This window comes from Streptomyces sp. NPDC051555 (genome assembly GCF_044454405.1).
GTDB lineage: Bacteria > Actinomycetota > Actinomycetes > Streptomycetales > Streptomycetaceae > Streptomyces.
In genome coordinates this window covers 1-48639 of sequence record NZ_JBITDP010000037.1, presented here as the reverse complement: position 1 = coordinate 48639, position 48639 = coordinate 1, and the positions used below count along the sequence as shown (strand labels likewise).

The following is a 48639-nucleotide window of genomic DNA, read 5'->3' as shown; positions in this document are numbered from 1 at the left end:
TGGTGCCGCCGGGTGAGGGCGCGGTCGCCGCGACGGTGCCCGGGGTGCGGGCGCTGTCGGTCGGTGATCAGCTGCTGATGCCGTGCACCGACCACGGCACCCCGTCCGCCCACTGGGTCTCACCCCCGCGCGAGGTCCCGCCGCTGCTGGTCCCTGCAGGCCGGCTCGCCGCGCAGCTGCAGGACCTGGTGGCCGACCACAGAAGGGCGGTCGCCTCGTGACCAGCTCCCACACCGTGCTCTACGACCCTGAGGGCGTCGTCGAGGCGGACCTGCCGCTGGACCGGGAGCCCCACGAACTCCTCGTCCGCGCCGTGCTGGCATGGACCGACCCCGGCGAGTTGCTCCAGCCCCGGGACTGCCACCTGATCGCCCTGGAGCTGACTGGCCACGCGCGCGCGGTCGCCGACGACGTCCGGAAGCGTGCCGAGCGACTCCCTGCGGGGGACGGCCGGCGGGCGCTCGCCGAAGTCGTCCTTCGAGAGGCGGCGCGGCGCCTGGCAACAACTCCGGAGGGCACCGTGCGCTGTGCCCAGGGCCGGGCCCGGATCGTGCGGGACCTGTACGAGCGGCTCGACCGACTGAACACCCCACGGCCGGTGTCCTCGGCCTGAGCGGCTGCCACGACCTGGCCCGCTGCTCTTCCCCCGGGAGCGCGGGCCTTCCCCGAGCCCCGGTGGTGCGCGAAGAGCTAGGGCGGCTCGCGCGCCACCGGGGCTTCTTCGCGTACGGGCGCCCGCGCGCGCGTGCGTAGAACGGTCTAATCGGTCTAACGAATGTTCCTTCTCCCAGGTCAGCGCGCTGTGGTCCAGTCGCGCCGGGCTCCCCTCGATGGGCCCTCTTGGACGTGCACCACAGAACGCCAGCCCCCACGGAGCGGGAGGGAACGACGGTCCGCAGTGGCCACCCGCACCACTGACCAGACCAGCCCTACTTCCCTTCTTGTGGCCCCGGCCGGTCCGCAGTCGCCGTACGGCCTGTGCCACCCCGGCGGGGCACCGCAAGCCCCCCAGGGGGCTGAGGAGCTGCCGACCCCGCGCGCTGGCCGAACAGTTCGGACCGCAATCCGGTGCCGTCCCGCCCCGGATGGTCAGCGCAGCCCTTCGGCCTTTGCCACGACCTTCTGCCGTTCACGTGCGGCCCGGGCCCGTACGCGCTGCAGCACCCTCAGGTCCACGGCCTCCTCGACGCCGGCGCGCACCAGGTCGGTGAGCAGCGTCGGGCTGAGCGCCTCGGCCTGGACGGTGGCGCCCATGTGCTCGCCGCGGCGGTCGGTGTCCTTCTGCGGGGCGGTGACCAGTTGGTGCTCGGTGATCTGTTCCTCGGTGACGGCCAGCCGCTTCACCTCGGGCGGAGTGCCGCCCATCTCGTCGACGAACGCGATGACGTCCTCGACGGCGGCGTCCAGGATGCTGAGTCCGCTGGGGTCGTAGTCGCCGATGCTGAGCAACCTGGTGGTCACCTCGCGCCGGGCGATGCGGGCGGCGGCGTCGTGCTTGGCGGCCACCGACTCGAATCCGCCGGAGCAGTAGACGACGACGCCGTACTGCCGGGTGACCTCGGCGACCATCGGCATCATGCCCTGGGCTTCGATCCATGCTTCGACCGCGTGCGGCTGGCCTTCGTCCAGGGGCCGGGAGTAGTGGTGCGCGGACGCGCGGACGGATTCCCAGAACTCCGCCGGGCTGCTGTAGCCGAAGGAGTGGCCGGCGGACGCGGCCCGGTCGTCGCGGATGGCGTCCATGGGGATCAGCCGGGCTCGTCGGGCCCGGTTGAGGGTCTCCTGCAGCCGGTCGTACGCCTTCTCTTCCTTCGGGTAGCCGAAGGCTCCGACCAGCCGGTAAAAGACCTGGCGGGCGGTCAGCGGCAGGTGCGCGCGGTACTCGTCGAGGACTGCGTGCACCTGCTCGACCAGGCGCAGGGTGTCGGGCCTCGGGGACCAGTCGGCGAACCCGCGCGGGCGGGTCCGGCGGTAGGTGCGGCCGGATACGGTGTTACGGCCTGCCGTGCTCATGCGCCCATCGTGGCACCGGACGGGGGAGCGACAGACCGCTTGCTGGCGGGCGGTCCTACAGGTCTGCGGGGTTGACCGGGTAGCTCGGCGCGGAGACGCGCGGTCCGGCCCAGGGCGGGGAGTCGCTGCGCGGGGCGGGCGGCTCCGGCTTCGTGTTGGGCGAGACGGGTACTTCGTCCACCGGGTAGACCCTCCAGACCAGCTGTTCGCCCTCGGGCCGGGCGGTGACGACCTGGTCGTGGCCCTGCTCGTCGGCCGCGCGGCGGGCCGCGTTCAGGGCTTGGGCGAGTGCGAGGCCGAAGCCAGGCGGGATCATCGCCTCGCCCGCGCCCCAGACGACTGGTTCGCCGTTCACCAGCACTTGTTCGTTGGGGCCTTCGCGTTGGGCGATCTGGGCGGTGGCCGTGGCCCGAACCATGCGGACGGGGCCGTCCTGGTAGGGGTTCGAGTAAATCCACACGGCCGGTAGGGCCATCTTCCGCTCCTTCGCTGGGCTGGCTCGGGACATCATCATCGGTTCCGGGCCCGGGGCGGGTGAGAACGGACCAGGTCGGGATGGCAGGTTCAGCTCTCTTCGTCCGCGGCGTCCGGGTCGGGGCCCCAGCGGCGGTCCCAGCGGGCAGAGAGCACCTGGTGGACGGCCTCGGACTCGGCCCGGTACAGCGCGGCGACTGCCGCCACCAGCTCGGCGTGGTCGGGGCCCAGGTCGAGTACGGCGGGCAAGGTTGCCTTGCGGATCTCGTGGAACATCTCGGGCACGGTGTCGCGCTCGATCGCTCTGTGCAGGTTGGCGGGCCAGGTGGCCGGCTGGAAGGCGGGGCGGGGGAAGATGCGCCGGTTCATCCGTTCCTGGCTGGTGCGCTCCGCGTGGTCCGCGCACTGTTGCAGGTCCTCGACGGCGGCCAGCCGTACGGCGAGTACCCGGATCTCGTCGGCGTGTTCCGCCATCCAGGCCCGCTGGACCTTCGCGCGGGCGCGTTGGTCACGCTCGCCGGCCACCCGGTCCTCCTGGGTGCGGCCGTCGTCCGAGGAGTCGCCGCGCAGCTGCAGGTAGCGGCGTTCGGCGGACTGGCGGCTCTTGACCTCCAGGGCCGGGGCGAGCCTGGTCCAGGTGACGCCCTTCTTGCGGGCGGTCTCGATCAGATGGCCCTCGGCCCGCTGCAGGTCCTCGCGCAGGGTGCGCAGCACCAGCAGCGCGGCCAGCAGGTCGGTCTCGGAGACCCGGTGGGCCTCGCTGAGGTAGGCGTGCTCGAAGAGGCGGTCCAGGTGTGGCGCGACGTCCGCGATCGGGCGGCCCGGCCACATCCGATCGTCATCGGCGAACTCGTCCGCATCGGCGGCGATGTGGAACCACGCGTAGTCCCGCTCCCGCTCGGCTCGCTCCTCTTTGATCCGCCGGGTGTGTTCCTCGGACGTCGTCATGAGCCCTGCCTTCTTCTGTCGTTATGGCAACGACATTGAGTGTCGTCCATCTAACGACGGTCGGCTGCCAGGGTTCGGGCTGCCCTCAGCGGGGCCATACCCTCATGCGTGGGCGCCCGCAGCCAGCTCCAATGGCTGTGGGCGCCCTTTCGTGTGCGGGTCGGGTCAGCGATCGACGACGGCCTTGTCGAGGTCGCGGTGGACCAGCTCGACGACCAGGCGCCGCTCGGTAAACGTCTTCGCGCTGTCGGCCAGTCCGTAGGCGGCGGCCTGCTCGACGTCGCCGGAGACGACGGCTCGCAGGGCCATCGCCGTTGTCGCGGCGCGGTGACGTCCGCCGGCGCACTGCGTGACCACCGTGATCGGGGCGGAGCTGGGTCCGGCGAGGTAGCCCGCGATCTGCAGGGCGGTCGCGGAGAGGACGTCGCGGATGCCCGGAGTGCTCATCACGGTGTCGCGCACGGCCTGGTCGTGGGCGGTCAGCTCGCGCATCTCCTGGCTGAGCGAGTGCGGATCGCGGAAGTGGACCCGAAGATCAACCGCGATCGTGGCTTCCTGGAGGACGTCGGCGTACTCGCCCTCGACGTCGTCGTGCAGGCGGCCGACGGAGACGATGGTGACGTCGGCCGGGGTCTGGGCGACGATCCGGTCGCGGCGGGGGTCCCAGCCGGTGCAGTGTTCGCGGGCCTGGCCGTCCTTGCCCCGTACGGTGATCTGCCACGTGGGCCACTGCTCGCGCGGGCCGCGGTCGATGGCGAGGACCTCGTACTCGCTGGTGGCGTCGCCGTGGTCGTACCAGCCGCCGATCCGGCGGGGGCCGACCTGGAGCCCGATGAACTCCTCGTAGGTCATCTCGTAACCCTCGTCGCGGTCGCCCAGGGCCTCGGCGGGGATGCTGTTCTCACACTCCTGGCACTGGCTCCAGACGGAGGCGTTGACGGTGCCGCAGTTGGCGCATGCCCAGGACGGGCGCTGGCAGTCGTGGCAGCAGTCGTACGTCGGCGGGTTGTCGGCTCCGCACGAGCAGGACCACGCGGTGCGCGTGGCCTTGGCCGTGGCCAGTTCGATTTCGTAGGTCATGGTGCTTCTCCTCTTCTGCTTCGTTTCGGCGGCGGGGTTGGTCAGTCTCGGCTGTGCAGGGTCTCCGGCTGGTGCTTGAAGTGCGCGTCCTCCGCGGCGTCGTTGAGACGGTCGAAGTCGGCCCTGCAGGGCGGGCAATCAGGGGTGGCGTGGCGCAGCATCCGGGCGACGCGGATCTCCTCGGTGCCGTCCATGTCCTGGAGGTTGACGAGTTCGCCGTCCGTCCACACAACGGCCTGGCCGAAGCCGTACGGGGGCAGCTGCACGATGCTGCCGGGCTGGAAGTGGCCGGGCTGTTCCCACACCGGCAGGTCGGCGAGGCGGATGCGCTCGGCAATACGCGCCAGCATTTTCATGGCGTGCCTCCGGGGTCGGGCCGGGCTCCCTGCAGGGCGGCCTGGACGATGATCAGGACGTTCGCAAGGGTCTTCTTGTGGGAGGAGAGGATCTGTTCGCAGGCAGCGGCCAATTGCGGTTCGGCGCCGGATCGCAGCAGTTCCAGGGGCCGGGAGTCGTCCGGGTTACGCGTCCAGGTGCGGAGCGTGTCCAGGCCAGCGCCGTCGAGTGCAGCGGCCGTCAGGTACCCGATCAGCAAGGTCCGGGCCTGGCTGCGGAAGAACTCGCCGACGCTCAGCCGTGCACTGCTCAGCGCGGTGTCTGCCGCGTACTGAGCCCTGTCCGGGGCCGAGCAGGCGGCGATGTTGAGGTTGTAGGACCTGCGCCGTTTCTCACGGTGTGCCTCGATGACGGGCCCGAGGTACTCGCGGAGGGTGTCCGCGGGAATGCCGTCGAGCCGTTCAGCGAGCAGCGCGGTGACGGCAGACTCCGACCCGCCGCGCTCCTCGCGGGTGAGGTCGCCGTATGCCTGGCTCACCCGGATGCGGTCCTCGACCTCGGGGTCCCTCCTGCTGCCAGGCTCGTAGAGGCCCCGGAGGATGTCCTGGCCTTTGGTGCGCTGGAGCGCGGCATCGCGGCGATGCTCGGTAGCCCGTGGTTTCTCGACGACCGCGAGCCGTTCGAATGCGTCGGCGCGCGCAAAGGCGCCGGCGGCCCATACGGCCCGGGTGCTCTCGGCCTGGTCGGTGCCGCGCGCTTCCTCGACCGCTTCGTACGCGGCAGAAGAGCCCTCGTACGACTCTTTGATCCGCTGGTTGAGCTGTTTGACCTCGGCACGGTGGGTGTTGGCCTCGGTGCGGGCGTCCTCGTCGTGCAGGGAGGGCAGCAGGGCGCTGACCGCCTGCTGGTCTCCGGTCAGTGCGGCGAACCAGTCGTCCAGCTCTCGGGCGTGGACGGCGGGGTCGGCCGGGACGCTGTCGGTCCCGGTGCGCCTGCGCTGCCTGCGGACCCACTCGCCCACCATGCGGTTCCAGCGTTCGTGGGCGGACTGGCGGGAGGTGCCGGCGGCTTCGCCGATGGCGGTCCAGCTGGCGCCGCGCTCGCGTTCGGCGACGGCGGCCTGGTCGACCAGGTGGCCGGTGAGTCCCTGGATGAGCAGGGCGTGGCGCAGCAGGGCGCCGTGTTCATCGGCCGGGTGGGGCTGGGCGATGTCGCGCAGCACCGCGTCGGCGATCTCGCGCAGGGTCTGTGTGCGGGTGAGCATCGCTTCGTCGGTCGGGGTGAGGGCCGGGGGCAGTTCTTCCCCGTCGATCGGATCGTTCGCTTCTGTCATGTGCGTCAAGTTAGCCCTGACGCTGGCCTATGTCAGGTCGTTCTTGACACTTCGGCTGGATTGGCCCGTACGGGTGGCGAGAATAGAACTGACAGGATAATTACGGTTACCCTGTTAGTTCCTGAATCCCGGCTAGGGGTTCGACTTCTGGGGAGACGACGTGGCTGTGACCGCAGGCGACTTCGACCGCATCGAGACCTTCCTCCGCGCGCGCATCGACCCGCTGCTCGCCGCAGCCCAGGACGCGAGCGACGACGGTCTCGTCATCGCGCTGGCCGCACTGGGCCGGGCCGTGCAGTCGGCCCACGACATCGGTACGGACCTCCTCAAGTTCGACCAAGGGCTGCAGGAGATGGTGCGAGAGCGCGCCGTTGATCAGTACTGGGACACCCTGGGGACGATCGCGTACGAATGGCGGGCGCACCCCGACTACCTGTCGGAGTTCGAGCTGGGGGCTATCGAGCTGGGCGGCGTGGCTCCGCTGCCGGCTGCGGTCTGAACTCATGACGTCGAAGGCCCTGGAGCGCTCGCCGCGGGCGACGCTCGCCACGCTGCACCGTGATCCGCGCGAGCAGTGGCCGGAGCACGCCCGGCGGCTGTACGACTTCCTCGTCGGCATCTACGGCGAGGACGACGCGCTGCCGACGCTGGCGGCTGGCTGGATCGCCCACCAGCGCTCGGCGAACACGCAGCGCGCGTACGCGCGGGGCTTCAAGGTCTTCGAGGAGTTCGCCCGGGACCACGGCCAGCACCCGATGGCCGTGAAGTTCATGCTGGCCGACGTCTTCTCCACCTACCTGACGACCGCGCCCACCTGGGTCCGGACCCGGGGCGGCCAGCGCGGCGAGATGGCGCGGACCGGGGCGCCGTACTCGGACGCCTCGCGGGCGAACTCGCTGTCGGCGGCCAGCTCGTTCTTCACCTACCTGGACAAGGTCAGTGACACCTCGGTGAAGAATCCGTTCGACGCGGTGGTGCGGCCGTACATCGACCCGGACTTCTCGCCGACCGACGGATACACGGAGGAGCAGTGGACGAAGCTGCTCGTCACGGCCCGGGACCATCACCGGGTCGCGGCCTACCGTCAGCGCGCGTACGCGCTGATGCTCGTCCTCTACACCTGCTGCCTGCGCGTCGACTCCCTGCTGGGCGCCCGGGTTGAGGATCTCGGCCAGGACCAGGGGCACCACGTGCTGCGGGTGCGGGTGAAGGGCGGCGGCTGGAAGAAGAAGCCGGTCCCGCCGGTGGCCTGGCACGCGCTGCAGACCTACCTCGGCGGCCGGACGGAGGGGTGGCTGTTCTGCACGGCCAACGGTGGCCAGCTCGACGAACCTGCGGTGTGGCGGCTGTTCCGGTCGCTGGCCAAGCGCGCCGGCCTCGACGCGCTCAAGCACCCGCCGCACGGGACCAAGGGCGACGCGATCACCCACGCACTGGCCAAGCCCAACGCCCGGCCGGACAAGGTCCAGGACTGGGCGGACCACAAGGACTCGCGGACCACGCAGCGGTACAACCGGCGCAAGTCCCTGCTTGAGGACAGCCCCGGCTACGACCTGGCCCGCGACCTGGCGGGCGCCCTCGAAGCGACCGGCGAGGCACCGTAGGGGGTCTCGCGGCTACGCCTCCGCGTACCGCGGGTGGTCGCCGGCCAGCTGCTCAACCTCCCCGGCCACCTCTTCGGCATAGCTCCGCAGGGTGCCGATCAGATTCGCGAAGCGTCGGCGTTCCTCCGGGTTCATGCCCGCCGGAGCCAAGCGCGTGCGGGCGTACTGCATCGAGGCGACGGCCGTGGAGAGACTCGACACGGTGGCCTCAAGGCCGTTCATCCCCTCCCACGCCGCGCGTGCCCAAGTCCGGGCACGGCGTACGCCCCGTGTCGGGTGGGTCTCGGGACCGGCGGTGTGGGAGGTCAAGCACATGTAGGTGACTCCCCCCACCGTGCAGAAGTCGAAGATGTCATTCTCGGCCTGGCCGTCGTACTCGACACCCTCGGCCCATTCGCTCGCGGCAACCATGCGCGGCAGCGTAGCGAGGCAGTGCCCCGAAGATGTCCGGAGCAAAGATCCGGGGGGCGGCGCCCCTATCGTGGGCGGCATGACGCCACGGCTCGACGACGTCCTCGGCACACTCTCGCTGGAGGACCGGCTGGAGATCGTCCGGCGGGTCCGGTCCGGTGCCCTGACCCTCCAGGACGGCGACCGTGTGAAGGCCGCCCACCGGCTGCGCGGGTCGTACATCCACGAGGACCTGGAGGCGGAGGGCGAGGACTGTCGTGTCCCGTACGCCGTGCCGACCGGCACGCTCGGCCGCGTCATCCAAGTCCGGCGCTACGTCACCCCGTTCCCGTACCGCGTCGCCTTCGACACCGGCGAGGACCTGAGCCTGGCTGCGGGCGACGTCGTCCGAACCGGCGAGCAGCCCTCCGCACGCCAGCGCGAGCAGGGCGAGACACCCTGGCACATCCCGGACGGTGAGTTCCTCCGGAGCCGCTGCTCGCGCTGGATCAATCGGGTCGGCCGGCCCTGCCCCCAGTTCGCCTCCCACAAAGGGCCGTGCGGGCTTCCACCAAGGTGAGAAGTGCTTCGCGGCGGCGGGGGTGTCCGGTTCGGGTGGGACGGTCGGCCGATGAACTGGACGAAGAACTTCCGCCCCCGCCGCTCGATCCGCTCGTATCTCATGACCCTCACGACGCGGCCCTGGAGGGAGCTGTACGCCTGGGTACTCGCCGGCCTCCTGGTCGACATGGCCCTCGACTGCGGCGGCGACGGCTTCGACCCCGGGTCGGTCTGGGAGATGGCAGTCGCGTGCACGGCCCTGGCGGCGATACGCACCGGACTGCTGCGGTGGTTCGCCTTCTGCAGTACGGAGGGCTGACAGATCCCGCTGGCCGATCTCTGTCCACAGGCCCTGGCGCACAGGCTGACCCGCATGTACAAACACACGCGTTACAAGATCCGTTGGTACCTGCGGCGGGCCGCCGCCGAACTGCTGGGCATGGCCCTCGCGGGGGTCGTCTGCTGGTGGGCGGCCGGGGACGACTTCGACCCCGGCAACTGGAAGCACATGGTCGCGGGCTTCGTCGCGTTCGGGCTGGTGTGGAACGTGACCTCGAACGTGCTGCTGCAGACCTGGGTGTACCGGCACCAGCACCCCATGGACCCGTACGGGCGGCACGACCAGCAGTAGCCCGGTCCCGGAAACCACCGACATCCAGCACACCACAGGGCGGTACGCGACAATCGGCGCGTGCCGCCCTTCCCTTCCCTCACCGCGCTCGACGGGCTCCTCGACGACCTGGGCGTCGGCGAGGCCCGCCGGCGCCAGCTCTCCATGGTCCGCGGGGAACTCCAGCGCGCGCTGGCCCGGGACGCGTTGCCGGTCGGCGCCCGGCGCAGCCTGCAGCGGCTCCTGGAGGAGACCTCGCTCGCCCCGTACGTACGGCTCGCCGAATCCGGGGTGCTGCGGCACCGGCGGCTCGGCGGCGGCTTCCCGCCCACCTCGGAGCCGACCAACGCCATCCGCAGGACGTGCCTCGACCTGCTGCGGGAGGCGCTCGGCCTGCCCGCGCTGCACCTGGGCGGCGGCGAGGTCGCGCTGCAGCCCGCTCCGGAGGCGGCCACCCTGGCCGCGCTGTACCGCCAGCTCGACCAGTACCTGGGCGGTTCGATGTCCCCGGCGCAGACCCGGCTGACCGCCGTGCTCGCGGTCGAGTTGGACACCGGGGCGCGCAGCGGGGAGCTGGTCGCGCAGCGCATCACGCACCTGGAAGAGGGCAACACCGCGGTGTACGTCGAGCGGCGCCCGCAGGGCGGCCCTGTCGAGGGCGAGGGGGAGTGGCTGGAGACCTCGCCGCTGACCCGGGCCGCGCTGGAGCGGTGGCTCCCAATCCGGGCGGACCTGGTCCAGCGGGCCCACGGAACGTCACGGCTGTGGGTGTCCCTCTGGATGAACCACGACGGGATCCTCGACGCGGACGGGAACACGGTGATCCGGCCCGCCGGGATGCCGCTGGAGGAGAACGGGCTGATCACCTCGTACCGGGTCGGCCGGCTGCGGTACGAGGGGCTGCGCCCGCTGCTGCCCCTCAAGTTGGAGCAGCTGCGGCGCGCGGTTGACGCCGAACGCGAGCGCACCGGGGCCTAGTTCCTGCCGCTCTTGCTGCCTGACCTGGCCTTTTCTCCCGAACGGGGAGCGCGCCGCCGAAGGGCTTGTTATCAGCGGGCGCGGGGCGTCTTGATGTTCCTTAAACGACGTCGTTTACTGGAGACATGGTGAATCAGCGCATCACATTGCAGCTCTCGGTGCAGCAGGCGGGCCGTCTAAGGCTGCTGATAAAGAAGCACCGGGAAGCCGAAACTCAGTTCGTTAATGAGCTGGTGGAAGAGCGGGCGGTGAATCTGTCAACGCTGTCGTCGCCCGCTCGGGAGCGGGAGGTCGCGCGCCTGCGCCGGCAGGCCCGCATGGAGGCCGCGGAGGTGCGGCCTGACCTGTGGCCTGCGCTCGACGTGCTCATGGGCCGGGCTCTGCAGGCACGCCTGCAGCTGCCGGATACCGCTGGGCCATGGCTGCCGCTCACCTCTGCTGAGCTGACCCGGATGTCGCTGTCGGGCCGGTGGCCGGCCTGCCTCTCCGGGTGCGAACACGGCACAGCGGAACGGGCATTCACGCTGGATGCGGGCCTGGTGCTCTGGCTGCGCACGGCGGCCTGGCGCATCTCCGAACCCATCCTCAAGGAACTGGAGGAGAAGAACCTCATCGGCCTGCAACGGGACATGAGCGAAGAAGCCCGCGCGGAGCGTGAGCGGCTCGCGGCACAGCTGTACCCGTCCAGCAGGATCGCCCGGGAAGCGGTCGAGGACCACTGGCCGACTCCCCTGCAGGCGATCCCTGAGGCTTGAGGGCCCGCAGGATTTATAACGACGTCGTTTACAGAAAGAGGAAACGCGCGCGCGTCTATATTCGGCCCTTATTGCATCTCGCCATTCATTCGGCCGGAATGTTTGAATTGGCGCGGAAAGGGGTTTATTGCTGCTACGGTTTCCATTCCCTCGACGCCTTCCGGGAGGTAGGAGTGAGCAGCACTACGACGGTCACGGAGCGGGTCCCGTCCAGCCGCACAGAGACGGACCTGGGCCAAGTCGCGCGGGAAGCGCCCCGGGACCACATCGGCGGCGTCCCCGTCTACGGATGGGGCAAGGCACCCGGGCACCTTCGAACGCAGACCCAACTCGGCGAGGTGCGGCTCAAGTTGGCGGAGGGCCAGCTACCGCTCGCGTACCTCCGACTGCGGAAGCACGGCGATGTCCCGCTGTACGACCCGGCCGGCGCGGAGAAGATGACGCCGCTGGCCTCGGCGGTCAAGGCCCGGATGGAGAAGCGGCGGACCTGCCCGGAGTGCGGCACGGTCCGCCCGTACATCGTGCGCGGCAAGCGGTGCTCGTCCTGCGAGAACAAGGCGTACGCGGAGCAGCGGCGCTTGGCGGCGCGGACCTGCCGGGGCTGCCGGGAGGTGGCGGCTCGGCGGCTGCCGGCGCACGGCCGGTGCCAGTGGTGCCGTCGTGCGCAGCTCGCCGCGCAGCGGGAGAAGGCGGCGGCGTGGGTCGCGGAGGTCACCGTGTGCGCCGGGGAGGGCTGCGCGGTGAAGCTGGTGACGAAGAAGGTGGCGCTCGCCTTCCAGAAGTCGCAGGGGGTGGACTGCTCCTGGTGGCACCGGGCGGCGGACTGGCCTCGTCGCTGTGCTCCGTGCACGGCGGCTGAGGAGCGGCGCCAGGCGGAGCAGCGTGCGAAGTGGGAGCTGGACGCGCGTGAACGGCGGGAGGGTGAGCGGCGGGCCGCGCAGGAGCGCACGGACTGGGCCGCTGCCGCTCTCCTCGACCCGACCGTGGTGGTGCTCGATACCGAGACCACCGGCCTGCACGGCGAGGCGCGCATCGTGGAGATCGCAGTGTTGTCCTCCGGCGGCGAAGTCCTCCTCGACACTCTGCTCGACCCGGGGGAGCCGATCCCCGGAGATTCGTCCGATATCCACGGGATCACGGACGCGGACGTGGCCGGGGCCGGGGCTCCGACGTTCTCGGAGGTGCTGGTCCGGCTCGCCGACGTGCTCACCGGCAAGCGGGTGCTGATCTACAACGACGTGTACGACGTTGAACGGCTCAGGTACGAACTGACGCTGCACTACGCCCGGGAGCAGTCGCTGGTGGAGGCCCGGGAGCTGGCCGCGGCCTGGCTCGACGGCATGGCCTTCGAGGACGTGATGATCCCGTACTCGGACTGGGTGGGCGACTGGTCGGACTACCACGGGGGCAACCGCTGGCAGCCGCTCGGCGGCGGGCACCGCGCGGCTGGGGATTGCCGTGCTGTCCTTGGCTGCCTGGCTGCCATGGGACGGCCCACCGGCGCGGGGGCGGGCGCGTACGAGATGGCGGACGCCGATGCCGGCTCGGGCGACGGGACGGATGGCTGATGCCGCAGATTCGCCTCATGGGCTCGGATTCCGCGGCCATCGAGCGGACCGCTGCGGCGGTCGTCCGGGCGCTCCAAGCGTGGCCGGAGATCCGGGTCGGGGACGTCTCCGACCCGGTGCCGAATCGGCGGGGGTCCGGGTGTCGGATCTACATCGAGGTACTCGCCGACGTCGCCGACCAGGTCGAGGTGACGGTCGAGCGGGCCGACTCCGGCCCGGAAGGCACTGCCCGTCGGGCTCTCCCCGCGGGTCGCCCGGCTCGGCGTCGGTGAACGCGCGGGCGAGCCTGCACCGGTGCGGGGCCTCCGGGGCTCGGCTCTCTTGCGGCCTCGGGCGCGCGCCGGTTTATGAAACCTGTTCAGGTCGAGGCGGGGTGCCCAGGACTCCGCGCTCGCGCAGCCGGTCCAGGTCTTCCATGCTTCCGGGCCGGTGCAGGGAGTGGGCGGCGATGTCCGCCTCGGCCGCGCGGACGCGGTGGGCGGCTGCGGCCTCGGGTGCCTGGGCCGCGTGATCGTGCTGCGACTGGGGGCCGTGGCCCAGGGGCCGGCGGGGGATGGTCATGGGGTGATCGTACGGATGGCGCCCGATGTCGGGCGAGTTGGACCGACGGGCCCTCCTTTGAGGGCCCGTTTCTATAAGAGGCGGCCAAGGGTGCAGGTCAGCGTCCGCTGATCGTGTTGTTCAGGTACTCCAGTCGCTGTTGGGCCATCGACAGGTGCCGTCGGTCGAGTGCGGGTAGGGCCCGCAGCAGGCTGATCAGTTCGGGCCCGCAGGTGCGGGCCTGTGCCGGGTCGGTGATCTGGGTCCAGCAGTAGTGGGCACTGGTGGCCGTGGCGAGGATCTCCGGCGCGTCGGGCGACTGATGTGCGAGGCGGGTCCGGCCGGCCGCGATCCACAGCTGGGTCGCCAGGAGGTAGTTGGCCTCGCTCTTGGCAAGGTCGGCCCGGATCTCGACCCACTGGGTGGCGTGGGGCGAGTTGATCCCGTAGGTCTGCAGGGTGTGCTGCTCCCATGCCTGAGCCAGCCGGGCGGCCTCGCGGTACTGCCCGGCCTGGGCAAGGGCGTGGATGTGCGGGCGCGGGTCCTGCTGGGCCGGGGGCTGGGTCGGCGGCTGGGGCTGAACCGGGGCCGGGGGCCGCGGCGCGGCGTACGGCTGAGGCGCGGGGGTGGGCTGAACCACCGGCGTGCGGACTGGGGCGAGTTGCTGCACGGGGGCCGGAGCCGGTGCGACCGGGTGCGGGGCGCGTACGGGCTGCTCGGGGGTTTCTGGCTGTTGCGCGTGCTGGGGCAGCGTCCACCGGCCCCGGGCGTCGACGCTGGGTCTGACGGGCTGCGGTGAAGCGATCTGCTGCTGGGGGACGGGCCGGGTCTGTACGGGCGCGGGGGCGGGGGCAGGTGCCTGGACTGGAGAGGGTGACGGGTACTGGTAGTCGGCTGCGAGGGCGGGCGTCGTGTTCTCCCGCAGGTTCTCCAGGCCCGGCGCTACTTCCCGGGGCTCGGCCCGGCGTCGGCGCTCCGACATGACGGAGGTGTCCCCGGCGAGCAGCCGTTGCAGGTTGCTCATCATCGGGGCGCGCGCGGGGTCGAGCGCGGGGGCGGCGGGCAGGACCAGGGCGCCCGGAGGGAGGTCTGCGGCGGCGACGGTCAGGGCGTGCAGCCGGGTCGCGTTGGGGCGGTCCGGGTTACGGCGCAGCTGCTCGATCAGGTGGTGGGTGTAAGGGCTGACGCCTCCGGTGCCGGGGAACCCGGGCGGACTGACGACCCCGTACAGGGCGGTGTTGGCTACGGAGAGGCTGCCCTGCTCCTGCAGTTCGGCCCACGCGGCCTTGTCGGCTGCGAGGTCGAGGAGCAGGATCGTCCAGCCTGCGGGCCGGCCGCGCAGTTCGTTGTGGAGCCACTCCCAGGGCAGGGCCGTGTAGCGGGCGTTCATGGTGTTGGTGCCGGTCTGGGCGAGGTGGAGGCGGCGTCCTTTGCGGTCAACGGTGAGGCGGCCGGAGAGGTAGACCAGCAGCGGGCCCGGGGTGGCCGCGGCGTTCCGCAACCGGAGCAGCAGGGTGTTCTGGTCGCGCACGCCGTCGAGGTGGACGACGTCGGCCGGCACCGTGCTGTCGAGCAGCACAGGCACGGGCACGGTGGACAGGGCCGCGAGGTTGGCGCTGGGCGCCACCTGGACGGTGCGGCGATGCGCCGCTCGGTCCCCGGCGATCAGTAGTACGTGTCCTCGTTGCTCCGCCCCGTTGATCTGCATGTCTGCACGGTACTCACAAGACGAAAGCCCCGGCGGACAGTTCCGCCGGGGCTCAGTGCTGGGGGTCTCACATGTCGATGTCGTCGTCGAAGCTCGGAATCTCCGGGGCCGCCGGGATCTCTGGGGCCGGGGGCTCGGGGGCGGGCGGCTCCGGTGCCGTGATCTCGTGCGCGGCGCCTTCCGGCGGTGCCAGCTCGTAGTCGGGGGCGGTTTTCCAGTCGGGGGCTACGTCGTTGGCGGCGAGGGGGTCGGCGCTGATGCCGTCGTCGGCCAGCTCCTGGGCGTAGGGGGCGAGGGGGTCGCCGGTAATCCCCTCGTCGGCCAGCTCCTGGGCGTACTGGTCGAGGGTGGCCTCCTCGGGGGTGGGCGCGAGGTACAGGTCCCGCTCAGCCTCCAGCTTGGCCTTGTACTGCTCCAGCTCGGCGATGCGCTGGTCGTAGGCGGCCTGATCGTAGTAGCCCGACTCCAGGTCCTCGGCGGCGTAGTCGAGCTGCTCCGGGTACTCGGTCAGTCGATTCTCAATGTCCTGGAAATGGGGGTCGTCGCGGATGCTGTCGACCTCGCCGTGGAGCATCTGCGCACCCAGCTCGGGGGCGGCGCCGGCCGCGGTCAGCTGGCCCCAGGTCGAGGAGACGGATCGGTCCTCGTCGTATGGGGAAATCAGCTGGTGGGTCTCGCCGTCGCGCGTCGTCATCCAGAGACCTTGACGATCTGAGCCGTCGTCCAGGTAGGCGCGGACGTAAGTCACCTGCGGGACCTGGCGTGTGCGGGTGGTCTCGCCGACGTCGTAGGTCTCGGTTACCTGCCCGACCCCCTTGGACTCGACGATCTGTAGGCCCTCCCAGGAATGCTCGCTCATTGGTTCCTCCTCATGACGCCAGTCCCCCGAACGCTACTGGTCGGGGGACTGGCAGTGGGTTGGGTTAACGGGTGTAGCCCCGGGTGCTACAGGTCGATGTCCTGGTCGTGCTCCTTGTCCGGGGCGGGTGCGGGGGTGGTGGTCGGCTGGAAGTCCCGGGGGTGGGTGGCGTGGTCCAGGGCGCGGCCGGCGAACCCCTTGTCACCGTCGCCCTGGTGCTTCTTCTCCGCCTGGGCGACTTCCTGGATGGTGACGCCGGCGGCGTCGGCGAGGTGCCGGACGTGGGCGGCCTGGTGCTCGTACATGCCGATGTCGGCGGCGGTGACGTCCTTGCCTGCGGCGGCGTTCTGCTCCAGCTCGGTGGCGGTCCTGTCGAGCTGGGCGAGGGCCGGGAGCAGTCCGGCGACCTCCTGCTGGTGGGCGGCTTGGGGGTCCTGCTCGGTGTTGGTGGTGGTCATGGTGGTGGTCCTTCCTGTCTCGGGTGGTGGCGGGGTCAGAAGTCGATGTCGAGGTCGTCGTCGCGGTCGGATCCGGGACCAATTGGTCCCGGATGCTGTTCGGTCTCGGGCGGCCAGGCGGCGCCCTGGGGGCCGTGCACGGTGACCTGGCCGGGGTGGAGCTCGGCCTGGACGTGGCCGCGGTAGACCAGGGAGCCGCCCGGCAGGAACTGCAGCGCGGGGTGGGTGCGGGGGTTCTCGTTGGGGCGCACGGCGTCGGTGGCGAGGAGGGGGGTCGGGTCGACGGTGCGGCCGTCGATGGTCAGCCCCCGCTCGCTGACCTCGACGGTGTGGCCCTGCCAGTGCCTGATCAGCCGTCCCTGCGGCGCGGTGAACTTCACCGGGGCCAGCCCTCGCGGTCGGCGGCGGCCAGCTCGACCGGGGCGGCGTGGCCGGCGGCCTTGAGCAGGGCGGCCACGTTCAGTTCGTCGCCGGGAGCCACCGCGCGGGTCTCGCGGGCGGCGCTGGCGGCGACCAGCGCTTCGACGCTCTGGCTGATCGCCGTGACGCGGGCGACCTCCGTCTGGTGGGCCAGCTGGGCCTCGGTTACGCGGGTCTGTCCCTCGACCATGGCGATGGCCACGGCGGTGCGGCCCTCGGTCTGCGCCATCACCCGCTCGTGGCGGTGCTCACGCTCCTGGCTGCGGTCTCCGCGCCACAGGGGGGCGCACACCGCGTAGACGGCGGCGGTGCCCAGCAGCCACATCAGGGTGCGCAGCGGCCAGTCGGGGGTCCAGGCGGCGATGCCGACCAGGGCGAGGGTGCCGCTGGCGGCGAACGCGGCCCGGGTGGTCTCCGCCTCGCCGTGCTGCTTCGAGGCCGAAATGGTCCCGGCGGCTCCGGCGAGGGCGGCCAGCAGCCCGCTGATCCACAGCGGTTGAGTGGAGCCGTCGGGGAGCTGCTCGTGCCACGCCCACGCCAGTGCGGTCGCCGCGGTGGTGACCAGGGCCGGGGCGATACGGCCGAAGTGCTCCCAGATGACGCGGGCCGCGCTGCGGACGGGCGGCAGGGGTTCGGTGTCGGGCAGGTACGGGGCGGTGATCTGGTGCTCGCGGCTGATCAGGTATTGCGTCGGGTCGAACTTCACGGGCTCGCTGTTCACGGGTCAGATCTCCATCTCGTGCTGGGGGGCGGTGAGTTCGGGCGAGGGGACCGGAGCGGGTGGGGCGGGCTCCTTGTCGCTGGCCAGTTCCGGCTCGCGGTCGGCGTGGTGGATGCGTTCGCGGTCGGCGGCGAGCGGCTGCAGGGCGTGCTCGGCGTGGCCGATCAGGGCGGACGGGGGGAGCCCGGGGTGGCGGGCGTAGTTGCGCAGGTCGTGGCCGGCGGCGTCGAGCCGGTCGAGGGCGGCGGTGTTCAGGACCTGGCTGCCGGTGTAGGCGGCGGTGCCGCACATCCCGGCCTGCTCCAGCTCGGCGAGGACCTGTTCGCTCGGGTTCGGTCCGGGGTGGCGCTGTGCCTCCCACGCGACGGTCAGCGGGTCGATCGGCGCGTGCCGCTCGTCGAGCGTGACCATGGCCCGGTAGACCGCGGCCAGCTGCGGGTGCGAGAAGTCCGTCGACTCCAGCCAGCCGGTGACCTCGCCCATCTGGCCGGGCTGGTAGAGCAGTGAGGCGACGGTCTGCCCCTCGGCCTGCACGTCGGTGCGGGCCCGCTCGGTGCGCGGGACGGGGGCGACGGTCTGCTCGGGGTTGGTGTCGAGCAGGTTCCGTACGGTCTCCGGGGCGGTCTTCCAGGCGGCTTCCAGGGAGGCGAGCCGCTGCCTGGTCTTGTCTCCCTGGTCCAGGGCCTGGAGCGCCTGGTCGGTGTCGGTCTGGCGGGCGGTGGTGCGCAGCTGTTCACCGGCGTGCTCTACGGACCGGTGGATCGCGGACTCCAGCGTCATTCCGGCGTACAGCGGTGCGGTCTTCGGGTCGGGGCAGGTCTCGGCCAGCTGGGAGAGGCGGGAGGGGGTGAGGATCTGGCGGATGCCCTGGGCCTCGATCCGGGCCACGGCTGCGGTGATCGCGGCCGGGATGTCGTTGCGGGCCACCGTGGTGAAGTCGATCGAGTGGAGAGTCCTCCACAGGGCGCCGTGGTCCGGGCGGGAGAAGGCCCCCGGCGGTATCCAGCGCATCGAGGGGAGTGCCTCGGGGCGGAAGATCATCGCCCCGAGCAGCGCTTCCTCCGCCCTGCGGGTCAGCCTCCTCACTGGTCCGCCCCGGCCTGCCCGGTGGTGGCCTGGGAGGCGGGTGCCTCGTCGGCGGGGGCGGGCTCCTCGTGGGCCTGGTCCTCGTCGAGGATGTCGAAGCCGAGCTGGGTACCGCCGTTCATCTGGGGGTCGAAGTGCTTGCGGGTCACGGCAGGACCTCCAGCAGGCGCTCGGCGAGCCAGCGGGCGGAGGTCGGGGGGAAGGCGTTGCCAATCTGCCGGTTGACCTCGGTGGCGGTGCCGGCGAACTCGTGGGAGTCGGGGAATCCCTGCCCGCGGGCCTTCTCCCTGTTGGTGAACATCCGCACCCGGCAGTCGTCGAGCGACGTGCCGGCGGGCTCGATGAACATGTGGTGGTTGCCCTCGGCGGTGAAGGCGGGGGCGGCCTCGTCCAAGCTCTGGACGGTGCTGTGGTTGCGCAGGATGACCAGGAACGGTTTGCCGTCGAACTGCCGCAGCCCGGCCTCGACCTTGTCGCGGGTCGTGGTGGCGTACGGGCGGAACCTTCGTCCGGGCTTGCCGTCGCCGAAGCGGCGGGTGGGCGCGGTCGGGTCGATGGCGTCGCCGATCGGCCGGGTCAGCGGGGTGGCTTCGAGGTGCCCGCAGCGGCGGTTCGGGCAGACGTAGCGGTATCCCTCGCCGTAGGTCGCTGTCTTCCTCATCCGGGGGCGGGCCCACTGCTGCATCCCGCGGACCTCGCCGCAGTGCGGGCACACCGCGCGGGGCCGGGGTCGCAGGTCCGGCTTGGGCAGTCCCTTGCGGGTGAAGGCGAACGCGATGCGGTGACGGTGCTGCGGCGGGGCGGTGAAGTCGTCGCCGTCGAGGTGTGCGGCGTCGAAGGAGACCAGCGTGGCGGTCTTGCCCAGGGTGTCCCAGATCCGGAGCCAGTCGTCGAACAGTCGCCACCTGGTGGCGAATCCGGGGACGTTCTCGCCGCACACGATGTCGTAGTCGCCGCACTCCTCGGCGCGGATCAGGTCGAAGGCGGTGGCCCGGGTCTGGGACCAGTCCTTGGGGCGGGTCTGGAGGTCGTCGGGTTCGACGGCGTCGGTGTCAGCCTCTTCGACAGCGTCGTCGAGGGTGGCCAGCCGGGGCGCGCTGTTCCCGCCCGCCGGTGCGGCCTCCGTGCAGATCGGGGAGCCCACCAGGACCTGGGCGTGCGGGAGCTTGCGCATGTCCAGGGCGTGGATGTTCTCGCACTGGGCGTGTACGCCTCGGAAGTTGAGCCGGATGGTCTCGACGGCGGGCTGAGCGTGGTTGAACGCGGACCTCGGCCGGGCTCCGGCGGCCCGGAACCCTTCGAGGTCGCCTCCGCCCCCGGCGAAGAGGTGGTTGGTCGTCGCGGGCGCCATCACGCCCCCTTGATCGAACGCCAGAGACCAATGAGGACGATGACCGTGAGGACGGCAGTGATCAGGGTTCCCCTGCCCGTGGCGATGACCACGCGTCCCAGCTGCAGGGTGGGGATCTTCCAGGCGATGACGGCGACGATGGCGGCGTAGGCGAGGATCCCGGCACCGGCCACGTTGCCGATCCCGGCGCCCGCGTACATGGCGAGGATGGCGACCAGGACACCGGCGAAGGTGGCGACCAGGGCGGCCACGCGCTCGGGGGTGATGTTGTCGGTGAAGGAGACCTTCATCGGGTCACCGCCGTGCGCTGGCCGGGGACCGGGGCCTGGACGTTGGCCAGCTCGACGGCGTGCAGGCAGGTGCGCATGTAGGGGGCGGAGGTCTCGGGGTTCTGGCCGTACCAGTAGGCGCTCTCGGCGACCGCGAGGGCGACGGCGTCCGGGCCCAGCCGGTCGGCGGTCTCCTGGATCAGTTCGCGGGTCCGGGCCGGATTGACGGCGAACTCGTCGATGGGGGCCTGGGCGACGAACAGGAACGTCGCCAGCATCGTGGTGATCTTCGAGGGCACAGTAGCCTCCGCAAGGAGAAGAAGGGGGTGCTGTCCGCCCCGGGCGGGGGGCCGTGCCTCGACCGCCCGGGACGGACAGGGTGGGTCAGTGGCCGGCGGTCGTCTGGGACGAAGCGGCCTGTGCGCGTGCGGCGATCAGCTCGGCGGACTGGGCGCGGGCGGCCTCGGCGGCCTTCATCGCGTCCTCCGCCCGCTGCAGCGCGGCGTTCGCCGCGGGGTCCGGGATCACGTCAGCGGACGAGCAGGGAGCGCGGGCGGGTGGGCTGCGGCTCGGGCTGGCGGCCGTCCCGCTCGTGCGGGGTCGGGCGGGTCGGCAGCGCGGGCTTGGGCTCGGCGTGCGCGGTGCTCTTGCAGAGGACGGTGCCGGCCTGGGTGATGACGCTCTCGAAGTCGCGGCAGTCGCGGCACTTCGCCCCGATGCGGCCGGTGACGGCCAGTCGGCGCGGTCCGGCGACGACCGGGAAGGCGCGCTCGCCCTCGGGGGAGAGGCGCAGGGCGGGGAGGTCGTCGACCTTGAGATCGATGCCGGGCAGGAGACTGAGAGACTGGTTCACGGAGATCCCTTCCACATAGGGGTGTCCTGGTCCGGAAGGCGTTCACTGCGCCTGTCCGGGTGGTGCGCCGGGGCCTGCAAGCCCTGGTGGAGAGGGGTTTCGGGGCCTGCAAGCCCCGGGGCCCCTCTCGTTCGTGCTCAACAAACATAACCCCTCAACCCTTGAACTTCAAGGGTCATTGGGTTAGATTCTTCTCGTAGTCGAAACAGGGAGGTGGAAATGGGGACCAGCCCCATGGTCCGCGTACGGGTTCCGACCGGGCCGTTTCCACAGGCTCGGACCCCTAACCTCTTGGGGTCAGCAATCCCAAGATCCCCAGGGGGACCCATGGCGGACAACGTCCCGCCGTCGAAGCGCGCTTCATCACCGTCCAGCGAAGGACGGCCGAAGTGGGTTCCGATGCGAGATGACCAGTACAGCGAACTGACCTCCCTTGCCAGGGAGCTGATGAAGGCACGGACCCGCAAGTCCGAACGCATCACGGAGAACACGCTGATCCGTGTGGGCATCGACCTGCTGGTCGCGCACCCGGAACTCCTCGCCGGAGACACGGAGGAGGAGCTGCGCGTCAACGCCCTCGCCTACATCAAGAGCTTGCAGGAACGGCCTGAGAAAGAAGAAGGGAGGGACGAATGACAGCCGAGACAGCGGAGAAGCCCAGGACCACGGGCACCAGGGTGGTCCTCCAGCTGACCCGGACCCACAAGATCCTGATCGGCGTGGTGGTGGCCGGCGCCGTCGTCATCGCGGGCATCGGCTTCGCCGGTTCGTACACGGCGGTCCGGGCTCTCGCCGTGAAGAAGGGATTCGGCACCTTCGCGCTGGTCTTCCCGATCGGCATCGACGCGGGCATCTGCGTACTGCTGGCGCTGGACCTACTGCTGACGTGGATCCGGATCCCGTTCCCGCTGCTGCGCCAGACGGCGTGGCTGCTCACGGTGGCAACGATCGCGTTCAACGGCGCGGCGGCCTGGCCGGACCCGCTCGGGGTCGGTATGCACGCCGTGATCCCGATGCTGTTCGTGGTCACGGTCGAGGCGGCGCGGCACGCGGTGGGCCGGATCGCGGACGTCACCGCAGACCGGCACATGGAGGGTGTGCGGGCCAGCCGGTGGCTGCTCTCCCCGGGACCGACGTTCCTGCTGTGGCGCCGCATGAAGCTGTGGGAGCTGCGGTCGTACGAGCAGACCATCAAGCTGGAGCAGGACCGGTACGTGTACCGCACGTGGCTGGAGTCGGAGTTCGGCAAGAAGTGGAAGAAGGTGGCGCCGGTCGAGCTGCTGATGCCGCTGCGCCTGGCCCGTTTCGGCAAGCCCCTGTCGGAGACCGTTCCCGCCGTCCTTGTCGCAACCGGCCGCGAGGTGCCCGCGCTCTTCCAGCCCCAGCAGGTGAAGGAGCTCCCGCCGGCTGCGGAGCAGGGCGCGGACCTGGAAGCGGTGGAGGTCGAACCGCAGCCTCAGCCTGAGGTCCTGGAGGTGGCCAGCCCGGAGCCTGCCGAGCAGGACTACGAAGAGGCTGTCCAGTTCGTCGAGCAGCAACCGCCGTTCCTCGCCGACCAGTACGCCGTCCCCACGGACGTCGTCGGCCCCACCCTGCAGGTCCCGGCGGACCGCCCGGTCGGCCTGCAGTACAGCGGGGGATGGACGCCTCCCACGTACGAGCAGGCGGTCCTTGCCCAGCCGTACGGGCCGGAGCACGTCTACGGTGACCCGGTCGTCGCTGCGTACGAGCCGGTTGAGGCCCCCGCGCCGGAGCCGTTCGTCGAGCAGGCCCCGGTCGCCGAGCAGACGCCGGAGTCGTTCGTCTACGAGGAGAACCTCCTGCCGGAGGTCCCGCAGCAGATGGAACCCGCTGCCCCGGCCCGTGCTGCGGGCCCGGCCCGCGTCCAGGCCAAGGTCGAGGACCTCGGCGAAGAGCAGGGCGAGGAGCAGCAGGCTCAGCAGCCGGTGCGCGGCGGCCGGGGCGCCAACACGCGGGCCCGGGTCGAGGAGATGTACCGGACCCTGCCTGGGGACGTGCGGGTGCTGCGTGGCCGGCCGCTGGCTCGTGCGATCGTCGCGGCGGCCGAAGAGCGCGGCTACGACCTCAAGTTCGAGACCGTGAAGAAGACCCACATCACGGAAGACCTGATCGCCCAGTACGAGCAGGGCCTGGGCAGTATCCCCGGGCCCCGCGAAGAAGACCTTCCCCAGGGCGAGCAGTGACCGCCGCAATCGCCGGTCTCTGTCCACAGGGCCGCGCCTACACAGTGATCGACATGAGGACCACTCCTCCTGGAGACCAGGGCACCGGATCGCTCCCGCACCGCGGGCTCGCGAATCCGAAGGTGTCCGGTCTGGCGGGCAGTCTGCGCCTGTCAGACCACCAGACGGGAGACTGCGCCACCAGGCGCGGCAAGTCCGTGACGATCGGCGAAAACTATGCAACGCATGTCAGTGCAGGGACGTATACCAACAGGAGTGGCCCCGGTGCGCTTTGAGCTTGGCGGCTACGCACCGAGGCCCGCTACGAAGGAGACCTTCGTGAACGACGACAACAGTAAGGCCAGCACCACGACCGACTCGACCATCCTTCCCGCCAACATCACGGCCGGGGACACGGCCCGGTCGGCGCCCGGGGAGATCGCCGACCAGCCCAAGACGTGGGAGCCGATCGAGGGGGACGCCCTCAAGAGCGTGCTGTTCTCCACCCCCCTGCTCGGGCGTCCGGCGGTGCGCTACACCGCCCTGGCCGCGCCCGCCACGTTCCTCGCGGCGGAGACCACGACCGGCAACGCCACGGACGCGGGCGACATCCTGGGCACGGTCTTCGGTGGCCTGGCGGACGGCGCCGCGGGACTCTTCGCGGCTCAGCCGCTGCTGACGGTGGGCCTGGGCCTCGGCCTGGCCGGCGCCACCTACATGAAGCTGCGCGGCGACTTCGACTTCACCCGCGAGTCGGACGGCTTCGCCGGTAAGGCGAAGCTGCGGAGGAACCTGGGGCACCGCCAGCTGGTCAAGAAGCGCAAGACGCTGCGCCCCAGCCTCGCCGACGTCCCGGCCCGCAAGGTGCCCGCGAACGCGGTCGGGGTGTACCTCGGACAGGACCGCAAGACCAAGCTGCACCTGTACATGTCCATCGAGGAGAGCTCCCTCACGCTCGCCCCGATGGGCGCGGGCAAGACCGCGAAGATCGCCAACTGGATCATCGACGCTGAGGGTGCAGTCCTGGCGACGTCGCCCAAGTACGACATCGTCGAACTGACGGAGCGGATGCGCGCCCGGATCGGCCGCATCCTTCTCTGGAACCCGCAGGGCATCGCCGGACGCCACTCGGACATCGCCTGGGACCCGGTGATCGGCTGCGCCGACCCCGAACTGGGCGTCGAGCGCTCCATGCGCCGGGCCCAGTACCTCCTCGACGGCAGTGACGCGACCAAGGGTGTGGAGAACCGCACGTTCTGGCAGACCGCGTCCTACAGCGTCCTGAAGGCGTTCCTGTGGGCGGCCGACGCCGACGGGCTGAGCCTGCTGGACGTGGCCCGCTGGGCGAAGAACGTCCGCAACATCGAAGCCATCGCCATCTTCGAGAAGTTCGAGCACCCCGACCCCTTCAACCCCAGCCGCCCGGTCGCCCCGCGCGGCTGGAAGGAGGACCTGGAGCAGGTGCAGAAGGTCGAGGGTAAGCCCACGACCTCGGAAAACGTTTTCGGCACCCTGTCGAAAACGTTCATGTTCCTGGACTCGCCCCGCGTCCAGCGGATCGTGGAGGCGGCCCACGACCCGGGCACCCCCCAGTTCGACATCGCCGCCTACTTGCGCTCGCGGGACACCCTCTACCTCCTCGGTCGCGAGGACGGCATGGGCAGTATCGGCCCGCTGTTCACCTGCTTCACCGGTGAGATCTACGAAACGGCGCGGGTGCTGGCGCAGCAGAACCGGGGCGGTCGCCTCGACCCGCCGTGGACGATGGTCCTGGATGAAGCGGCCCTGATCTGCAGCGTCCCCCTGGAGCGTTGGACCGCAGACAGCCGCGGCCTGGGTATCAACATCCACGCGGTTTTCCAGAGCCCCGCGCAGATCCACGAACGGTGGGGCAAGCACGGCTACCAGACGATCTGGGACAACTGCGTGAAGCTGGTCATGGGCGGCCTCAGCAACGAGGAGCACCTGGACGGCCTCTCCAAGCTGTGCGGCAAGCACAAGGAGAGGAAGGAGTCGCACTCGAAGTCCCCGGGTGCCGACGGCACGATGAAGGAGTCCACCTCGTGGACCCACGTCGAAGTCGACACCATGACGCCCGCCGACATCATGAACCTGGAGCCCGGAGAGATCCTCGTCCTGCGCAAGCACCTGGGGGGCCCTGTCATCGTGCGGTTCACCCCCGTGTGGGACCGCAAGGACATCCAGGGCGCCGCGAAGGCGGACGCGAAGGCGGCGAAGGCAGAACTCAAGAGCCGTAAGCGCAAGCTCAAGCTCGCCGCGCGGGCCCCGGTGGCCGCGCCCGCCCCGGCGGCGCCGGTGGAGTTCCCCGCAGACCTGTGGGGGCCCCCGCAGCCCCAGAACCCGTGGGCGCCCGCCAGCACGGACACCAGCCCGTGGACCGCCGACCCGGCGGCCAGCGGCTGGACCATCACGCCGGTGCCCGGCCAGCGCGACCACCAGGTCGTGCGCGGCGAGGTCGTCCCGCCGCAGCCCAAGCCCCCGGAGATGCCCCTCTACGCGCCGACCAACCACCTGGAGCAGGTGCCGCCGCAGCCCCAGCCCGTCACGGACCAGCCTGCCGAGAAGATCCAGCAGCCCACGCAGCTGCGCAAGACCGGCACCGACGGCCCGGCCGGCGGCGACCCGTACGCGGACGGCTGGGACGACGACGACGCGGGGGCCTTCTGATGGCAGATTTCAAGCTCGACCCCATGGAGATGCTGCTGCGTCTCACCGGTGACCTGTCCGGTGTCCGCGGTCGGGTGCAGTCCCTGGAGGACCAGGACCTCGCCGTCGCGCTGGAGCGCCTCGACGAGAACGTGGGATCCCTGCGGGAGACGCTCGCTGCCGTCACGGTGGCTATCCAGCAGATGCAGGCCGAACCGGAGGAGGAAGAGCCGGAGAAGGAGGTCGAGAACTGGCCGGGTACGGCGCCGAACTGGACCGACGACCTCGACCAGGAGCAGGCCCGCGCTCTGTGGGACTGGCTGACGGAGTGGTGCCAGAACAAGCTCTGGCCGATCTTCGCCCAGCCGGTGTGGAAGCCGTGCTGGTACCGGCACACCAAGCTGCGCATCGAGCTGACCTCCCTGTGCGCGAACTGGTACTGGTCGTACGACAAGAAGGCGCCCCCGACCCGGTCCGCGGAGTGGCTGGCCCGGTGGTGGCCGCATGTCGAACGGATCCTCAAGGAGGAGTTGAACGACTGCGGCCTTCCCCGGGACGGTCTCCAGCGGCCGAAGCACCCGGTCCCGGTCCCGGTGCAGGCGACGGCTGACAACCCGACGCCGGCCCCGCCCGCCTTCACGGTGAACGACTTCGCGGACCCGGCCTTCTTCGAGTGGGTGGAGGGCAACATCTCCAAGCGCCGTCCGGCTGAGGCGAAGAGCGGGAAGGGGGACCCGGGCAACTGACCCGGGCCCAAAGGCCCGACACGCCAGCGGCCCGCCCGTCATACGACGGAGCGGGCCGCTGGCGCGTGTGCACCCGGTACGGTCCGGGCTATGACTGCACTGCAACCCCAGACCGTACCGGTGCCGGTGCTCGATGCGGATCTCGACTTCCTCGACATCGTCACCGAATGGGACACCACCACCGCGTTCCACAAGTGGCGTCCCTCCATCGTGGTTCCCGCCACCTTCCGGTCGGCCAACACGCCGCGGACCATCGTGGTGGGCAACCAGAAGGGCGGCGTGGGCAAGACCATCACGTCGCTGGAGCTGGCCATGGCCTTCGCGGCGCGCGGTCTGCGGACCAGGCTGATCGACGCCGATCCGCAGAAGGCCGCGCTGACGGTCTGGCTCCGGGAGACCTGCTATCCAGAGGTGGGCCCGCGGCACACTCTGCGGGACGTGTTCTTCGGACAGGCCACCCTCGCGCAGGCCACACACCCCACGATCTACCGCGGGCTCTACTTCATCCCCTCCGACCCGGACCTGAGCGACGTGGAGAGCGCGAACTCCTCGAAGGTCCTCAGCCCCGAGACCCTGCTGCGGGACGCCCTGCGCGCCGACACGGGCGAGTGGGACATCAACCTCTTCGACTTGGGCCCCAACCTGGACAAGATCAGCATCTCGGCTCTGATCGCGGCGCAGGACCTCGTCATCGCCATCCAGGACGGCGGCCTGGAGGTCGAGGGCACCGGCAACATCATCACCACGGTCAACAGCATCAAGGAGCGGATGAACCCGGACCTCGCGCTGCGGGCCATCTTCTTCACCGACTTCAAGAAGGACTCTCTGCACCGGAAGATCGGGCAGGAGATGTCCAAGGGCTTCCCCGACGCCCTGATCGTCCCGGCCCGCGAGTCCACGAACGCGGGCTGGTCCACGCTGAACAAGCGGCCCCTGCGGATGTACGCCCCCGGCGACAAGCCGTGCCTGGACTACGACCGGGCGGCCGGCCTCCTCATCTCCACCGACCAGAAAGCAGGCTGATCCGTGGGCAACCGTGACATCGACCCCGACGCGTTCGCCGGCCTCAACGGCGGAGCCCAGAGTGCCGACGTCGCCGAACGGACCAACGGCCTGATCGACGGGGGCTCCGACACCCTGGGGGCGGTCAGCGCGGTCGCGGGTCTGGCGGCCTCGCTGCCGAAGCTGGACGACATCGTCGAGGTCGGCGAGGACGACACGTCGCCGCTGACGGAGAGCGAGAAGATCCAGAAGGGGAAGACCGAAGAGGTCATCCTCGCCGCGAGCGAGGCAGGCCGGGCTGCGATCTGGGTGATGGGGCAGGGATTCGCCGCTGCCGCGAAGGGCAAGTGGTTCCGTGGCGACTACTCCGGCCTAGAGGAGTACATGGCGGCCCTGGTGCCCGAGGTGGTGCCGCGTCAGGCCCGCCGGTGGGTGACCGGCTCGAAGCTGGCCCTGGCCATCACGGAGCGCACGGGGGAGGCCCCCGTAGAGGGGCAGATCCGGGAGCTGACCAAGGCCAAGGGCAAGGAGAAGAAGACCCTGCCGGAGGACCTCGCGGAGGACATGTATGTCGTCCTCGGGAGCGTGGCCAGCGAGACGGGGAACCGGGTCACGGCGAAGGTCGTGGAGGAGTTCCGCGAGGTCGTCGAGGATGCGGAACTGCCGGAGATTCCGGAGGAGCGGCAGCGGGCCCTGGACGAGTGGGCGCGTGCCCTGTTCGTGGAGCCTGCGAATCCGGGACCAATTGGTCCCGGACCGTTCGAGGATGATTCGAACAAGCCGGAGGGGGTAGAGGGCGGCGACGGCGTGCACGTGGCGGAGATCGTCGAGACTCCGCAGCTCGACGCGCTCGACCAGGCCCTCGCCGATCTCCGGTCCGCGCGTAAGACCATCAAGCGGCCCAACTTCGAGGCGGCCATCGACGAAGGCGACCACGAGCGGTACCGCCGTCTCCTCAACCAGCTCCAGGACCTGACAAAGGAACTGCACGGGGTGGCCGGGCGGGCGCCGTGGCCCGCGGTGGTCCTCCCCGCGCAGGCTGCGGCCTCCGACTCCGAAGGCGCCGAAAGCGCTACGGCCTGACGTCGGCACCGCGAAGCCCGCCTCTGCTGAGCAGCGGCGGGCTTCGTCGTTCCCGGGCCGGCCCCGGCTACTGCCAGCTGAGCCACGGCTGATCGTCGGTGGCCCCTCGGACCCACATCACCGCGTGCTGCACCCCGTTGGCGTACCTGCGGCGGGAGCTTGACCTCAGGGCGTCCTCGGCGGCGTCGTCCTCCGCCCGCAGCTGCCGGACGTCGGGGATGCCGGCGGCCCGGTCGGTGATCGGGGAGGGGCCCCGGCCAACCGCCCAGCTGTAGGCGGCGCGGACCCCTTCGTGGAACTCCTCCAGCTGGTGGCCCTTGGTCTCGACCGCGTACCGGATGTTGTCGAGCAGCGCGGTGATTTCGGCGATGGTGCGCCTGCCGACCACGGGCTCGGCGGGCGGCCCGTCCGGCATGGGCGGCGGCTGGTGCGCCGCGGGGGCTCCGGCCGGCGTGGTGCCTGGCCCGTTCCACATCAGATTGTCAGCCATGCGGGGAACCGTAGCGGGCGGCGGCGACATGGCGCAGGACGTAAGAAGGGCCAGCGGCGAGGCGCTGGCCCTTCGGCTACATGTCGATGTCGGGTTCGAAGTCAGGCATCGGCGGCGCCGGGGGCTCCGGGGCCGCGACCGTGACGGGCTCCGGCTCGGGAGCGGCGGGGGCGGGGGCGGGGGCGGCGTCGCGGTCGTGGCGGGCCAGCTCCTGACCCAGCCGCTCGTACTCCGCCTCGTAGTTCAGGCCGCTGTCGCGGCGCTCGCGGTCGACTTCCTCGGCCTGCGGCTTGTGTTCTGCCTCGCGGGCGGTCGCGGTCTCCTGCTGGCGCTCTCGCTCCTGGGCGCGCTGTTCGAGGATCTGCTGCGCGATGCGGGCCTGCTCCATGGCCTGCATCAGCTGTTCCTCGACCGACTGCTGGGGCGAGGGCGCGGCCGGGGCTGCGGGGATGTCCGCCGTCTCGGGGGCCTCGACCTCGGGGGCCGGGGCCGGGGCCCGGCGGTCCAGCTCGACGCGGGCGAGGTCGGCTTCGTCGCGGACGGTCTGGGTCTCCTCGACCCACTGCTCGCGCGTCTGCTGGACCTCCTGGAACTTCACCGCGCGGTCGCCCATCAGCTCGGCGATGTCGCGGCTGGTCTCCGCCCGGTCGAGGGTGTCGCGGACCAGCTCGCTCGGGTCGATCTCCGCCTGGAGCGTGGGCACCTGCTGCAGCGCCATCGCCTGGGCGAGGGCCTCCTGGTGCTCGTTGTAGCCGCCGGCCGTCTGGACGCTGTGCAGGGCCTCGGTGACGCGCTCCTCGTGCTGGGCGGCTTCCTGCTCCGCCATCTCCTGGGCGCGCAGTTCCATCTGCGTGGCCTGGTCGGCGTAGTCGCGCTGTGCGGTGAACGCCGTCTGCATGTCGTCGGCGACGTACGGTGGTGCCCACGCCTCTTCCCGCTCGGCGCGGTCGATCATCTGACGCAGAGTCTCGTCGGACGCACGGGCGAGGTCGGCCTGCTGCTCGTCCACGCCCAGGGCGCGGCGGGCCCGCTCCCAGTCGGCGAGGGCATCGTGCGCTCCCTTGGGCGGGGCCTGGCCGATGGCGTTGCGCTCGTGGTCGTAGCTGTGGGCCTCGCGGTAGCGCTCGACCCGGCCGGCGCGCTGCTCCCAGTCGGCCCGTGCGATCGGGTCCTCCGGGACGGGTCCCAGCCGGTCGATCGCCCATGCGGGCTGCTGCTCGGCGACGCGCTGGCCCAGCCGTTCGGTGCGCTCGTCCATCTCGACGGCCCATTCCTGCATCATCCGGCCCAGGTCGCCGTCGAAGTGCGGAGTGCGCGCGGTGTAGGAGTCCATGGCCTCCCAGTGCGCCGCGTGTTCGGCGGCCTGGCGCTGGGCGACCTCGTTGTCCTGTCCGGCGTGCAGTACCTCCAGGTGCTGCTGGTAGGCGTCGTTCTGCCTCATCAGGTCCTCGAAGTGCGAGGGGGCAGTCTCGGGCGCGGGCTCGTCGACCAGCTGCTGGATGTCGGCGTCCGTCATCTGCTCGGCGGCCTTGAGCGCGGCGGCGAGTTCCGCCTCCTGACGCTCGACGGTCTCCTGGTCCGTCCCGGCCTGGAGCGTCTCGACGCCCGTCTGCGCGGCGAGGGTCTGCTTCATCAGCTCGGCGTGGGGGTCGGCGGGCTCCTCGGCCGTGGCGGCGAGGCGCTCCAGTTCCTGCGGGTCGGTGGGGCCGTGTCCGGCCCGGACAGCGGCTTCGACCTTCTGCTCCTGCTCGGCGAGGGCGGCGCGCTGCTCGGCACGTTCGGACCGGATCTCGTCGCGCTCGATGATGTTGTACGCCTTCTGCAGACGGTCGTGCAGCACCTTGCCGACGTCGTCGGCGGTCTCCAGCTCGCGGGACCGGGCGGTGCGCACCAGCAGGTCCTCGACGTCCAGGCCCCGCTCCTCGCCCTGGCGGGCCAGCCGCATCAGGGAGCCGTACGCCACACCGGAGGTGGCGCGCTCGTAGTCCTCCTCGCCGATGGCCTGCAGCAGCACCCGGCCGTAGCGGACTTCGTCGGCCTGCTCTTGGACGCCGGACCACACCGGCTGGAGGACGGCGAGGTTCTCGCGGCGCTCCAGCTCGGCTTCGATGGTCTTGGTCGCGGTCTGCTCCAGTCCGCTGCGCTGCAGGGTGGCGTCGAGCGCGGCGAGGTGGTGCGGGATGTCCTCGGTCTTGAGGTTCTCCTCGGGCCGGTGGGTGATGACGTAGCCGTAGTTCCCGCCTTCGCCGCGGGTGAGCATGACGTACAGCGCCTCGCGGTTGGTCGAGCCGTCCACGAGGGAGTGGCAGACGCCGACGGTGCGGCCCTGGGCGCCGTGGACGGTCGCGGCGTACGCCAGCTCGACGTGGGTGGAGACGTAGGCGCCGGGCAGGTGCATCGGGGAGCCGTCCTCCAACTGCACCATCAGCCCTCCGTTGTCGGTGATCCCGGTGACCTTGGCGACCGTGCGGTTGACCGCGAAGGAGCCGTTCTCCGCCGTGATCTTCCGGTTGTTGCGGCGCAGCTGGATGAGGTCGCCGACACCGGCCTTGGTCTCGATCCCGTGGTCCTCGCGGCCGGTGCGCAGAACCACGCCGTGCTCGGACACCTTGTTGGCGCGGACCAGGTCGGCGCGGACCCGGGCGGACAGCTCGGCGACCTGCGCGTTGTCCTGGGCGATGAGCAGCGGGTTCTTGTTGTCGAGGTAGTCGGTCAGCCATGCCTGGTAAGCGCGGTTGGTCATCTCCTCGGCGGATCCGCCACGGAAACGGCCGTGCAGCTCGTACGCGGCCAGTGCCTCGCTGTCGCCCTCGCGCAGCTTGAGGGAGGCGTCGGCCTCCCACTGGCGGATCGTCTTCTCGCCGGTGACCGGGTCGGTGTCGCGGAACCGGCGGACCTCGTCGAGGACGTGCACGCCGGGAGCGTCCTCTACCCACTGGGCGAAGATTCCGCCCGCGCCCACGGCCGTGAGCTGGTGCTGGTCACCGGCGGGAACGGCCTTGGCGCCGCTGGCCTCGATCAGTGCGCGGACGGCGTCCATGTCCGTGTTGGCGGTCATGCCCGCCTCGTCGATGATGACCAGGGCGCCGCGGGGGATCCGGTAGCGCTCGGCGTCGGCGATCGGGCGGCCCTCGGCGATCGACCTGTTGGCCAGCAGCATCATCTCGATGTTGGCGACGTTTTCGACGCCCTCGTCGCGCAGGACCTCGGCGGCGCGCTGGCCGCTGGCCAGACCGATGACCTGCCCGCCGTTGGCCTCCCACACCTCGGTGAGGGCCGCGAGGGTGTAGCTCTTGCCCGCGCCGGCGGGGCCGACCAGGATGTCGGCCTTGCGGCCGGAGGTGGCGGCGGCGCGCACGAACTCTGCCTGTCGGCCCTTGAGGCCGCGGCGTTCGATGACCTCTTCGACCAGCTCGCTGGGGATCGTGGGCGCCCCGCGCTCACCTGCGAAGGCGGCCAGCCGCTCCTCGGTCTTGAGGGCGTCCTCGGTGGCGTACCGGTCGTAGGTCTCGGGGTTGGGCTCGTACTTGAAGGTGCCGTCGGCGCGCTGCAGCTCGGTGGGGATCGCGACCAGGGCGGGGGCCTTGGTGCGCACCACGCCGTTGTCGGCGGTGGGGGAGAGTGCGTCGTCGGCCAGCTGGTTGAGCAGGTCGCGGACCTGGTGGCGGTCGAGTCCGCCCAAGGTGTCGGGGAGCTGGCGGTTCAACTCGACGAGCAGGTCGGGGCGGGTCCAGGTGGGCTTGGCCTCCTGGACAGCGGCGATGGCGCGGCGCTGGATGAGTTCGGCGTCGAACTCCTTGGCCGGCTGGTGCAGGTCGAGGAGGGCCGACTGGTCGGCGACTCGCTCGGGGACATCCGCGAGGGAGGCGCGCAGGCGCGTCTTGCTGGAGTCCTCCCAGCGCTTGAGCAGGTCCTCGCGGCTGACGGCGTCGTGCTTCTTGCCCTTGCGCTGCTGGAGGCTGACGTCCTCGCTGATGCGGGCCATCAGGTACGGGGAAGGGGCGGCGCCGTACTTCTCCTCGAACGCCTTGGCCACCTCGGTGACCTCGGCGGTGATGGCGGCCCGGCGGCTGCTGAAGTTGTCGCGCAGGTCCTGGTCGATGCCGACGATCTCGCGGGCCTTGCCGTCCGGGCGCATCTGGACGCGGACGCCCATGACCCGCTCCAGCTCCTGCTCGGCGACCCGCTCGGCGATGTGGCCGGCGGCCTGCTTGTGGCGGAAGAGACCGGATCCGTCCAGGGCCCGCCAGACCTCGCGCTCGCGGCCGGTGACCGGGTCGACTTCCAGGCAGCGGACCTTGTTGAGGACTGCCGCGTGCACGTGGAGCTGCGGGTCGTCCTGCCGGGACGTGTGCTGGGCGAAGCCCGCGACGATGAACCGGTCGGCCTTGACGAACTCCCCGGTGGTGCGGCCGTCGATCGACGCTCCGTGGTGGCCCTTGCGGGTGTACCCGGCCTCGTCCTGCATGTGCTCCAGTCCGGCCTGCACGCCCTGCTTCCAGCAGTCCCAGACCTGGTCCGCCTGCTTGCTGAACCGCTCGGCGGCGTCGAGGTCGCCGGCCTCGCGGGCCTCGGCGGCCTTCACCTGGAGCGACGCGTGGTAGACGGACCAGGACTTCGGCGCGCTGAACGTGAGGTCGTAGTAGAGCTTCGCGGAGGGCGACTCCTTGCGGGTGGAGATCTCGATGGCCTTGACCTGCTCGGGGCTGAGCAAGCCCAGGGGCGCCTTCGCCTCGGCCTTCTCCAGGTTCGTGGCCAGCCGCTTCTCGTACGCCTTCTCGTAGTTGCGCGGGGCCTCGCCGAGACGGCAGTCCTTGCGGATCTTCGTCTCCGCCGCGGCGTACTCCTCGCTGCCCTCCGGGTGCGGGATGGCCTCCAGCCGGGCGTACATCTCGTCGCGCTTCCGCGGGTCGACGAAGCTCGTGTACAGGTCCTCGAAGACCTCGTTGGAGACCTCGCCGGACAGTCCCAGGTCCGCGATCCCGTCGCCGGTCCAGTAGCCGGGAGGTTCGCCCTGCAGACCGATCGAGCGCAGGTAGTAATGCTCGGTACCGGCACCGACCTCTTTGGTCAGGTAGCCGGGATCTGAGCCTGCACTGATCGACAACATCGAGACTCAGAGTAGGCGGTTTTCAAGATCATCGGTAGCCATTGGATCGTGATGCATAGGTGTGGGGATTGTTGTAGTGAGCAGGGGGATTACGGTTAGTAGGGAGAAGAGATGATCAAGGGAAGAGATGGGTCCGATGTCCTAAGGCTGCAGAGGGTCAAAAATGGATGATCGAAACGGTGAGAGAGGGGCCGGTCCGGCTCCTCCTGGGGGCTCTGGGCCTGCATCGTCATGGTCTGCGGGGCGCGGGATTTGTGGTGAATTCTTCCTAGCGGCGAACTCATGGGCTGCGCCACGACGGGGCTCCACCCTGGGGGAGCCCACGCGGTCTTCCGGTACCGCAACGGGCCCTCGCGGTGGCCACTGGGCACCGCCCTGCGCTACGGTCGGCATCGACGACTTCGACCCCCGCCGGGCTATCCGGCGGGGGTCGACTGTTACCAAGGGTCGGACGGTGAACCGGGCTACGGCTTCCTCACCCCGGACCGGGCCGACCGCGCGCGGCGGCCGACTTCCCCAGCGGGCTCGCGGTCGGGCACGGCGCGTCACTGTGGCGGGAGGGGTTCCACCCGCCACCCCGCCCCGCGCGCGGTGGGTCCGCGCCGCGACGGCGCACTGGGGAAGTCGGCCCGCTCGGTACTTCCCCGGCTGCGGGTACCTCGCGGCCGACGTGGGGAAGTGGGGAACTCGGCTGAGCCCCGGAGGATCCAGCGGCTGGGGAAGTTCCCCAGCCCTCGCGGTTCGCTCCCCACCCGCTGCTGGGGAACTTCCCCACTTCGGAGTTCTTCCCCACCCGCCGCGGGGTGGCCGGCCGCTCTCGCTGGTGGGGAATCCGCGACGGAGAAGCGGTACCGCGAGTCGCACGCGAACGTCCCCACGGGGGTCTTCCCCGGGTCGTGCCGGTTCCCCACACACGACGGATCCGGGACCAATTGGTCCCGGATCCGGGTGCTGGGCGTCGGTCAGAAGAGCGGGCCCTGGTACGTCCCGGCCGGGTTCCCCGCGGCCAGCGCGGCGGCGATCGCCTCGTCCAGGCGCTCCGGGTCGGCGGCGGCGATGGCGGCCTGGACCGCCCGTGCCCGGCCCGCTGCGCCCCGCACGTCGGTCAGCGCGTGGCCCGTCAGCCTGCGGCGACTGGCCGCATCCCGGTTGTTGTCGCCCCGCGTCCCGGCGAGCAAGTGGGCCGGGTTCTGGCACGGCGGCTCGTCGCAGCGGTGGCGAACGACCAGTCCGCCGGCGAGGGAGTCGGCCCCGTGGGCGAGGCGGAAGCCGAACAAGTGGCCCGGGACGACCCGGCTCGTCTCGGTGGTGTGGGATCCCGCGCGGAAGGTCGCGTGGGCGGTGCTGCTGAGTCCGCCCGTCCACCACCAGCAGTCGTCCGGGCCGCGCCGCAGGACATGTCCCCAGTAGCGCGCGACGGTTTCCCCATCGGCCAGCAGGGTTCCCCACGGCACCCCTTCCCCACCCGGGGAACCAGCGCCTTCCCCGGCACCAACCTCTTCCCCGTCGTGGGGAACCTCCCCGCCTTCCCCGCCGAGAGGGTGGGGAGGTTCCCCACCGAAGAGGGCGAGGACTTCCCCACCCTGGGGGCTCACCGGTTCCTCACCGGGGCCGTGCCGGTCGTGGTGGGGAACTCCCGGGGGTCTCCGTAGGCGAGCCGGGCCTGCGGCCACGGCTCCTCCTTCCCCACTTCCCCATCGCTGTACGTGATCGTGACGGTGGTGTCGTCGTCCGGGTCGTAGTCGGCGCGGATGAAGTGGCGCCACCCTGCGGGGTCCCCGTAGATCCGCACCCACCCTCCGGCGAGGGCGTAGGCGAGGTCCTTCACCCGGACCTCGTAGACGCGCACCATGGAAACCCGCGGGGCCGCCGGCTCCTCGTCGGCGAGGTCCTCGTCGGACTCGCCCTGGGCGGCGTTCTCGGCGGTCGCCTCGATGTCCACCTCGCCCGTGCCGTGGTAGATCACCACGGCGCCGTCGGCGCCGGTCTCGGTGTACGAGGGGAGGTCCTGGTCGTTGCCCGGGGCGCCGGTTCCGTAGGTCCGCCGTCCGCACTCCGGGGCCAGGCAGCGGAAGGCGTCCTCGCCCTCCACCACGATCGGTTCCGCCGCAGTCCCGCACTCGACGCAGCTGGGTGTGATGGACGTCACGCCCGACTCGCCTCCTCGGCGGGGCCCTCGGGGGAGTCGGTTCGGTGGGGGGTGACCTCGAACATCGGGAAGGTCCAGGGGCCGGGCGTGTAGCGGTACCCGGGCTCGTTGCGGCCGACCCCTTCGAGGACCCACGTGGACGGGGTCAGACGGATCGGACCTCGGAGGGCGAACCTCTTCGTGGCGGAGACCAAGGGCAGGAGTTCCTCGGCGGTCGCCTTCGGGTCCTTGTTGCCCACGACCCACTCGCCGTTCGAGCTGCCGCGCTCCCACGCGTCGACCGACATCACCTCCCAGCCATTCATGGTCGGGTCGTCACAGAGCAGGTCGCCGGGGAACCACGCCACGATGTGGGTGACGGGGCCCGCCGGACGGGCGGAACCGGTGGACTCGCAGTGGGCGCACTTCCCGCTGCCGTCGCTGTGGGCGTTGCGGACGGTGGCCAGCTCGCGCTCGACCAGCTGGGCCAGCCACTGGACCTGGCCGGGCTGCAACTGGACGGCAAGCTGCTCAAGCCAGTGGGGCCGGCCGGTCTGCTGCCGGGCGGGAAGCGCGTGATCGGTGTCAAGGGACAGGGTCACCGGCTCGGCGCTCTCGCTGTCGGTGGGGTATTCGTCGGCGAGCTGGGCGAGGGCCTTGGCCAGCTGCTCGGTGGGGCCGGGCGCGTAGGCGCTCATGCGGGTGTCCTCCATGTCGATCGGGGTCGGCCGGGCGGGATCGTGACTCTGCTCCACGTCGGCCGTGGACGCCGGGCCGGGCGGCAGGGCCGGCGTCATGCCGGGGTCGGCGCGCTCGCGACGGCGCCCAGCGTCGGGGCCGGGGTCGCGGGGCGGGTCCTGATCTCGAACATGGGGAACTTCCAGTCGACGGTCGCCCTGCCGTTCTCGGCTTCCTCCCACTCGGCCCGGTCCCACCAGATCTCAACGTCCTCGATCGCGTAGGTAATCCGGCGGAACTGGACGATCTCGGTGTCGGGGCCCAGAGCCACGGCGACCTGCTCCTCCAGCAGGACGGGGTCGCTGTCCTGCATGCCGCCGAGCCTGATCCGCTCCGTGCCCGTCTCGTGCGCCTGGTGCCAGTCCTCGGCTTCGCCCAGTTCCCACCCGCTGCTCGACGGGTCGCCGATCATCTCTTCGCCGGAGAACCAGCCGAGCAGGTGGGTCCGCTCCCCGGTGGGGTCAACGGTGCCGCTGCCGTAGCAGTGGCCGCAGTGGCCGTTGCCGTCGCTGTGGGCGTTGCGGGTGGTGGCCAGCTCGCGCTCGACCAGCTGGGTCAGCCACCTGATCTGGCCGGGCTGCATCTGGACGGCGAGCTGGTGGAGCCTGCGGGGCTGGGGGGCGCCGTCCTGCTGCCGGGCGGCGTCGAGGAGCAGGGTCACCGGCTCGGTGTCCTCGCCGTCGGTCGGGTACGTGCTGGCGAGCCGGGCGAGGGCTCCGGCGAACTCCGTGGCCGTGGTCTTCGGGTCGAGGTCGGGGCTGTGGGTCATGCCGTGATCTCCGTTCAGGAGGTGCGCTCGGTGGGGAGGGCGTGCTGCTGCAGGAAGGCGCCCGCGTTGGCGGCGGCCTCCTCGCGGGTGTCGTAGGTGGTCTCCTCAGCGTCGCCCGCGGCGCCGTCGGCTCCCTGGCCGATCCACCACCAGCCGCCCTCGCTGGCGTGCCACGACAGGTCGGCCGTTCCGCCGAACACTTCGATCGTGGTCCGGATTTCCTGTCCGGCCGGCGGCGCGGACATCGCGCTGACGGCGTGGGGCCACTTCTTGCGGGCGCCCTGGCGGGTGATGGCCCAGGCGTCGCCCAGCTGGGGGTAGCCCGCGCCCCGGATCCCGGCCGCGGGCGCGGTCTCGTCGGCCAGTTCCTCGGCGGCGGTGCGGATCTCCCGGAGGGCCCGAATCCGGGAGAGGTTCCAGTCCCCGGCGTCGCGCACCACCAGCGGCGCGTCGTCCGGGGCGTCGGCGGGGAGGGCCCGGACGCGGGTGGAGAGCTGGTCGGCCAGCGCGTCGGCGAGGTCGGACACCTGCCTGCGCAGCTGCTTGGCCTGCTTCGGGTCGGGGTCGGTCCAGGCGGGATCGCGGATCTGTTCCATGTCCGCGGCGAACGCGTCGGAGTAGAAATCGTTCATGTTGACAACTTAGTTACCCGAAAGCTTCACGACAACCCAGTTACCCAAATTGGCCACCCCTGCGCACCGAAGGGCTTGTTATCAGCGGTCGAGGCTGGTCTGCGGTGGCGCAGCTGTACGGGCGCCCCTGTGGGCAGATATGACATGGGGTCAACAGGCAATGGGTGGTGGTGAGGTGAGCAGCGTGTGGTCGCTCCGGCGGTCTCCGGAGGGGACTCGACGCGCGTGGCGTCAGCGCGAGGAGCTGCAGGTGATCCTGCGCGGCGAGTACGGGCCGCGCTGGTGGGAGATCGCGCCCGCATTCGTGGCGCTGCTGCTCGCCGTGGGCTTGCCCATGGCCGTCGTCGGCTGGCTGTGGATGCGGCTGGGCTGGTGGGCTGGGCTGCTCGCCGTGGGCGCTCTGGCCTACGGGGTGCGGGCGGTGGTGCTGCGCCGACGGGAGGTCGCGGCCCGCAACCGGCGCCGTGCGGTGCGGTTCACCCGCACGGAGATCGACGTGGCCGACGACCGAGGCTTCCGACGGATCGTCGGCCGGCTCCTGGTGCGGGACGGCTGGACCGCACGGGGCGTGGTGGTCAACGACGGCGGCGTCGTCCACCTGGTCGGCGACGGCCACGGCCGGCGCATGGGCTGCGCCTTCGAGCGGGGGGTCGAGGCGGCCGGGGAGGACGGCCCTCGTGCGGCGGCCACGCTGCGCCCGGTGAGCGCGGCACCGGACGACGGTCCGGAGGAACCTCGGGGGCCTGCGCCGCTGCTACTCATCGTCTCCGCCGGCTCGTTCGGGCGGGATCGGGTTGTGTGGGCCGCGCGCAACGACGTGCGGCTGGTCGACGGCGGCCAGCTGCTGCGGTGGGCGTCGGGGGAAAACCTGCGGGTACTGCTCGACCTGGACATCGACGGCTGACCCCGGAACGCAGGAAGGGCCCGGCATCGCCGGGCCCTTCGTCGTCTCGGTGTGGTCAGCTGCCGTGCGGAGGTAGGCGCTGCTCGGCCAGCTGCTCGACGGCGGTGATGCGGTCGGCGGTCCAGCCGGGCTGGGGCATCAGGTTCTGCAGCAGGCGGGGCAGCTTCTTCGCGGCGACGATCGTGACGCCCTGGACCTCGATGCGACCGCGCGGGCCCGGGACCTTGGCGCCGTGGACGGCGACGAACGGCCGGACTTCGACTCCCAGGGCCCGCGCGGCCTGTTCGGCCTCCCAGACGACCTTGCGCAGGGCCTCGCGCTGGTTGTACCGGCCGTACCAAAGGGTGCCGCCCTCGACCCTGAGCTTCGACTTCGCGGACAGCCACGCTTTCGAATCCACGTACGACACCCCGGCGGGACCTGCGACCAAATGGTCCAGATTTGCCCGGCTTCCCGGGATGGCCCGGTCGTGCAGTACGGCGTAGCCGCGGCGGGCGAGAGGTGCGAGTAAGCGGGCGGTGGCCTCCTCCCCGACTGCGCCCTTGGCCCAGCTGGTGGGTGTGCGCCGGTAGATCTGCCGGGCGCCGTATCCCACGATGCCGACGGCGAGGAGCAGGCCCACCTGCCACACGGTGACCGTGGCGGCGGCGTAGCCGACCAGGGCGGCCACGATCGCGGCGACGGGGAGTGCGACCTTCGCGCGGCGGTGCTGTGCGGTCCGCTCGGCGGCGCGGGCGGTTTCGTCGATCCGGCGGGCGCTGGCTCCGGCTCCGGGTCGGCGGCCTGGTGCTGTGGTCATCGTTCGGTCCCCTCCTGCTGGCTGTTGCGGCCTGTACCGGGAAGGTAGCGCTGCGCACCGACACGGCGTCAGTGCGCAGCGGTACCGGTACGGGCAGGTGTTCAGCGGCTGGGGCGGAAGGGGTCCTCTGCCTTTCCGAGCAGGATGTCCCGGACGATCACGGCGACTTCGCGGGCGCCGTCGGCGGTGGCCGGCGCGTAGATGGAGTGGACGGTGGACCGTCCCTGGTTGACGGCGAGGTCCCAGCCGCTGTTCAGGTAGATGCCGACGGCCAGCCCGGTGCGGCCGTCCAGCCCCCAGGTCGGCCCGCCGCTCAGCGGCTCGACGGCGCTGTTGCTGCCCCCTCGGGCCAGGGTGAGGGTGAGTCCTTCCCTGGTGAGGGCGGTGTTCAGTGCCCGGGACAGTTCGGCCAGTTCGGTGATGGTCCGCTCGACGGCGGGGCGGCCGTACTTGGTGCTGGTCGCCTCGGCCGCGGCGGTGACCAGCCAGCCCGTCGCTTCGGCCTGGTGGTCGTGGCCGTACTGGGCGGCGGTGTCGAGCAGGTCGTCGAGCAACGCGGCGGCCTCGGTGGCGACGCTGGGCGCGTAGAGGCCGGCGTACCCGGCGTAGACCATGCGGACGCGGTCGAGGGAGCTAGACGGGGTGGTCATGCTTCGGTCTCTTCCTGTTCGGTACGGCGGGCGGTGGGCGGTCATGCCGGGTGCTCGTCGTAGGCGTCGGTGATCAGGTCGGGCCAGCGGGCGTGGCCGCGGTGTTCCAGGCGGTGGCGGAGCATGGTGGCCGCGTCGGCCCGGTCGACCGTGAGGTTGAAGTCCTCGGCGGCGCGGGCGATGACGTCGCCGACGGTGACGCGCAGGGGGATGGTGATGTGGAGGTCGGTGACGGGTTCGGCCAGACGTGCTCGGACGGCCGTGGTGATGGCCCAGTCCGTGGACGTCTGCAGCTGGCGCCGGTAGTGCTCATCGGCCTTGCGCTGGTTGGCGGCTTCCTTCCGCTGCTGCCGCTTGGGGTCCAGGCGGTTGAGCAGCGGGGTCAGGGCCTCGGCCACGGTGCCCAGGGCGTTCTTCATGCGGTCCTTCCCCGGGGTCACAGGGCCGCGGCGAGGACGGCGGCCACGGTGAGGAACCCGACGCCGAGCAGCACGGCGTGGACGGCGTGCTGGATCCGGCGGAACTTCGCGCGGGCGATGACCACCAGGACCTGGACCTCGTCGACGTTGTGCCCGTCGGCGAGGCGGGCGCGCAGCTCGTCGGCGGAGAGCCGGTGCCACGTCGGCCAGCCGCTGCCGGCGAGGCTGGGGCGGACGGCGAAGAGCAGCAGGACGGTCGCGGTGAGCAGCGCGGCCACGCCGATCGTCCCGACGGCCACGGCGGCGCCGGGGAGGTGGAGGTCCTTGGCGGCGGAGATGATCCCGGCGAGGCCGGCGCCGGTCAGGGCCAGTAACAGGCTCGCCTTGCCGTCGCTGCGCGCGAGTTCGCCACGGATCATCGCGGCGGCGGTGTCGGCGGGGGTCGGCTGGGCGGTGCGGACGGGCTGGGGTTCGGTGGTGGTCACGGGTTACTCCTCCTCGTCGGTGGTGGCGCTGGACGGGCTGCTCGGGTGCTCGATGCGGCCGTCGTTGATGGCGGGGCGGTCGCGGGGGACGTAGGTGGGCCGGGGCTCGTGTCCGTCCTCGGGTTCGTAGATCTCCGCCTTGGTACTGGTGCCGCCGAGCAGGGGGTTGGGGACCTCGCGGTGGTGCTGGAACCCCTCGTGGCCGTAGAAGTGGCTGATCGGCTGGCGGCAGGTGACGCACAGGGCGTCGTCGGGGGAGACCAGCGCGTAGAACACCTCCCGTGCGTCTTCGAGTGCGACCTCCTGGGCGTTGAATCGGCCGTCGAGGGAGTCGAGCAGTTCGGTGACGGTGCCCATGTGGCGGTCGCTGGTGGCGGCGAGGGCCTGGCCGATGACTCCGAGCAGGGCGGCGGCCTCGGTGACCACCGTGGTCAGGTGCGCGTGGATCCCCTCCAGGCCGGCGCGCGTCCACTGCAGCTCCTCGGGGGAGGGCTCCAGCCCGCCACTTTCGCGGTCGGGGGCGAAGCGACCGCCGGGTGCGGACGGGGCCGCCCGGAGCAGGCGCCCGTGGGAGTCGACCGGGGCCTGGGCCGGGGGCCGTACGCCGCGCTCGGCGACGGGCAGCGGGACTAGGGCGGCGACGCGCTCGCCCTGGCGGGTGACGTAGGTGATGGCGCCGTCGTCCTTGGCGCGGTCCACAACGGCGGCGAGCTGGTCGCGAACCTTGCGGATGGGGGAGTCGTACTCAACTGCGGACATGTACCAATGGTACCAAGCTACGCGTACCAAAGGTACACGCTTGCGGGAACTGGCTGGATGAGATGAGGGGTTGGCGTGTTCGGGCCGGAGGTGGAAGACCGGGCTGTCTCCCATGGGAGACAGTTGTCCGGCGCCCGCGCCGTACGTCGGGCCTGAGCGGGGTACTCCCTCGTCGGTTGGGCGCGCGCAGCGCTGTCACGGTTCTCGGGGGTGCGGAAAGGATCGCGCTTGCGCGACCCGCTTGCGGGCGCCGAAGGCGTCCTTGGAGGACCCCCGGGGTTCGTGGCACCCTCTGGGGCCCATCCGGCGAGGGAGTGCTCCGCGACCCACCCTGACCTCATCTCCCACCGGCCGGCGGCCTCGTTCGCTCCCCCCGCCCCCTCGGAGAGCGGGCCCGCCGGAGGCGCTTGTGGTTCTGGCCTGCTGCTCGCGGGGCCTGGTCTCAGGGTGTCGGGTGATAACAAGCCCTGGGGCAGCGGAGCCCTGAAAACCACGGGCGGGAAAGCATCTGCGCCAGGAAGTTAGGCGGTCGCGATGCGGCGCTCGATGCGGGCGCGGGCGGCTTCGTGGTCGCCCCGGCGGTCGGCTGTGCGGGGGTAGCGACGGCGGGGCTGCTGGGGGAGCGTGGTGAGAACCAGGTCGCTCTGCTCGGCGTGTGTCTGGACTCCCGTACGGATGCCGGCCTTCGGGGACCGCATCCATGCCTCCTCCTGCTGCCACCAGCGGTACAACTCGATCTCAACGGCGTACCGGCGGGCTCGGGCCGCGAGGCGCCCGTGACTTCCCAGGGCCTTCGCGGCAGCCGTGAGGGACCCGGGCCGGGGCCGGTAGTACGGGGTGCCTGAGCGCTCCGTGGCGAGTGCCTGGCGGGCAGCGTGCTGATCGGCTCCACGGCGGCGCAGGACCGCCCCTCCAGCCGTACGGCAGCGTTCTCCGGGCACCGCCTGGCAGGTAGGGCACTCGTGGTGAACCGTCATCACGGCACGGGTGGCGACCATCAGGTTCTTCATCGAGGCGAGGTGCTTGGCCGCGGTGCGGGGCCGGTAGCCGGTGAGCTGGCAGACCTCGGCGAGGCTGAGGGGCCTGTCAGCGTGCTCCACGAGAGTCTGGAAGACGCGTCCGGCGTGGTGACCCAGTCCTGCGCCGTGGGTGGCTGTGGCCCGGCCGTAAGCGAAGGCGTCGTGCTGACCTGCAGTAAGACGTTCCTGGAGACGGGAGATCAGGGTGGCCCGCCTATCCCCCTTGGGGGGCAGGGTTCCTTGTGTCCCACCCTGTGCAACGTGCTCGAATCCGGGGTGCGCAACGGTGATCGGGAGCAGCTCGTGGGTTCCTGCGGCGCCGTCGGACTCCCGGGGGGCGAGCCACGCATCGAGGCTGAGGCGGTTCTGGGCGCGGTGCATGGTGGAGCGGCCGGTGCCGGTCGCGAGGGCGGCCCGGCGGACGTCGAGGTCGAGCACGGTGGTGCCGGCCCGGAGCGCGAGCAGGCAGCGAAGGTCCAGGGCGGCACGGTCGGCGGGCCCGGAGTCGACGGCCCACCGTTGCGGGCAGGCGTCGGCGGCGGCCTGGACCTGCTCGACCAGCTCGATGACCTCGCCGATGTTCTCGGCCCACTCCAGAGCGTCCTCGTTGAGCGGCAGCGTGGCCGCGTACGCCACGCACCGGGCCCACTGCTGGGCGAGCTTCGTACGGGCCTGACGGTCCGGCAGGACGGGGCGCAGCGTTCCGCGGCCGGAGGTGGTGCAGACGTGGAGCAGCCCGCCCTCCCGGTGGCGGCGGTCGTCCATCAGGCGCTCGACCATGGGCCACGTCCAGCGGCGCAGCGCGAGGCGGTCGAGGAGAGAGGCGAGGGTCTCGCTCACCCGGTCCTCGGCCGGGCGGCGGGTGAGCAGGGCGTACGTCTCGTCGTCCAGTACCGGGTTCGTGGTGCCGGGCAGACGCGGGCCCAGTTCGTCGTTGAGGACCTGGACCAGGTCCTCGCGGGCGATGCGGACCCGTACGGTCGGCGGCGCCGGGAACGCGTCGATGATGAGCAGCAGGCGGACGAACGCGTCGCTGGGGTTGCGGCAGGTCGCCGGAGCGAGCAGGGCCGCGGCACGCTCCTCGTCGAGCGGGGCCAGCAGTTCGCTGCGGCCACCGGCACGGTGCGGGGCGCCGATCGGGCGGGCGGCCCCGGTGGCCGGGTTGTTGAGCATCCCGCGGTCGAGGGTCGTCGGCAGGCGCTTCGCAGCGGCCTCGGCGATGGCCGACACCAGCGTCGCCTCCAGCGGGGTGGCCGCGGTGACCCACACGTGCCGTCCGCCGGCGGACCCGGAAGCGGCGACCACGTAGGTCAGCCCTGCCTCCTCCAACCAGCGCAGCAGAGTTGCGAGGTCGGGGCCGGTGTTGCCACGCTTGGAGTCGAGGTCGAAGAGGATCCACTGGAAGCGGTCCAGCTCGTCGGCGAGGTAGACGGCGTACGGGCCCTGCGGCGGGATGCGGGGGGCGGTCAGGGTGCGGTTCACGTACTTGTGCAGCCACGTGCCATCGCCAGAGCGGGTGTCCACCCGGATCTCGGCGCGCGGGGACAGGTCCAGGAACAGGGCCTGGAAGTCCACCCGGGCGACGGATTCGACGGGGAGATCACCGGTATGAAGATTGTGGATCTGGGCAGATGACGGGCTGTGCACCCCCGCTCCGGTGAACACACCGGGGGCGGGCATGAGCTGTCCGGCACCGTAGCGGTCCGCTACGATGGCAGGGCTCCTAACTCCATATGAACGCCGAAGCCCCCTCTCGCCTTGACGGCGTAGGGCTCCAAGCGCGGCCAACCAGGTCGCTCGTGGGGTGTGCTTCTAACTCCGTTGGTAGGGACACCACCGCCCGACAGTCGCCGTGGAAAGCGTCTGTGGGGCTTGACTCACCTCTCTTCCTTGTTGGTGCGAGGGACTCGGTTGGAAGCCGGGTCGCTCTGGGCCGACAGCGCTTGGCGGCGCTGGTGGATGGTGATTGCTGCAGTTCGAAAGCTCGGGATTCAGCTCGCTGGGGAGTGAAGCTGACCCTTTAGGTCGTTGGGCGCCGCCCCGGTTGGAATTTGGCCGGGGCTTTTTGGCGCTCTCAGACGGTCTTGCGGAAGGCGCTACCCGGTCAACGGGAGCGCCTTCTGTTCGTCTAGCTCGTTCGCCCACACGGGGCGGCCGTTCTTGTCGACCGGCATTTGCTTGATCAATTCGTTGACCAATCCCGCAAAGGACAGCCCGGTGGCCTTCGCCGCGGCGATGGCTTTTGCTGCCATGTCGGGGGTCACGACCACTCCGGTGCGCCAGTTCTGACCGGACGCCGGGTCATAGGTCACCGGGCGGCCGGTCTGCGCGCGACCGCGCAGTGGGCCGGACCCGGGTCCGTTGCCGCCGTCTTTTCCGATCTTGGTGGTCACGTTGAAGATCCTTGCACACTTCGCGACTCTTTCACTACAAAAAACGGGTGTGTCGCGGAGATTCCCCTGAGGCGGGTGGTTTCTCTCCGGCGTCCCGTCTTGCGGGCAGTGACGTTTCCTCAGGCGCTGTCCGCGTGTTCCGCGTTCAGCGGCGTACCGCCCGGTGCTTCGGGGCGTGCGAGCAGGAATGAGAAGTTCCCCGACGAATTCACTCAATCCGGTCACGCGAACTCCCCTCCCCCGCTGCACGATTACGCCCTCTCATCGTCTAAGGACGGATCGGCCCTCGAAATCGTTACAGGTTTGGGGACACCAGTTTTCGCAGCTCAGGGCCCGTCCCTGGGGGTGGGACGCTGTCCGGCCGTGGTGTCCCCCGTTCCCGTCCGACGGAATCTCCCGTGGGAGACGGCTGTCCGGGATTCAGCGGCCCGGGAGTTCGAGCAGCATGGCGTGGAACAAGGGCGCGTCCTGGATCCGCGGGCGCAGGTCTCCCAGGGTCTGCCAGCCCCACGACTCGTACAGCGCCCACACCTTGGGGTGGTTCTGATCGACCAGGAGTGTGGCGCGCTCCTCGGTCCGGGCCGCGAGCAGCGCGTCGTGCAGCTGCCGGGCGGTGCCGGTCTTCCGCCACGGGGTGCGGACCATCAGCTCTGACAGCGCGTACGTCCGGGTGCCGGTCTCCTCGACGACGTCGGCCGGTACGGCGGTGAGCAGCCCGCCCCACCACGGGGCCTTGGGCGGGAGCGGGGCCCCGTAGGCGTAGCCAACAGCCTGGTCGCCGTCGTATCCGACGACGCAGGTCCAGCCCTCTCGGCGGCTCCAGCCGTCGAGGCCGGCGCCGAACCGCTCGACGCTGGCGAAGGGGTCGTTCTTCGCCTCGGCGGCGTACACCTCGGCGTACACATCGAGGAGCAGTGGGCGCAGCTCGGCGGCCTGATGGTGGTCGTAGTGGCGGACGTCTATCCCGGGCACTGGCGGGCTCCTATGTGGTGAGGGTGCGCTGCAGGACGGCGAGCCGGTCGGCGATGCGCGGGCTGTCGAGGGAGGAGTGGTCGAGGCCGGTGACGGTGGCCGCAGCACGCTCGCGGTCGCCCTGGGCCAGCTGCAGTTCGGCGAGCTGCACGCCGTAGACGGCGCGGCTGCGGCGCATCGTGGGTGGAAGGAGCTCCAGGGCCTGGGCGGTGGACGCTTCGGCGCGGTCGTACTGGCCCAGGGCCTGGTGGGCGATGGCGGCCAGCCCGGACAGTTCTCCCTCCGTCATGAACGCGAGCCATGTGGGGGCGGGCACCGTGGTGCCGACCCGGTCGTACGCCTTCTCAGCAGCGAGCAGGGAGCGGGCGGCGCCGGTCCGGTCGGCCGTCTTGGCCTGGCCGATGGCGAGGCGGGCGTGGAGCAGGGAGGCGATGTGGGGGTCCTGGCGGGTGCGTCGGTTGTTCAGGGCGGCGCGGGTGATCTGGACGGCTTCGCGGTGGCGGCCCTCAATGCGGGCCTGCAGAGCGAGGTTGGACCAGCTGCGGGCGGCGGCCGATGGGTCGGCGGCGAGCAGGGCGTGCTGCAGGGAGGCGGTGTGGAGCAGCGCGGCGTGGGTGGTGTCGTCGGTGTCGTAAGCGGCCCAGCCGGCGGACGCGTACAGGCTGCTGATCGAGCGGTGCAGTGCCTGCGCTACGCGGTCGCCGTAGGTGCAGCCGTCGAGGGCGTCGCGCAGCCGGTCGACGTAGGCCGTGGAGACGGCCAGGAGCGGTCCTCCGCCGATGGAAAAGAAGTGGGCGTCCAGGCGGCCGATGACCTTCTCCACGCGGTCGATGTCGCTCATCGACAAGCGGCCTCGGGAGGGTGTGTCGTCGATGCCCAGGGCGAACGTCACCGTGGCAGCGGCGGCGGATGCGGTGAGGAACCTGCGGCGTTTCACGGACGACGCCTCCTTCGGTGCCGGTAACGGCCTCGGCGGAGGGACGGGCAGGCTCGCGCTGTTCTTCCCTCGCGGGACGAACCCCATCGCCTCGGCCGGACGTTCGAAGATCTGTTCAAGGGGGAGAAGGTACTTCGTCCAGGGCCAGCGGACCGCGCCGGAGATCCAGCGCCGCACGTGCCGGTCGGTGCAGTCGCCCGGCTTACCGAACATCTCGGCGGCGACGTCGTTGACCTCGGCGGCGAGGGTCCTGTGCGTGTAGTCGAACTCGTCGAGCAGCGCGGCGAGCCTGGTGTTGCGCTGTCGGTCCATGGGTCCCCCGGGAGTTCTGAGCGTGGGCGTGACCGTAGTCCTCCGCGGCTCTCGCGTTGGTAAAACTGTCCGCCCGGTGCCCGGTAACTGCCCGGAAAGCGGCCTGAGTCCACCCGATGGTGTGGCGGTTGTCTGGGAGTACCGAAGGAAACGACCCGGGAGTGCCCATGGCCACCGCTTCTCCTCCTCGCCGGGCCAGCCGGCCGAAGTCGCCCCCGACCTGGTACTCGCTGGTGGAGGTGACCGGCCAGCGTCGTGCTCTGTGGGCTCGGGGCACCGACCACACCCGCTGGGCGCATTGCGGAGCCGAGTGGGACGCGGTCGCCATCAGCCCGCTGTCCCTCGGCCTGGAGGCGCTCGTCGCCCTGGGCCTGGGTGCCGGTTCGGGGTACCCGGTGCTGGCCGACCGGGTGCGCGGCATCCTCTACGTCATGGTGCCGCCGGGTGAGGGCGCGGTCGCCGCGACGGTGCCCGGGGTGCGGGCGCTGTCGGTCGGTGATCAGCTGCTGATGCCGTGCACCGACCAC

At 71.1% G+C, this 48639-nt stretch carries 54 protein-coding genes and 1 pseudogene; 19 read left to right on the top strand and 36 right to left on the bottom strand.

The annotated features are described in order from the left end of the window. Both ACIBEA_RS40490 and ACIBEA_RS40485 read left to right on the top strand, forming a co-directional pair. Nucleotides 1-221 (top strand): annotated as a pseudogene (locus ACIBEA_RS40490) (hypothetical protein); the annotation flags it as partial. Then, nucleotides 218-613 carry a DUF6415 family natural product biosynthesis protein gene (locus ACIBEA_RS40485; protein WP_399268796.1) on the top strand — a complete coding sequence of 132 codons (396 nt, stop codon included), beginning with the start codon at nucleotides 218-220 and terminating at the stop codon, nucleotides 611-613. The pseudogene ACIBEA_RS40490 and the gene ACIBEA_RS40485, both read left to right, overlap by 4 nt. 476 nt (nucleotides 614-1089) lie before the next feature. Here ACIBEA_RS40485 and ACIBEA_RS40480 read toward each other — a convergent pair whose 3' ends face one another. The 6 genes from ACIBEA_RS40480 to ACIBEA_RS40455 all read right to left on the bottom strand — a co-directional run bounded on the left by ACIBEA_RS40480 (nucleotide 1090) and on the right by ACIBEA_RS40455 (nucleotide 6184). Beyond that, nucleotides 1090-2013 (bottom strand): hypothetical protein, encoded by a 924-nt coding sequence (locus tag ACIBEA_RS40480; protein WP_399268794.1) that lies wholly within the window; start codon nucleotides 2011-2013, stop codon nucleotides 1090-1092. A 55-nt stretch (nucleotides 2014-2068) separates the two neighbouring features. After that, on the bottom strand, nucleotides 2069-2488 hold the full coding sequence (locus ACIBEA_RS40475) for a hypothetical protein (RefSeq protein ID WP_399268792.1): 420 nt from the start codon (nucleotides 2486-2488) through the stop codon (nucleotides 2069-2071). Between the two features lie 89 nt (nucleotides 2489-2577). Beyond that, entirely contained in the window at nucleotides 2578-3435 is an 858-nt protein-coding gene (locus ACIBEA_RS40470) for a hypothetical protein (protein ID WP_399268790.1), read from the bottom strand. A gap of 165 nt (nucleotides 3436-3600) precedes the next feature. Then, the gene (locus ACIBEA_RS40465; RefSeq protein WP_399268788.1) at nucleotides 3601-4515 is read right to left on the bottom strand and encodes a hypothetical protein; all 915 of its coding nucleotides are present in this window, start codon (nucleotides 4513-4515) and stop codon (nucleotides 3601-3603) included. Nucleotides 4516-4556: 41 nt separating this feature from the next. Then, nucleotides 4557-4865, bottom strand: coding sequence for a hypothetical protein (locus tag ACIBEA_RS40460; RefSeq protein ID WP_399268786.1), 309 nt, complete (start codon nucleotides 4863-4865; stop codon nucleotides 4557-4559). Between the two features lie 2 nt (nucleotides 4866-4867). After that, nucleotides 4868-6184, bottom strand: a complete 1317-nt coding sequence (locus ACIBEA_RS40455) for a hypothetical protein (RefSeq protein WP_399268784.1) — start codon at nucleotides 6182-6184, stop codon at nucleotides 4868-4870. A 160-nt stretch (nucleotides 6185-6344) separates the two neighbouring features. Here ACIBEA_RS40455 and ACIBEA_RS40450 point away from each other — a divergent pair, with 160 nt between their 5' ends. Both ACIBEA_RS40450 and ACIBEA_RS40445 read left to right on the top strand, forming a co-directional pair. Then, on the top strand, nucleotides 6345-6683 hold the full coding sequence (locus tag ACIBEA_RS40450) for a hypothetical protein (RefSeq protein WP_399268782.1): 339 nt from the start codon (nucleotides 6345-6347) through the stop codon (nucleotides 6681-6683). A 4-nt stretch (nucleotides 6684-6687) separates the two neighbouring features. After that, entirely contained in the window at nucleotides 6688-7788 is a 1101-nt protein-coding gene (locus tag ACIBEA_RS40445; RefSeq protein ID WP_399268780.1) for a tyrosine-type recombinase/integrase, read from the top strand. Nucleotides 7789-7800: 12 nt separating this feature from the next. Here ACIBEA_RS40445 and ACIBEA_RS40440 read toward each other — a convergent pair whose 3' ends face one another. Beyond that, on the bottom strand, nucleotides 7801-8199 hold the full coding sequence (locus ACIBEA_RS40440; RefSeq protein WP_399268778.1) for a hypothetical protein: 399 nt from the start codon (nucleotides 8197-8199) through the stop codon (nucleotides 7801-7803). 79 nt (nucleotides 8200-8278) lie between these two features. On the opposite strand from ACIBEA_RS40440, the gene ACIBEA_RS40435 reads away from it, so the two are divergent. The 7 genes from ACIBEA_RS40435 to ACIBEA_RS40405 all read left to right on the top strand — a co-directional run bounded on the left by ACIBEA_RS40435 (nucleotide 8279) and on the right by ACIBEA_RS40405 (nucleotide 12922). Next, entirely contained in the window at nucleotides 8279-8758 is a 480-nt protein-coding gene (locus ACIBEA_RS40435) for a hypothetical protein (RefSeq protein WP_399268776.1), read from the top strand. A gap of 51 nt (nucleotides 8759-8809) precedes the next feature. Then, complete coding sequence (locus ACIBEA_RS40430; RefSeq protein ID WP_399268774.1) at nucleotides 8810-9058, top strand: hypothetical protein; 249 nt, start codon at nucleotides 8810-8812, stop codon at nucleotides 9056-9058. 54 nt (nucleotides 9059-9112) lie between these two features. Further along, the gene (locus ACIBEA_RS40425; RefSeq protein ID WP_399268772.1) at nucleotides 9113-9370 is read left to right on the top strand and encodes a hypothetical protein; all 258 of its coding nucleotides are present in this window, start codon (nucleotides 9113-9115) and stop codon (nucleotides 9368-9370) included. A 60-nt stretch (nucleotides 9371-9430) separates the two neighbouring features. After that, nucleotides 9431-10327 carry a hypothetical protein gene (locus tag ACIBEA_RS40420; RefSeq protein WP_399268770.1) on the top strand — a complete coding sequence of 299 codons (897 nt, stop codon included), beginning with the start codon at nucleotides 9431-9433 and terminating at the stop codon, nucleotides 10325-10327. 125 nt (nucleotides 10328-10452) lie between these two features. Then, the gene (locus ACIBEA_RS40415; protein ID WP_399268768.1) at nucleotides 10453-11082 is read left to right on the top strand and encodes a hypothetical protein; all 630 of its coding nucleotides are present in this window, start codon (nucleotides 10453-10455) and stop codon (nucleotides 11080-11082) included. A gap of 173 nt (nucleotides 11083-11255) precedes the next feature. Next, complete coding sequence (locus ACIBEA_RS40410) at nucleotides 11256-12650, top strand: exonuclease domain-containing protein (protein WP_399268766.1); 1395 nt, start codon at nucleotides 11256-11258, stop codon at nucleotides 12648-12650. After that, complete coding sequence (locus tag ACIBEA_RS40405) at nucleotides 12650-12922, top strand: hypothetical protein (RefSeq protein ID WP_399268764.1); 273 nt, start codon at nucleotides 12650-12652, stop codon at nucleotides 12920-12922. The genes ACIBEA_RS40410 and ACIBEA_RS40405 overlap by 1 nt, the downstream gene beginning before the upstream one ends. Before the next feature lie 73 nt (nucleotides 12923-12995). On the opposite strand, the gene ACIBEA_RS40400 is transcribed toward ACIBEA_RS40405, so the two are convergent. The 13 genes from ACIBEA_RS40400 to ACIBEA_RS40340 all read right to left on the bottom strand — a co-directional run bounded on the left by ACIBEA_RS40400 (nucleotide 12996) and on the right by ACIBEA_RS40340 (nucleotide 20915). Further along, the gene (locus ACIBEA_RS40400; RefSeq protein ID WP_399268762.1) at nucleotides 12996-13211 is read right to left on the bottom strand and encodes a hypothetical protein; all 216 of its coding nucleotides are present in this window, start codon (nucleotides 13209-13211) and stop codon (nucleotides 12996-12998) included. A gap of 97 nt (nucleotides 13212-13308) precedes the next feature. Then, on the bottom strand, nucleotides 13309-14898 hold the full coding sequence (locus ACIBEA_RS40395) for a hypothetical protein (RefSeq protein ID WP_399268760.1): 1590 nt from the start codon (nucleotides 14896-14898) through the stop codon (nucleotides 13309-13311). 67 nt (nucleotides 14899-14965) lie between these two features. Then, nucleotides 14966-15757 carry a hypothetical protein gene (locus tag ACIBEA_RS40390; RefSeq protein ID WP_399268758.1) on the bottom strand — a complete coding sequence of 264 codons (792 nt, stop codon included), beginning with the start codon at nucleotides 15755-15757 and terminating at the stop codon, nucleotides 14966-14968. Between the two features lie 86 nt (nucleotides 15758-15843). Then, a complete protein-coding gene (locus tag ACIBEA_RS40385) occupies nucleotides 15844-16215 on the bottom strand; it encodes a hypothetical protein (protein WP_399268756.1) in 372 nt (123 codons plus the stop codon). Nucleotides 16216-16250: 35 nt separating this feature from the next. Next, nucleotides 16251-16595, bottom strand: a complete 345-nt coding sequence (locus ACIBEA_RS40380; RefSeq protein WP_399268755.1) for a hypothetical protein — start codon at nucleotides 16593-16595, stop codon at nucleotides 16251-16253. Beyond that, entirely contained in the window at nucleotides 16592-17356 is a 765-nt protein-coding gene (locus ACIBEA_RS40375) for a hypothetical protein (protein WP_399268753.1), read from the bottom strand. The genes ACIBEA_RS40380 and ACIBEA_RS40375 overlap by 4 nt, the downstream gene beginning before the upstream one ends. Nucleotides 17357-17359: 3 nt before the next feature. Continuing rightward, on the bottom strand, nucleotides 17360-18442 hold the full coding sequence (locus ACIBEA_RS40370; RefSeq protein ID WP_399268751.1) for a DnaB-like helicase N-terminal domain-containing protein: 1083 nt from the start codon (nucleotides 18440-18442) through the stop codon (nucleotides 17360-17362). Beyond that, entirely contained in the window at nucleotides 18439-18591 is a 153-nt protein-coding gene (locus ACIBEA_RS40365; RefSeq protein WP_399268749.1) for a hypothetical protein, read from the bottom strand. The genes ACIBEA_RS40370 and ACIBEA_RS40365 overlap by 4 nt, the downstream gene beginning before the upstream one ends. Next, nucleotides 18588-19793: a DNA cytosine methyltransferase gene (locus ACIBEA_RS40360; protein WP_399268747.1), complete on the bottom strand. Its 1206-nt coding sequence runs from the start codon at nucleotides 19791-19793 to the stop codon at nucleotides 18588-18590. Before ACIBEA_RS40360 ends, ACIBEA_RS40365 begins: the two co-directional genes overlap by 4 nt. Next, the gene (locus ACIBEA_RS40355) at nucleotides 19793-20083 is read right to left on the bottom strand and encodes a hypothetical protein (protein WP_399268745.1); all 291 of its coding nucleotides are present in this window, start codon (nucleotides 20081-20083) and stop codon (nucleotides 19793-19795) included. The genes ACIBEA_RS40360 and ACIBEA_RS40355 overlap by 1 nt, the downstream gene beginning before the upstream one ends. Continuing rightward, a complete protein-coding gene (locus ACIBEA_RS40350) occupies nucleotides 20080-20361 on the bottom strand; it encodes a hypothetical protein (RefSeq protein WP_399268743.1) in 282 nt (93 codons plus the stop codon). The genes ACIBEA_RS40355 and ACIBEA_RS40350 overlap by 4 nt, the downstream gene beginning before the upstream one ends. Nucleotides 20362-20446: 85 nt before the next feature. Continuing rightward, nucleotides 20447-20590, bottom strand: coding sequence for a hypothetical protein (locus tag ACIBEA_RS40345; RefSeq protein WP_399268741.1), 144 nt, complete (start codon nucleotides 20588-20590; stop codon nucleotides 20447-20449). 1 nt (nucleotide 20591) lies between these two features. Further along, the gene (locus ACIBEA_RS40340) at nucleotides 20592-20915 is read right to left on the bottom strand and encodes a hypothetical protein (protein WP_399268739.1); all 324 of its coding nucleotides are present in this window, start codon (nucleotides 20913-20915) and stop codon (nucleotides 20592-20594) included. Nucleotides 20916-21242: 327 nt separating this feature from the next. On the opposite strand from ACIBEA_RS40340, the gene ACIBEA_RS40335 reads away from it, so the two are divergent. The 6 genes from ACIBEA_RS40335 to ACIBEA_RS40310 all read left to right on the top strand — a co-directional run bounded on the left by ACIBEA_RS40335 (nucleotide 21243) and on the right by ACIBEA_RS40310 (nucleotide 28596). Further along, nucleotides 21243-21551, top strand: a complete 309-nt coding sequence (locus tag ACIBEA_RS40335) for a chromosome segregation ATPase (RefSeq protein ID WP_399268738.1) — start codon at nucleotides 21243-21245, stop codon at nucleotides 21549-21551. After that, complete coding sequence (locus ACIBEA_RS40330; RefSeq protein ID WP_399268736.1) at nucleotides 21548-23119, top strand: DUF2637 domain-containing protein; 1572 nt, start codon at nucleotides 21548-21550, stop codon at nucleotides 23117-23119. Before ACIBEA_RS40335 ends, ACIBEA_RS40330 begins: the two co-directional genes overlap by 4 nt. 318 nt (nucleotides 23120-23437) lie before the next feature. Then, nucleotides 23438-25786: a type IV secretory system conjugative DNA transfer family protein gene (locus tag ACIBEA_RS40325; protein ID WP_399268734.1), complete on the top strand. Its 2349-nt coding sequence runs from the start codon at nucleotides 23438-23440 to the stop codon at nucleotides 25784-25786. Beyond that, nucleotides 25786-26511 (top strand): hypothetical protein, encoded by a 726-nt coding sequence (locus ACIBEA_RS40320; protein ID WP_399268732.1) that lies wholly within the window; start codon nucleotides 25786-25788, stop codon nucleotides 26509-26511. The genes ACIBEA_RS40325 and ACIBEA_RS40320 overlap by 1 nt, the downstream gene beginning before the upstream one ends. 90 nt (nucleotides 26512-26601) lie before the next feature. Further along, a complete protein-coding gene (locus tag ACIBEA_RS40315; protein WP_399268730.1) occupies nucleotides 26602-27534 on the top strand; it encodes a ParA family protein in 933 nt (310 codons plus the stop codon). Between the two features lie 3 nt (nucleotides 27535-27537). After that, nucleotides 27538-28596 carry a hypothetical protein gene (locus tag ACIBEA_RS40310; protein ID WP_399268728.1) on the top strand — a complete coding sequence of 353 codons (1059 nt, stop codon included), beginning with the start codon at nucleotides 27538-27540 and terminating at the stop codon, nucleotides 28594-28596. A gap of 67 nt (nucleotides 28597-28663) precedes the next feature. On the opposite strand, the gene ACIBEA_RS40305 is transcribed toward ACIBEA_RS40310, so the two are convergent. The 7 genes from ACIBEA_RS40305 to ACIBEA_RS40275 all read right to left on the bottom strand — a co-directional run bounded on the left by ACIBEA_RS40305 (nucleotide 28664) and on the right by ACIBEA_RS40275 (nucleotide 38463). Beyond that, nucleotides 28664-29086 carry a hypothetical protein gene (locus ACIBEA_RS40305; RefSeq protein ID WP_399268726.1) on the bottom strand — a complete coding sequence of 141 codons (423 nt, stop codon included), beginning with the start codon at nucleotides 29084-29086 and terminating at the stop codon, nucleotides 28664-28666. Between the two features lie 76 nt (nucleotides 29087-29162). Then, entirely contained in the window at nucleotides 29163-34196 is a 5034-nt protein-coding gene (gene mobF, locus ACIBEA_RS40300; protein ID WP_399268724.1) for a MobF family relaxase, read from the bottom strand. A 962-nt stretch (nucleotides 34197-35158) separates the two neighbouring features. Beyond that, a complete protein-coding gene (locus tag ACIBEA_RS40295; RefSeq protein ID WP_399268722.1) occupies nucleotides 35159-35650 on the bottom strand; it encodes an HNH endonuclease in 492 nt (163 codons plus the stop codon). Between the two features lie 137 nt (nucleotides 35651-35787). Then, entirely contained in the window at nucleotides 35788-36345 is a 558-nt protein-coding gene (locus tag ACIBEA_RS40290; protein ID WP_399268720.1) for a hypothetical protein, read from the bottom strand. Beyond that, on the bottom strand, nucleotides 36342-37121 hold the full coding sequence (locus tag ACIBEA_RS40285) for a hypothetical protein (RefSeq protein ID WP_399268719.1): 780 nt from the start codon (nucleotides 37119-37121) through the stop codon (nucleotides 36342-36344). The genes ACIBEA_RS40290 and ACIBEA_RS40285 overlap by 4 nt, the downstream gene beginning before the upstream one ends. Continuing rightward, a complete protein-coding gene (locus ACIBEA_RS40280; RefSeq protein WP_399268717.1) occupies nucleotides 37118-37831 on the bottom strand; it encodes a hypothetical protein in 714 nt (237 codons plus the stop codon). The genes ACIBEA_RS40285 and ACIBEA_RS40280 overlap by 4 nt, the downstream gene beginning before the upstream one ends. A gap of 14 nt (nucleotides 37832-37845) precedes the next feature. After that, the gene (locus tag ACIBEA_RS40275; protein ID WP_399268715.1) at nucleotides 37846-38463 is read right to left on the bottom strand and encodes a hypothetical protein; all 618 of its coding nucleotides are present in this window, start codon (nucleotides 38461-38463) and stop codon (nucleotides 37846-37848) included. 250 nt (nucleotides 38464-38713) lie between these two features. On the opposite strand from ACIBEA_RS40275, the gene ACIBEA_RS40270 reads away from it, so the two are divergent. Further along, complete coding sequence (locus tag ACIBEA_RS40270; RefSeq protein ID WP_399268713.1) at nucleotides 38714-39367, top strand: hypothetical protein; 654 nt, start codon at nucleotides 38714-38716, stop codon at nucleotides 39365-39367. A gap of 55 nt (nucleotides 39368-39422) precedes the next feature. Here the strand turns inward: ACIBEA_RS40270 and ACIBEA_RS40265 are convergent, their stop codons facing one another. The 9 genes from ACIBEA_RS40265 to ACIBEA_RS40225 all read right to left on the bottom strand — a co-directional run bounded on the left by ACIBEA_RS40265 (nucleotide 39423) and on the right by ACIBEA_RS40225 (nucleotide 48112). Beyond that, nucleotides 39423-40166 carry an NERD domain-containing protein gene (locus ACIBEA_RS40265; protein WP_399268711.1) on the bottom strand — a complete coding sequence of 248 codons (744 nt, stop codon included), beginning with the start codon at nucleotides 40164-40166 and terminating at the stop codon, nucleotides 39423-39425. Between the two features lie 101 nt (nucleotides 40167-40267). After that, nucleotides 40268-40816 carry a hypothetical protein gene (locus ACIBEA_RS40260; protein ID WP_399268709.1) on the bottom strand — a complete coding sequence of 183 codons (549 nt, stop codon included), beginning with the start codon at nucleotides 40814-40816 and terminating at the stop codon, nucleotides 40268-40270. A gap of 41 nt (nucleotides 40817-40857) precedes the next feature. After that, complete coding sequence (locus ACIBEA_RS40255; RefSeq protein ID WP_399268707.1) at nucleotides 40858-41235, bottom strand: hypothetical protein; 378 nt, start codon at nucleotides 41233-41235, stop codon at nucleotides 40858-40860. A 17-nt stretch (nucleotides 41236-41252) separates the two neighbouring features. Beyond that, nucleotides 41253-41720: a Pycsar system effector family protein gene (locus ACIBEA_RS40250; RefSeq protein WP_399268706.1), complete on the bottom strand. Its 468-nt coding sequence runs from the start codon at nucleotides 41718-41720 to the stop codon at nucleotides 41253-41255. Between the two features lie 3 nt (nucleotides 41721-41723). Continuing rightward, entirely contained in the window at nucleotides 41724-42479 is a 756-nt protein-coding gene (locus ACIBEA_RS40245) for a hypothetical protein (RefSeq protein WP_399268704.1), read from the bottom strand. A 521-nt stretch (nucleotides 42480-43000) separates the two neighbouring features. Beyond that, the gene (locus tag ACIBEA_RS40240; RefSeq protein ID WP_399268702.1) at nucleotides 43001-45178 is read right to left on the bottom strand and encodes a hypothetical protein; all 2178 of its coding nucleotides are present in this window, start codon (nucleotides 45176-45178) and stop codon (nucleotides 43001-43003) included. A gap of 416 nt (nucleotides 45179-45594) precedes the next feature. Then, a complete protein-coding gene (locus ACIBEA_RS40235; RefSeq protein WP_399268700.1) occupies nucleotides 45595-45891 on the bottom strand; it encodes a hypothetical protein in 297 nt (98 codons plus the stop codon). 420 nt (nucleotides 45892-46311) lie between these two features. Beyond that, complete coding sequence (locus ACIBEA_RS40230; RefSeq protein ID WP_399268698.1) at nucleotides 46312-46863, bottom strand: GNAT family N-acetyltransferase; 552 nt, start codon at nucleotides 46861-46863, stop codon at nucleotides 46312-46314. Nucleotides 46864-46873: 10 nt separating this feature from the next. After that, nucleotides 46874-48112, bottom strand: coding sequence for a hypothetical protein (locus tag ACIBEA_RS40225; protein WP_399268696.1), 1239 nt, complete (start codon nucleotides 48110-48112; stop codon nucleotides 46874-46876). A 167-nt stretch (nucleotides 48113-48279) separates the two neighbouring features. Between ACIBEA_RS40225 and ACIBEA_RS40220 the strand changes: the two genes are divergently transcribed. After that, nucleotides 48280-48639, top strand: a 360-nt coding sequence (locus tag ACIBEA_RS40220; protein ID WP_399268694.1) for a hypothetical protein, incomplete at its 3' end; no start/stop codon positions are given.

What these genes read in the sequence shown, in the direction of transcription:
- ACIBEA_RS40275 (WP_399268715.1), bottom strand. Translation starts at nt 38,463, where the DNA reads ATGAACGATTTCTACTCCGACGCGTTCGCCGCGGACATGGAACAGATC.
- ACIBEA_RS40395 (WP_399268760.1), bottom strand. Translation starts at nt 14,898, where the DNA reads ATGCAGATCAACGGGGCGGAGCAACGAGGACACGTACTACTGATCGCC.
- ACIBEA_RS40280 (WP_399268717.1), bottom strand. Translation starts at nt 37,831, where the DNA reads ATGACCCACAGCCCCGACCTCGACCCGAAGACCACGGCCACGGAGTTC.
- mobF (WP_399268724.1), bottom strand. Translation starts at nt 34,196, where the DNA reads ATGTTGTCGATCAGTGCAGGCTCAGATCCCGGCTACCTGACCAAAGAG.
- ACIBEA_RS40455 (WP_399268784.1), bottom strand. Translation starts at nt 6,184, where the DNA reads ATGACAGAAGCGAACGATCCGATCGACGGGGAAGAACTGCCCCCGGCC.
- ACIBEA_RS40405 (WP_399268764.1), top strand. Translation starts at nt 12,650, where the DNA reads ATGCCGCAGATTCGCCTCATGGGCTCGGATTCCGCGGCCATCGAGCGG.
- ACIBEA_RS40445 (WP_399268780.1), top strand. Translation starts at nt 6,688, where the DNA reads ATGACGTCGAAGGCCCTGGAGCGCTCGCCGCGGGCGACGCTCGCCACG.
- ACIBEA_RS40425 (WP_399268772.1), top strand. Translation starts at nt 9,113, where the DNA reads ATGTACAAACACACGCGTTACAAGATCCGTTGGTACCTGCGGCGGGCC.
- ACIBEA_RS40285 (WP_399268719.1), bottom strand. Translation starts at nt 37,121, where the DNA reads ATGACGCCGGCCCTGCCGCCCGGCCCGGCGTCCACGGCCGACGTGGAG.
- ACIBEA_RS40470 (WP_399268790.1), bottom strand. Translation starts at nt 3,435, where the DNA reads ATGACGACGTCCGAGGAACACACCCGGCGGATCAAAGAGGAGCGAGCC.
- ACIBEA_RS40480 (WP_399268794.1), bottom strand. Translation starts at nt 2,013, where the DNA reads ATGAGCACGGCAGGCCGTAACACCGTATCCGGCCGCACCTACCGCCGG.
- ACIBEA_RS40460 (WP_399268786.1), bottom strand. Translation starts at nt 4,865, where the DNA reads ATGCTGGCGCGTATTGCCGAGCGCATCCGCCTCGCCGACCTGCCGGTG.
- ACIBEA_RS40385 (WP_399268756.1), bottom strand. Translation starts at nt 16,215, where the DNA reads ATGACCACCACCAACACCGAGCAGGACCCCCAAGCCGCCCACCAGCAG.
- ACIBEA_RS40240 (WP_399268702.1), bottom strand. Translation starts at nt 45,178, where the DNA reads ATGCCCGCCCCCGGTGTGTTCACCGGAGCGGGGGTGCACAGCCCGTCA.
- ACIBEA_RS40225 (WP_399268696.1), bottom strand. Translation starts at nt 48,112, where the DNA reads ATGGACCGACAGCGCAACACCAGGCTCGCCGCGCTGCTCGACGAGTTC.
- ACIBEA_RS40320 (WP_399268732.1), top strand. Translation starts at nt 25,786, where the DNA reads ATGGCAGATTTCAAGCTCGACCCCATGGAGATGCTGCTGCGTCTCACC.
- ACIBEA_RS40465 (WP_399268788.1), bottom strand. Translation starts at nt 4,515, where the DNA reads ATGACCTACGAAATCGAACTGGCCACGGCCAAGGCCACGCGCACCGCG.
- ACIBEA_RS40390 (WP_399268758.1), bottom strand. Translation starts at nt 15,757, where the DNA reads ATGAGCGAGCATTCCTGGGAGGGCCTACAGATCGTCGAGTCCAAGGGG.
- ACIBEA_RS40265 (WP_399268711.1), bottom strand. Translation starts at nt 40,166, where the DNA reads ATGACCACAGCACCAGGCCGCCGACCCGGAGCCGGAGCCAGCGCCCGC.
- ACIBEA_RS40315 (WP_399268730.1), top strand. Translation starts at nt 26,602, where the DNA reads ATGACTGCACTGCAACCCCAGACCGTACCGGTGCCGGTGCTCGATGCG.
- ACIBEA_RS40440 (WP_399268778.1), bottom strand. Translation starts at nt 8,199, where the DNA reads ATGGTTGCCGCGAGCGAATGGGCCGAGGGTGTCGAGTACGACGGCCAG.
- ACIBEA_RS40430 (WP_399268774.1), top strand. Translation starts at nt 8,810, where the DNA reads ATGAACTGGACGAAGAACTTCCGCCCCCGCCGCTCGATCCGCTCGTAT.
- ACIBEA_RS40330 (WP_399268736.1), top strand. Translation starts at nt 21,548, where the DNA reads ATGACAGCCGAGACAGCGGAGAAGCCCAGGACCACGGGCACCAGGGTG.
- ACIBEA_RS40260 (WP_399268709.1), bottom strand. Translation starts at nt 40,816, where the DNA reads ATGACCACCCCGTCTAGCTCCCTCGACCGCGTCCGCATGGTCTACGCC.
- ACIBEA_RS40435 (WP_399268776.1), top strand. Translation starts at nt 8,279, where the DNA reads ATGACGCCACGGCTCGACGACGTCCTCGGCACACTCTCGCTGGAGGAC.
- ACIBEA_RS40400 (WP_399268762.1), bottom strand. Translation starts at nt 13,211, where the DNA reads ATGACCATCCCCCGCCGGCCCCTGGGCCACGGCCCCCAGTCGCAGCAC.
- ACIBEA_RS40305 (WP_399268726.1), bottom strand. Translation starts at nt 29,086, where the DNA reads ATGGCTGACAATCTGATGTGGAACGGGCCAGGCACCACGCCGGCCGGA.
- ACIBEA_RS40355 (WP_399268745.1), bottom strand. Translation starts at nt 20,083, where the DNA reads ATGAAGGTCTCCTTCACCGACAACATCACCCCCGAGCGCGTGGCCGCC.
- ACIBEA_RS40335 (WP_399268738.1), top strand. Translation starts at nt 21,243, where the DNA reads ATGGCGGACAACGTCCCGCCGTCGAAGCGCGCTTCATCACCGTCCAGC.
- ACIBEA_RS40255 (WP_399268707.1), bottom strand. Translation starts at nt 41,235, where the DNA reads ATGAAGAACGCCCTGGGCACCGTGGCCGAGGCCCTGACCCCGCTGCTC.
- ACIBEA_RS40475 (WP_399268792.1), bottom strand. Translation starts at nt 2,488, where the DNA reads ATGGCCCTACCGGCCGTGTGGATTTACTCGAACCCCTACCAGGACGGC.
- ACIBEA_RS40245 (WP_399268704.1), bottom strand. Translation starts at nt 42,479, where the DNA reads ATGTCCGCAGTTGAGTACGACTCCCCCATCCGCAAGGTTCGCGACCAG.
- ACIBEA_RS40415 (WP_399268768.1), top strand. Translation starts at nt 10,453, where the DNA reads ATGGTGAATCAGCGCATCACATTGCAGCTCTCGGTGCAGCAGGCGGGC.
- ACIBEA_RS40360 (WP_399268747.1), bottom strand. Translation starts at nt 19,793, where the DNA reads ATGGCGCCCGCGACGACCAACCACCTCTTCGCCGGGGGCGGAGGCGAC.